Source organism: Pseudoclavibacter sp. RFBJ3 (genome assembly GCF_002931375.1).
Classification (GTDB): Bacteria; Actinomycetota; Actinomycetes; order Actinomycetales; family Microbacteriaceae; genus Pseudoclavibacter.
In genome coordinates, this window is sequence record NZ_PSXZ01000006.1 from 57,672 (window position 1) to 113,720 (window position 56,049).

At 68.0% G+C, this 56,049-nt stretch carries 55 protein-coding genes and 1 tRNA gene (2 of these 56 running past the window's edge); 34 read left to right on the top strand and 22 right to left on the bottom strand.

The annotated features are described in order from the left end of the window. Positions 1-1,462, bottom strand: the 5' portion of a protein-coding gene (gene tkt, locus C5E07_RS07795; RefSeq protein WP_104299030.1) for a transketolase. It extends 629 nt beyond the left edge of the window; only the first 1,462 of its 2,091 coding nucleotides appear in the window; it begins with the start codon at positions 1,460-1,462; its stop codon lies off the left edge, out of view. 243 nt (positions 1,463-1,705) lie between these two features. Between tkt and C5E07_RS07800 the strand changes: the two genes are divergently transcribed. Next, entirely contained in the window at positions 1,706-2,608 is a 903-nt protein-coding gene (locus C5E07_RS07800; protein ID WP_236558549.1) for a heme o synthase, read from the top strand. A 592-nt stretch (positions 2,609-3,200) separates the two neighbouring features. On the opposite strand, the gene C5E07_RS07805 is transcribed toward C5E07_RS07800, so the two are convergent. Further along, positions 3,201-4,166 (bottom strand): heme A synthase, encoded by a 966-nt coding sequence (locus C5E07_RS07805; protein ID WP_104241209.1) that lies wholly within the window; start codon positions 4,164-4,166, stop codon positions 3,201-3,203. Between the two features lie 262 nt (positions 4,167-4,428). Between C5E07_RS07805 and sufB the strand changes: the two genes are divergently transcribed. From sufB to C5E07_RS07835, 6 genes are all read left to right on the top strand, one after another. After that, entirely contained in the window at positions 4,429-5,847 is a 1,419-nt protein-coding gene (gene sufB / locus C5E07_RS07810) for a Fe-S cluster assembly protein SufB (RefSeq protein ID WP_104242038.1), read from the top strand. Beyond that, entirely contained in the window at positions 5,848-7,053 is a 1,206-nt protein-coding gene (gene sufD, locus C5E07_RS07815) for a Fe-S cluster assembly protein SufD (protein ID WP_104299031.1), read from the top strand. After that, positions 7,050-7,382: a non-heme iron oxygenase ferredoxin subunit gene (locus tag C5E07_RS07820; protein ID WP_104299032.1), complete on the top strand. Its 333-nt coding sequence runs from the start codon at positions 7,050-7,052 to the stop codon at positions 7,380-7,382. Before sufD ends, C5E07_RS07820 begins: the two co-directional genes overlap by 4 nt. Before the next feature lie 3 nt (positions 7,383-7,385). Then, the gene (sufC, locus tag C5E07_RS07825; protein ID WP_068481926.1) at positions 7,386-8,150 is read left to right on the top strand and encodes a Fe-S cluster assembly ATPase SufC; all 765 of its coding nucleotides are present in this window, start codon (positions 7,386-7,388) and stop codon (positions 8,148-8,150) included. Positions 8,151-8,159: 9 nt separating this feature from the next. Further along, on the top strand, positions 8,160-8,492 hold the full coding sequence (locus tag C5E07_RS07830) for a metal-sulfur cluster assembly factor (protein ID WP_104241206.1): 333 nt from the start codon (positions 8,160-8,162) through the stop codon (positions 8,490-8,492). Between the two features lie 180 nt (positions 8,493-8,672). Further along, the gene (locus tag C5E07_RS07835) at positions 8,673-10,271 is read left to right on the top strand and encodes an ABC-F family ATP-binding cassette domain-containing protein (RefSeq protein WP_104241205.1); all 1,599 of its coding nucleotides are present in this window, start codon (positions 8,673-8,675) and stop codon (positions 10,269-10,271) included. Between the two features lie 96 nt (positions 10,272-10,367). On the opposite strand, the gene C5E07_RS07840 is transcribed toward C5E07_RS07835, so the two are convergent. From C5E07_RS07840 to C5E07_RS07850, 3 genes are read right to left on the bottom strand one after another with little or no spacing between them, the layout of a single operon-like run. Beyond that, a complete protein-coding gene (locus C5E07_RS07840; protein WP_104299033.1) occupies positions 10,368-11,222 on the bottom strand; it encodes an SURF1 family protein in 855 nt (284 codons plus the stop codon). Then, on the bottom strand, positions 11,219-11,500 hold the full coding sequence (locus tag C5E07_RS07845; protein ID WP_258063119.1) for an acetone carboxylase: 282 nt from the start codon (positions 11,498-11,500) through the stop codon (positions 11,219-11,221). Before C5E07_RS07845 ends, C5E07_RS07840 begins: the two co-directional genes overlap by 4 nt. Beyond that, positions 11,493-11,768, bottom strand: a complete 276-nt coding sequence (locus C5E07_RS07850; protein WP_146080201.1) for a DUF3099 domain-containing protein — start codon at positions 11,766-11,768, stop codon at positions 11,493-11,495. The genes C5E07_RS07845 and C5E07_RS07850 overlap by 8 nt, the downstream gene beginning before the upstream one ends. 80 nt (positions 11,769-11,848) lie before the next feature. Here C5E07_RS07850 and C5E07_RS07855 point away from each other — a divergent pair, with 80 nt between their 5' ends. After that, positions 11,849-12,559 (top strand): beta-ketoacyl-ACP reductase, encoded by a 711-nt coding sequence (locus tag C5E07_RS07855; RefSeq protein WP_104299034.1) that lies wholly within the window; start codon positions 11,849-11,851, stop codon positions 12,557-12,559. 119 nt (positions 12,560-12,678) lie between these two features. On the opposite strand, the gene serB is transcribed toward C5E07_RS07855, so the two are convergent. Beyond that, positions 12,679-13,338, bottom strand: a complete 660-nt coding sequence (serB, locus tag C5E07_RS07860) for a phosphoserine phosphatase SerB (protein WP_104241201.1) — start codon at positions 13,336-13,338, stop codon at positions 12,679-12,681. Further along, a complete protein-coding gene (locus C5E07_RS07865) occupies positions 13,335-14,576 on the bottom strand; it encodes a glucose-1-phosphate adenylyltransferase (RefSeq protein WP_104241200.1) in 1,242 nt (413 codons plus the stop codon). Before C5E07_RS07865 ends, serB begins: the two co-directional genes overlap by 4 nt. A gap of 47 nt (positions 14,577-14,623) precedes the next feature. Between C5E07_RS07865 and glgA the strand changes: the two genes are divergently transcribed. The 3 genes from glgA (at position 14,624) to C5E07_RS07880 (ending at position 16,993) form a co-directional block, all read left to right on the top strand. Continuing rightward, the gene (glgA, locus tag C5E07_RS07870) at positions 14,624-15,808 is read left to right on the top strand and encodes a glycogen synthase (protein WP_104299179.1); all 1,185 of its coding nucleotides are present in this window, start codon (positions 14,624-14,626) and stop codon (positions 15,806-15,808) included. Positions 15,809-15,858: 50 nt separating this feature from the next. Continuing rightward, positions 15,859-16,644, top strand: coding sequence for an ABC transporter ATP-binding protein (locus C5E07_RS07875; RefSeq protein ID WP_104299035.1), 786 nt, complete (start codon positions 15,859-15,861; stop codon positions 16,642-16,644). Positions 16,645-16,732: 88 nt separating this feature from the next. Next, the gene (locus C5E07_RS07880; RefSeq protein WP_068481959.1) at positions 16,733-16,993 is read left to right on the top strand and encodes a type B 50S ribosomal protein L31; all 261 of its coding nucleotides are present in this window, start codon (positions 16,733-16,735) and stop codon (positions 16,991-16,993) included. Between the two features lie 83 nt (positions 16,994-17,076). On the opposite strand, the gene C5E07_RS07885 is transcribed toward C5E07_RS07880, so the two are convergent. Then, positions 17,077-17,772, bottom strand: coding sequence for an exonuclease domain-containing protein (locus tag C5E07_RS07885; RefSeq protein ID WP_104299036.1), 696 nt, complete (start codon positions 17,770-17,772; stop codon positions 17,077-17,079). Positions 17,773-17,877: 105 nt separating this feature from the next. Here C5E07_RS07885 and C5E07_RS07890 point away from each other — a divergent pair, with 105 nt between their 5' ends. Continuing rightward, positions 17,878-18,789, top strand: coding sequence for an alpha/beta fold hydrolase (locus C5E07_RS07890; protein ID WP_104299037.1), 912 nt, complete (start codon positions 17,878-17,880; stop codon positions 18,787-18,789). Then, complete coding sequence (locus C5E07_RS07895; RefSeq protein ID WP_104299038.1) at positions 18,786-19,865, top strand: glycosyltransferase family 1 protein; 1,080 nt, start codon at positions 18,786-18,788, stop codon at positions 19,863-19,865. Before C5E07_RS07890 ends, C5E07_RS07895 begins: the two co-directional genes overlap by 4 nt. Before the next feature lie 34 nt (positions 19,866-19,899). Here C5E07_RS07895 and C5E07_RS07900 read toward each other — a convergent pair whose 3' ends face one another. Continuing rightward, a complete protein-coding gene (locus C5E07_RS07900; RefSeq protein ID WP_258063807.1) occupies positions 19,900-20,775 on the bottom strand; it encodes a Sir2 family NAD-dependent protein deacetylase in 876 nt (291 codons plus the stop codon). Between C5E07_RS07900 and C5E07_RS07905 the strand changes: the two genes are divergently transcribed. Beyond that, positions 20,774-21,613 (top strand): RNA methyltransferase, encoded by an 840-nt coding sequence (locus C5E07_RS07905; protein ID WP_104241194.1) that lies wholly within the window; start codon positions 20,774-20,776, stop codon positions 21,611-21,613. The two genes, C5E07_RS07900 and C5E07_RS07905, sit on opposite strands and share 2 nt — an antisense overlap. A 12-nt stretch (positions 21,614-21,625) precedes the next feature. On the opposite strand, the gene C5E07_RS07910 is transcribed toward C5E07_RS07905, so the two are convergent. Continuing rightward, positions 21,626-22,435, bottom strand: a complete 810-nt coding sequence (locus tag C5E07_RS07910) for an SGNH/GDSL hydrolase family protein (RefSeq protein WP_104241193.1) — start codon at positions 22,433-22,435, stop codon at positions 21,626-21,628. 97 nt (positions 22,436-22,532) lie between these two features. Here C5E07_RS07910 and C5E07_RS07915 point away from each other — a divergent pair, with 97 nt between their 5' ends. Together C5E07_RS07915 and C5E07_RS07920 are read left to right on the top strand one after the other, a co-directional pair. After that, positions 22,533-23,711: an acyl-CoA dehydrogenase family protein gene (locus C5E07_RS07915; RefSeq protein ID WP_104299181.1), complete on the top strand. Its 1,179-nt coding sequence runs from the start codon at positions 22,533-22,535 to the stop codon at positions 23,709-23,711. A 35-nt stretch (positions 23,712-23,746) separates the two neighbouring features. Then, positions 23,747-25,576, top strand: coding sequence for a DEAD/DEAH box helicase (locus C5E07_RS07920; RefSeq protein ID WP_104241192.1), 1,830 nt, complete (start codon positions 23,747-23,749; stop codon positions 25,574-25,576). Between the two features lie 34 nt (positions 25,577-25,610). Here C5E07_RS07920 and C5E07_RS07925 read toward each other — a convergent pair whose 3' ends face one another. From C5E07_RS07925 to C5E07_RS07935, 3 genes are all read right to left on the bottom strand, one after another. Then, positions 25,611-26,312 (bottom strand): DedA family protein, encoded by a 702-nt coding sequence (locus C5E07_RS07925; protein WP_104241191.1) that lies wholly within the window; start codon positions 26,310-26,312, stop codon positions 25,611-25,613. Positions 26,313-26,419: 107 nt separating this feature from the next. Continuing rightward, positions 26,420-26,968, bottom strand: coding sequence for a flavin reductase family protein (locus C5E07_RS07930; RefSeq protein WP_181057878.1), 549 nt, complete (start codon positions 26,966-26,968; stop codon positions 26,420-26,422). A 213-nt stretch (positions 26,969-27,181) separates the two neighbouring features. After that, a tRNA-Leu gene (locus tag C5E07_RS07935) sits at positions 27,182-27,267 on the bottom strand. Between the two features lie 131 nt (positions 27,268-27,398). Here C5E07_RS07935 and C5E07_RS07940 point away from each other — a divergent pair. From C5E07_RS07940 to mshC, 3 genes are all read left to right on the top strand, one after another. Beyond that, positions 27,399-28,709, top strand: coding sequence for a M20/M25/M40 family metallo-hydrolase (locus tag C5E07_RS07940; RefSeq protein WP_104299040.1), 1,311 nt, complete (start codon positions 27,399-27,401; stop codon positions 28,707-28,709). Between the two features lie 164 nt (positions 28,710-28,873). Then, positions 28,874-29,716, top strand: a complete 843-nt coding sequence (locus C5E07_RS07945) for an undecaprenyl-diphosphate phosphatase (protein WP_104299041.1) — start codon at positions 28,874-28,876, stop codon at positions 29,714-29,716. Between the two features lie 64 nt (positions 29,717-29,780). Further along, a complete protein-coding gene (gene mshC, locus C5E07_RS07950; RefSeq protein ID WP_104299042.1) occupies positions 29,781-31,097 on the top strand; it encodes a cysteine--1-D-myo-inosityl 2-amino-2-deoxy-alpha-D-glucopyranoside ligase in 1,317 nt (438 codons plus the stop codon). Positions 31,098-31,137: 40 nt separating this feature from the next. On the opposite strand, the gene C5E07_RS07955 is transcribed toward mshC, so the two are convergent. Next, the gene (locus tag C5E07_RS07955) at positions 31,138-32,235 is read right to left on the bottom strand and encodes a proteasome assembly chaperone family protein (protein WP_258063808.1); all 1,098 of its coding nucleotides are present in this window, start codon (positions 32,233-32,235) and stop codon (positions 31,138-31,140) included. Between the two features lie 87 nt (positions 32,236-32,322). On the opposite strand from C5E07_RS07955, the gene C5E07_RS07960 reads away from it, so the two are divergent. The 11 genes from C5E07_RS07960 (at position 32,323) to lnt (ending at position 43,707) form a co-directional block, all read left to right on the top strand. Continuing rightward, the gene (locus tag C5E07_RS07960) at positions 32,323-33,069 is read left to right on the top strand and encodes an HAD family phosphatase (RefSeq protein ID WP_146080543.1); all 747 of its coding nucleotides are present in this window, start codon (positions 32,323-32,325) and stop codon (positions 33,067-33,069) included. Further along, a complete protein-coding gene (locus tag C5E07_RS07965) occupies positions 33,066-34,121 on the top strand; it encodes a tRNA (adenine-N1)-methyltransferase (protein WP_104241184.1) in 1,056 nt (351 codons plus the stop codon). Before C5E07_RS07960 ends, C5E07_RS07965 begins: the two co-directional genes overlap by 4 nt. Then, entirely contained in the window at positions 34,118-35,113 is a 996-nt protein-coding gene (locus C5E07_RS07970) for a hypothetical protein (protein WP_146080544.1), read from the top strand. The genes C5E07_RS07965 and C5E07_RS07970 overlap by 4 nt, the downstream gene beginning before the upstream one ends. A 50-nt stretch (positions 35,114-35,163) precedes the next feature. Next, the gene (locus C5E07_RS07975; protein WP_104299045.1) at positions 35,164-36,081 is read left to right on the top strand and encodes an FKBP-type peptidyl-prolyl cis-trans isomerase; all 918 of its coding nucleotides are present in this window, start codon (positions 35,164-35,166) and stop codon (positions 36,079-36,081) included. A 9-nt stretch (positions 36,082-36,090) separates the two neighbouring features. Further along, a complete protein-coding gene (locus C5E07_RS07980; RefSeq protein ID WP_104241181.1) occupies positions 36,091-37,116 on the top strand; it encodes a YafY family protein in 1,026 nt (341 codons plus the stop codon). Further along, the gene (locus tag C5E07_RS07985) at positions 37,113-38,084 is read left to right on the top strand and encodes a YafY family protein (protein ID WP_104299046.1); all 972 of its coding nucleotides are present in this window, start codon (positions 37,113-37,115) and stop codon (positions 38,082-38,084) included. The genes C5E07_RS07980 and C5E07_RS07985 overlap by 4 nt, the downstream gene beginning before the upstream one ends. Positions 38,085-38,190: 106 nt before the next feature. Continuing rightward, positions 38,191-38,508, top strand: a complete 318-nt coding sequence (locus C5E07_RS07990) for a hypothetical protein (RefSeq protein ID WP_146080545.1) — start codon at positions 38,191-38,193, stop codon at positions 38,506-38,508. 4 nt (positions 38,509-38,512) lie between these two features. Continuing rightward, positions 38,513-38,848, top strand: coding sequence for a Sec-independent protein translocase subunit TatA (tatA, locus tag C5E07_RS07995; RefSeq protein ID WP_104299047.1), 336 nt, complete (start codon positions 38,513-38,515; stop codon positions 38,846-38,848). Between the two features lies 1 nt (position 38,849). Next, positions 38,850-39,719 carry a twin-arginine translocase subunit TatC gene (tatC, locus tag C5E07_RS08000; protein ID WP_308471359.1) on the top strand — a complete coding sequence of 290 codons (870 nt, stop codon included), beginning with the start codon at positions 38,850-38,852 and terminating at the stop codon, positions 39,717-39,719. Further along, a complete protein-coding gene (locus tag C5E07_RS08005) occupies positions 39,716-42,166 on the top strand; it encodes an RNA helicase (protein ID WP_104241177.1) in 2,451 nt (816 codons plus the stop codon). The genes tatC and C5E07_RS08005 overlap by 4 nt, the downstream gene beginning before the upstream one ends. Beyond that, positions 42,163-43,707, top strand: coding sequence for an apolipoprotein N-acyltransferase (lnt, locus tag C5E07_RS08010; RefSeq protein ID WP_104299048.1), 1,545 nt, complete (start codon positions 42,163-42,165; stop codon positions 43,705-43,707). The genes C5E07_RS08005 and lnt overlap by 4 nt, the downstream gene beginning before the upstream one ends. 124 nt (positions 43,708-43,831) lie before the next feature. Here lnt and C5E07_RS08015 read toward each other — a convergent pair whose 3' ends face one another. Together C5E07_RS08015 and C5E07_RS08020 are read right to left on the bottom strand one after the other, a co-directional pair. Continuing rightward, positions 43,832-44,200, bottom strand: coding sequence for an RNA polymerase-binding protein RbpA (locus C5E07_RS08015; RefSeq protein WP_068479689.1), 369 nt, complete (start codon positions 44,198-44,200; stop codon positions 43,832-43,834). A 99-nt stretch (positions 44,201-44,299) separates the two neighbouring features. Then, positions 44,300-45,070 carry a glycerophosphodiester phosphodiesterase family protein gene (locus C5E07_RS08020; protein WP_181057880.1) on the bottom strand — a complete coding sequence of 257 codons (771 nt, stop codon included), beginning with the start codon at positions 45,068-45,070 and terminating at the stop codon, positions 44,300-44,302. A 52-nt stretch (positions 45,071-45,122) separates the two neighbouring features. On the opposite strand from C5E07_RS08020, the gene C5E07_RS08025 reads away from it, so the two are divergent. Next, positions 45,123-45,902: an SDR family oxidoreductase gene (locus C5E07_RS08025; RefSeq protein ID WP_258063809.1), complete on the top strand. Its 780-nt coding sequence runs from the start codon at positions 45,123-45,125 to the stop codon at positions 45,900-45,902. 113 nt (positions 45,903-46,015) lie between these two features. Here C5E07_RS08025 and C5E07_RS08030 read toward each other — a convergent pair whose 3' ends face one another. Then, positions 46,016-46,480, bottom strand: a complete 465-nt coding sequence (locus C5E07_RS08030) for an SRPBCC domain-containing protein (protein WP_181057882.1) — start codon at positions 46,478-46,480, stop codon at positions 46,016-46,018. 20 nt (positions 46,481-46,500) lie between these two features. Next, positions 46,501-46,680 carry a hypothetical protein gene (locus C5E07_RS19455; RefSeq protein WP_160071711.1) on the bottom strand — a complete coding sequence of 60 codons (180 nt, stop codon included), beginning with the start codon at positions 46,678-46,680 and terminating at the stop codon, positions 46,501-46,503. Positions 46,681-46,915: 235 nt separating this feature from the next. Here C5E07_RS19455 and C5E07_RS08035 point away from each other — a divergent pair, with 235 nt between their 5' ends. Both C5E07_RS08035 and C5E07_RS08040 read left to right on the top strand, forming a co-directional pair. Then, entirely contained in the window at positions 46,916-48,022 is a 1,107-nt protein-coding gene (locus C5E07_RS08035; protein WP_104299050.1) for an LLM class flavin-dependent oxidoreductase, read from the top strand. A gap of 129 nt (positions 48,023-48,151) precedes the next feature. Beyond that, a complete protein-coding gene (locus C5E07_RS08040; protein WP_104299051.1) occupies positions 48,152-50,167 on the top strand; it encodes an AarF/ABC1/UbiB kinase family protein in 2,016 nt (671 codons plus the stop codon). Here the strand turns inward: C5E07_RS08040 and C5E07_RS08045 are convergent. Beyond that, positions 50,149-51,606, bottom strand: coding sequence for an amino acid permease (locus C5E07_RS08045; protein WP_258063116.1), 1,458 nt, complete (start codon positions 51,604-51,606; stop codon positions 50,149-50,151). The two genes, C5E07_RS08040 and C5E07_RS08045, sit on opposite strands and share 19 nt — an antisense overlap. A gap of 87 nt (positions 51,607-51,693) precedes the next feature. On the opposite strand from C5E07_RS08045, the gene C5E07_RS08050 reads away from it, so the two are divergent. Further along, entirely contained in the window at positions 51,694-53,637 is a 1,944-nt protein-coding gene (locus C5E07_RS08050) for a potassium transporter Kup (RefSeq protein ID WP_104241172.1), read from the top strand. Here the strand turns inward: C5E07_RS08050 and C5E07_RS08055 are convergent. The 3 genes from C5E07_RS08055 to C5E07_RS08065 all read right to left on the bottom strand — a co-directional run. After that, entirely contained in the window at positions 53,634-54,125 is a 492-nt protein-coding gene (locus tag C5E07_RS08055; protein WP_104299052.1) for a hypothetical protein, read from the bottom strand. The two genes, C5E07_RS08050 and C5E07_RS08055, sit on opposite strands and share 4 nt — an antisense overlap. Positions 54,126-54,216: 91 nt before the next feature. Next, positions 54,217-55,692, bottom strand: coding sequence for a flotillin family protein (locus C5E07_RS08060; protein WP_104241170.1), 1,476 nt, complete (start codon positions 55,690-55,692; stop codon positions 54,217-54,219). A 95-nt stretch (positions 55,693-55,787) separates the two neighbouring features. Then, on the bottom strand, positions 55,788-56,049 hold the 3' portion of the coding sequence (locus C5E07_RS08065; RefSeq protein ID WP_104299053.1) for an NfeD family protein. The gene runs 206 nt beyond the window's last position; the window shows 262 of its 468 coding nt (coding positions 207-468); its start codon lies beyond the right edge, outside the window; it ends in the stop codon at positions 55,788-55,790.

The following is a 56,049-nucleotide window of genomic DNA, read 5'->3' on the forward strand; positions in this document are numbered from 1 at the left end:
GGGCGATCGAGTCGTGCGTCCAGACGAAGATCGACGGGATGTTCATGAGCGCGGCGAGACGCACCGAGGGGCGCATGTAGTCGCTGAACATGAGGAAGGTGCCGCCGAAGGCGCGCGTCTTGCCGTGCAGGGTGATCCCGTTGAGGATCGCGCCCATGGCGTGCTCGCGGATGCCGAAGTGCAGCACGCGGCCGTACGGGTTGCCCGTCCAGCTGGACGTCGAGAACTTCTCGGGGATGAACGACGCGGCCTTGCTGATGGTCGTGTTGTTCGAGCCGGCGAGGTCGGCAGAGCCACCCCACAGCTCCGGCAGGTGTGCCGCAAGCGCGTTGATCGCCTCACCGGAGGCCTTGCGGGTCGAGACCTTGGCGACGCCCGCGAAGTCGGGGAGCGCATCCGCGATGCCCTCTGGCAGCTCATCGGCCTCGAGGCGCTCGAGGAGCTGCGCGCGCTCCGGGTTGGCGCTCTTCCAAGCGTCGAAGCTCTGCTGCCACTCCGCGCGAACGGGCGCGACGCGGTCGGCGAGACCGCGGGTGTAGGCCAGCACGTCGTCGGCGACCTCGAAGCTCTGCTTCGGGTCGAACCCGACGAGGCTCTTGACGGCCTCGAGCTCGGTCTCCCCGAGCGCGGAGCCGTGGATGCCGCCCGTGTTCTGCTTGGTCGGGCTCGGCCAGCCGATGATGGTCCGGAGCACGATGATCGAGGGGCGGCCCGTCTCGGCCTGCGCCGCGAGCGTCGCGTCGTGGAGAGCCGCGAGGTCCTCGTGGTACTGCTCTCCAGCGGTCCAGTCGACCGTCTGCACGTGCCAGCCGTAGGCCTCGTAGCGCTTCGCGACGTCCTCGGTGAAGGCGATGTCGGTGTCGTCCTCGATGGAGATCTGGTTCGCATCGTAGAACACGATGAGGTTGCCGAGCTCCTGGTGTCCGGCAAGCGAGGATGCCTCGCTCGTGACACCTTCCTGGAGGTCGCCGTCGCTCGCGATGACGTAGACGCGGTGATCGAACGGGCTCTCCCCGACCGCGGTCTCTGGGTCGAACAGGCCGCGCTCGAAGCGCTGCGCGTAGGCGAACCCGACGGCGGACGCGAGTCCCTGGCCGAGCGGGCCGGTCGTCATCTCGACGTGGTCGGTGTGCCCGAACTCGGGGTGCCCAGGCGTCTTCGAGCCGAACTGGCGAAGCTGCTTGAGGTCATCGAGCTCGAGGCCGAAGCCGCCCAGGTACAGCTGGCAGTACTGCGTCAGCGAGGAATGCCCTGCGGACAGGATGAAGCGGTCTCGACCGATCCAGTGCGGGTCCTTCGGATCGACCCGCATCACGTGCTGGTAGAGCAGCGTCGCGAGGGGAGCAAGGCTCATCGCCGTGCCGGGGTGTCCACCCTTCGCCTTCTCAACTGCGTCTGCCGCCAAGATCCTTGCTGTGTCGACTGCACGTCGATCGAGCTCGGACCACTCAAAATTCGTCACACTGCGTCCCGTCGTCGTTGGGAAAGGGCCGCCTCACAGCTTATCGCCACGACGGGTCCGCGCGGGGGGAACGTCGTTCAGTTCCCGGTCATGTTTCTCCGTGCGACGAGCCTCACAGCGCTTTCAGCCGGGTGTGAGGCTGGCCGCACCCAGGAAACGGGACGGCTTCTGGGCAAGAGCAGATAGAATTGCCAGCAGATTTCGAGCGAAGAGGAATTGGTGGCTTTGTCTGTCGATGAACTAGTGGCCGTGGCACCCCCGGAGCGGAAGCCTTTCGGGCGCAAGGTACGGGCCTACGTGGCGCTGACGAAACCTCGAATCATCGAGCTGCTCCTCATCACGACGGTCCCGACGATGTTCCTCGCCCACGGTGGCGTCCCGAACCTGTGGCTCGTCCTCGGCGTGGTCCTCGGCGGAGCGATGTCCGCGGGCAGCGCGAGCGCCTTCAACTGCTACATCGACCGCGATATCGACCGCCTGATGAAGCGCACCGCCAAGCGTCCGCTCGTCACGGGCGAGCTCTCAGACCGAGAGGCTCTCGTCTTCTCGTTCGCCCTCGGCATCCTGTCGATCGTCGTGCTCTGGCTCGTCGCGAACCCGCTGACGGCAGCGCTCTCGCTCGGCGCGATCCTGCTCTACGTCGTCTTCTACACGATCGTGCTCAAGCGCCGCACGGAGCAGAACATCATCTGGGGTGGCGTGGCTGGCTGCATGCCCGTCCTCATCGGCTGGGCCGGCGTCACCAACTCGCTCAGCTGGGCGCCGTTCGTGCTCTTCGCGATCATCTTCCTGTGGACTCCAGCCCACTACTGGCCACTCTCGGTGAAGTACCGAGACGACTACGCCAAGGCGAGCGTGCCGATGCTGTCCGTCACGGAGGGCGAGCTCTCGGTCTCGCTGCAGACCGTCCTCTACGCGTGGGCGACGGTCATCTGCTCGCTCCTGCTCGTGCCGGTCGCGGGGATGGGCTGGCTCTACACCTCGGTCGCGCTGCTGTCGGGCGGCTGGTTCCTCTACGAGGCTCACGTGCTCTACTACCGCACGATCACCGGCAAGGGCGGCAAGCCCATGAAGGTCTTCCACCTCTCGATCACGTACCTGACGCTCGTCTTCGTCGCGGTCGGCATCGACCCGCTGATCTCCTAGATCACGGTTGGCCGCGAGGTCAACACCCAGCCCGAGGTCAACACTCAGATCGCTCGCGACCGCGTGCGATCGCGCAGGAAGCGACCACGGCGAGCAGGCCGGGTTCTCGCGGTGGTCGCAACACCGTGGTGCATCAGATCGATTCCAGCAGGCGCCCGGCTTGGAGTCTCCCCACCGCCGGTGGGAACTGGTCGCCCTCGCTCCTCGTCCAACGAGCCTCGCCCTCGCCCCACCCCTCTCGGAACACCCACGCCTCCCCGCCCTACCGCCCTTCATCCACTCGCCCAAAGCGGAGTTGTGGTCGTGAAGACTCGCTCCCAGCAACCACAACTCAGCTCTCGACCGACTGCTGGGGCGCGGGCCCGGGCGCGGGCGCGGGCGCGAGGTGCGGGCCCGGGCGCAAGGTTGTGGCCAGGTGTTGTTGCCACTTGCCCCGACCGCGTTTCGCCACAACTCTGCGCGCACTCGCCGGGTTTGGAGGCGCGCCCGCGAGGTGCACGGCACGGCGCGGCGGGCAGCTTGCGGGCGGCAGGGACATGCAGCGGCCCCGGCGAGCAGTGCTCGCCGGGGCCGCTGCATCAGCCGATCCCGATCAGACGCGCGCTGGACGTCCTTCGCGACGGATCGTGGCGACGGCGGTCGTGGCGACGGCGATGGTCGTGACCGAGAGCACCATATGGACGATGACGAGCGTGATGGGAAGTCCGGTGCGCGCCTGCCAGATGCCGACGGCCGCTTGCGCGACGATGAGGCACAGCAGGCCGATCGAGACTCGCCGCGTCGCCGCGAAGCCCCGAACCGAGGCGACCACGACGAAGATGAGCGAGCAGGCGAGCAGGATGTAGGCCGGCCAGGAGTGCACGTGCTGCATGATGACCGGATCGAGGCCGTTCCGCGAGGCGGCCGAGTCTCCGGCGTGGGGCCCAGAGCCAGTCGTGAGTGCGCCGACGAAGACCGTCACCCACACCCAAACGTTGACGACGACGCTGATCGTGAGCACGAGGCCGGCCCGGCTGACATCGAGCCGGGTCCCCACCTCGGGGACGGGCTCGCCGCTTCGCACGCGGAACAGCAGCACCGCTGCGATGGCGCAGATGAGGCCGGAGATGAGGAAGTGGAGGCCGACGATGTCGGGGTTGAGCCCCGTGAGCACCGTGATGCCGCCCACGATCGCCTGCAGGATGATGAGGAGACCGATCGAGAACGCGGGGACGGCGAGGCGCATGCCGCGGGGGCGCACGCGCAGCACGGCGAGGAACAGCAGCAGGGCGATGATGCAGAGGATGCCCGTCAGCAGGCGGTTGCCGAACTCGATGACGCCGTGGATGCCCATCTCGGGCGTGTTGATGAGCGACCCCTCCGTGCAGTACGGCCAGGTCGGGCAGCCGAGGCCGGAGCCGGTGAGTCGCACGAGTCCGCCCGTGCCGACGATGGCGATGTTCGCGACCAGGCTCGCCCACGCCAGGAAGCGCGTGTACCGGGTGATGCTGGTCGGCAGCAATCGCGCGCGGAGGTCATCCGCTCGTGAGGGACGGACGGGAGCGACTTGCGCGGTCACGAGTTCCTTTCAGACGCCTGGCATGTCTGGCGTAGGATAGAAGTTGTTGTCTTCGCTCGGGACGTGCGCCCGAATCGCGGCGCAGGGAACAATGGAGGCCCCTCGCGGGTTCCATTCTACGAGAGGTAGACGCACGCCGTCTGCCCGAGCGACCGCGGGCCCACCGGCCGAAGACCCCACACGCGAGACGATCGACGGCGACAGGCCCCAGAAGCAGCCGCGTGTGGAGAACGACTTCAGAGATGAGAGAGACGAGGCAGACATGTCAGATGTCCTGATCGATCGCCCAGAACTCGAGGGCCTCGGCCGCTATGAGTTCGGCTGGTCCGACTCCGATGTTGCGGGATCGTCCGCGAAGCGAGGCATCAGCGATGCCGTCGTCGCCGACATCTCGCAGCTGAAAGACGAACCCGAGTGGATGCTGAAGACGCGTCTCAAGGGCTACAAGATGTTCGAGCGCAAGCCGATGCCGAACTGGGGAGCTGACCTCTCCGGCATCGACTTCGACAACATCAAGTACTTCGTGCGCTCGACGGAGAAGCAGGCGCAGACCTGGGAAGACCTCCCGGACGACATCAAGAACACGTACGAGAAGCTCGGCATCCCCGACGCAGAGCGCCAGCGCCTCGTCGCGGGCGTCGCCGCGCAGTATGAGTCCGAGGTCGTGTACCACCAGATCAACGAGGAGCTCGAGAAGCAGGGTGTCATCTTCATGGACACCGACACGGCGCTTCGCGAGCACCCGGAGTTCTTCGAGGAGTACTTCGGCACCGTCATCCCCTCTGGCGACAACAAGTTCGCCGCGCTCAACACCGCCGTGTGGTCGGGTGGCTCCTTCGTGTACGTCCCCAAGGGCGTCCACGTCGAGATCCCGCTGCAGGCCTACTTCCGCATCAACACGGAGAACATGGGCCAGTTCGAGCGGACGCTCATCATCGCCGACGAGGGCAGCTACGTGCACTACATCGAGGGCTGCACGGCTCCCATCTACAAGTCCGACTCGCTGCACTCCGCGGTCGTCGAGATCATCGTCAAGAAGAACGCGCGAGTTCGCTACACGACCATCCAGAACTGGTCGAACAACGTCTACAACCTCGTCACGAAGCGCGCGATCGCCGAAGAGGGCGCCACCATGGAGTGGGTCGACGGCAACATCGGGTCCAAGGTCACGATGAAGTACCCGTCGATCTACCTCGTCGGAGAGCACGCCAAGGGCGAGACCATGTCCGTCGCGTTCGCAGGTCCCGGCCAGCACCAGGATGCCGGCGCGAAGATGATCCACATGGCGCCGTACACGCAGTCGTCGATCACGTCGAAGTCCATCGCGAGGGGCGGCGGTCGAGCCGGTTACCGCGGCGAAGTGCGCATCGACGCGAAGGCGCACCATTCCTCGAACAGCGTCGTCTGCGACGCGCTGCTCGTCGACACGCAGTCGCGCTCCGACACGTACCCCGCGATCGACATCCGCGTCGACGACGTGCAGCTCGGACATGAGGCCACGGTCACGAAGGTGTCCGAGGAGCAGCTGTTCTACCTCATGAGCCGCGGGCTCCCCGAGACCGAGGCGATGGCCATGATCGTGCGCGGCTTCATCGAGCCCATCGCGCGCGAGCTGCCGATGGAGTACGCGCTGGAACTCAACAAGCTCATCGAGATGAGCATGGAAGGATCGGTCGGCTAGATGACGACGCAGGTGACGAGCGAGCAGGTCAACCCGCTCGGTCTCAACAAGCACAGCCACGGGCCTGGGTCCGAGGTGCCGGTGCAGACGAGGTCGGAGCGGTTCACCTCCTTCGACTTCGCCGACTTCGCGCCGCTGAGCGGTCGCGAGATCGAGTGGAAGTACACCCCCGTCGCGAAGCTCGATGGTCTCATCAGCGGCGAGCTCACGGGCTCCCGTCCCGAGCTCGAGTTCTCGGAGACCGAGGGTGTCGCAGTCAGCTGGATCCCTCGCTCGGATGCGCGGATCGGATCCGCGGGCAAGCCAGAGGACCGCGCCTCGGCGAACGCCTGGTCGAACTTCGAGGAGGCGCTGCTCGTCGAGGTCTCCGGTGAAGACGACAAGCAGTTCGTTCTGGACCGCAAGGGCTTCGGCAGTGCTGCTACCGCCGCCCACGTCGTGGTCGACATCAAGCCGCACGCCAGGGGCCTCATCATCCTGCGCCACACCGGCGCGGCGACGGTCGCGGAGAACGTGGAGATCCTCGTCGGCGACGGGGCGAACGTCACGGTCGTCTCCATGCAGGAGTGGGAGGACTCGGCGCAGCACCTCTCGTCGCACTTCCTGTCTGTCGGGCGCGACGCCTTCATCAAGCACATCGTGGTCTCGCTCGGCGGCGGCATCGTCCGCCTCAACCCGACGCTGCAGCTCAACGCGCAGGGCGCTGACGGCGAACTGTACGGCCTCTACTACTCGGACGCGGGCCAGCATCTCGAGCACCAGGTGTTCGTCGACCACAACGCGCCGCACACGCGCAGCCGCGTCAACTACAAGGGCGCACTGCAGGGCGAAGGCGCGCGTGCCGTGTGGATCGGCGACGTCCTCATCCGCCGGAACGCACCGGGCACCGACTCCTACGAGCAGAACCGCAACCTCGTCCTCTCCGAGGGCACACGCGCCGACTCGGTCCCGAACCTCGAGATCGAGACAGGCGACATCGAGGGCGCCGGCCACGCTTCGGCTACCGGACGCTTCGACGACGAGCAGCTCTTCTACCTGATGAGCCGAGGCGTCTCCGAAGCCATGAGCCGCCGCCTCGTGGTCCACGGCTTCCTCAACGAGATCGTCCAGCAGATCGGCAACGAGGAGATCGCCACCCACCTGCGGGATGCGCTCGAACGCGAGCTCAACGAGGGCGCAAGCCCCCTGCTCGTCGCCGAGCGATGACCTCGGTGCGTCTCTGCGCGGCAGATGACGTGAAGGTCGAGTCGCCGCAGCGCTTCGAGATCGAGGGCCAGGCCATCTGCCTGGTCCGAGACTCGGCCGGTGAGCTCTTCGCTCTCGGCGACCGGTGCTCGCACGGAGACATCTCGCTCGCCGAGGGCTTCGTGGAGGACGACTCGATCGAGTGCTGGGCGCACGGCTCCCAGTTCTCGCTCAAGACCGGCTGGCCACGCACCCTCCCCGCCTACGAACCAGTGCCCGTGTACCGCATCCAGGTGCAAGCGGGCGACATCTACATCGACCCCACTCCAATCTTCGAGGAGAAGAGCTAGCACATGTCCACGCTGCAGATATCCGACCTCCACGTCACGGTCGAGACCGACCAGGGCACCAAGGAAATCCTCCGCGGTGTCGACCTGACGATCAACAAGGGCGAGATCCACGCCATCATGGGGCCGAACGGCTCTGGCAAGTCGACCCTCGCCTACACGATCGCGGGCCACCCCAAGTACGAGGTGACCAGTGGCTCGATCACGCTCGACGGCGAGGACGTCCTCGAGATGTCCGTCGACGAGCGTGCCAAGGCTGGCCTCTTCCTCGCGATGCAGTACCCGGTGGAGATCCCCGGCGTGACGGTCGCGAACTTCCTGCGTACCGCCAAGACCGCGGTCGCCGGCGAGGCTCCGCCCCTGCGCCCGTGGCTCAAGGAGGTCAAGGCCTCCATGGCGGCGCTCCGCATGGACCCCGTGTTCTCCGAGCGCAACGTCAACGAGGGCTTCTCCGGTGGAGAGAAGAAGCGCAACGAGATCCTCCAGCTCGAGCTCCTCAAGCCCAAGTTCGCCGTGCTCGACGAGACCGACTCTGGCCTCGACGTGGACGCGCTCCGCATCGTGTCGGAGGGTGTCAACCGCGTCAAGGAGAACACCGGCCTCGGTGTGCTGCTCATCACGCACTACACGCGCATCCTGCGCTACATCAAGCCTGACTTCGTGCACGTCTTCGTCGCGGGCAAGGTCGCAGACCAGGGTGGACCCGAGCTCGCCGATCGCCTGGAGAACGAGGGTTACGACCGCTACCTCGCCCAGCAGGTCGAGGCGTAGGATCTCGCCATGGCACTGACGACACTCGAAGCGACACGCTACGACGAGATCGAGGAAGCGCTCAAGGAGGTCGTTGACCCGGAGCTCGGCGTCAACATCGTCGACCTCGGGCTCATCTACGACCTCAACTGGGACGACGACTCCGACGCGCTCGTGATCTCGATGACGCTCACCTCGGCGGGCTGCCCGCTGACCGACGTCATCGAGTCCGAGACCGCCGAGGCACTCGAGGGTGCTGTCGAGCGCTTCGTCATCAACTGGGTCTGGATGCCGCCGTGGGGTCCTGAGAAGATCACGGACGACGGCCGCGACATGATGCGCGCGCTCGGGTTCAACATCTGAGCTCGGTCCCGCAGTGAAGAGCCCCGCCCCGGCGGGGCTCTTTCGCGCCTCGTCTAGACTGGGCAGGTTGTCGGCTATGGGGCCAGGCTCGGTTCATGCCGCGACCTGGCCCCGCACCGTTTCCCGACAGACCACACGACTTACCCCGAACGCCCGCACTTCACCGAATGGAATCACTTCTTGCTCGCCGTACATGACCTCGAAATCACCATGGGTGCCCGCACCCTCATGTCGGGAGTCGACTTTCGTGTTGCCGCTGGCGACAAGATCGGCCTCGTCGGCCGCAACGGCGCGGGCAAGACGACGCTGACGAAGATCCTTGCCGGCGACACGCTCCCGACGGCCGGTCGGATCGAGCGTCGCGGCGAGATCGGCTACCTGCCGCAGGACCCGCGGAGCGGCGACCCCACGCAGACTGCCCGCACCCGCATCCTGGACGCCCGCGGGCTCGGCGAGCTGCGTCTCGGCATCGACGAGGCGACCATGGCGATGGCCGAGGGCACCCCTGCTGAGCAGGAGTCCGCGATGAAGAAGTACTCGCGCCTCGATGACCGCTTCCTGGCGCTCGGCGGCTATGCCGCAGAAGCCGAGGCGGCGGCCATCGCCAGCAACCTCAAGCTGCCTGACCGGATCCTCGACCAGGAGCTGCAGACGCTCTCCGGAGGACAGCGCCGACGCATCGAGCTCGCCCGCATCCTCTTCTCGGGTGCCGAGACCATGCTGCTCGACGAGCCCACGAACCACCTCGACATCGACTCCGTCATCTGGCTGCGCGAGTTCCTCAAGGGGTACGCGGGCGGACTCATCGTCATCTCCCACGACGTGGAGCTCGTGGGGGACACCGTCAACCGGGTCTTCTACCTCGACGCGAACCGCCAGGTCATCGACGTCTACAATATGGGCTGGAAGCACTACCTCCGCCAGCGCGAGGCAGACCAGGAGCGCCGCAAGAAGGAGCGCGCGAACATCGAGAAGAAGGCCTCCGTCCTGCAGCAGCAGGCGGCGAAGTTCGGCGCCAAGGCGACGAAGGCCACAGCGGCGCATCAGATGGCCAGGCGCGCCGAGAAGATGCTCTCGGGTCTCGAGGAGGTCCGAGTCGCGGATCGCGTCGCGAAGCTGCGCTTCCCGACGCCCGCGGCGTGCGGAAAGACGCCGCTCCGCGCATCCAACCTCTCGAAGTCGTACGGCTCGCTCGAGATCTTCACCGCCGTCGACCTGGCTATCGACCGCGGGTCCCGTGTTGTCATCCTCGGCCTCAACGGTGCAGGCAAGACGACGCTGCTGCGGATGCTCGCCGGCGTCGACGAGCCCGACACCGGCGCGCTCGAGCCCGGGCACGGCCTCAAGATCGGCTACTACGCGCAGGAGCACGAGACCCTCGACGTCGCGCGCAGCGTGCTGCAGAACATGGTGAGCGTGTCCAGCCATCTCACCGAGACCGAGGCACGCAAGGTGCTCGGCTCGTTCCTGTTCTCGGGTGACGACGTGCACAAGCCAGCCGGTGTGCTCTCCGGCGGCGAGAAGACCCGCCTCGCGCTGGCGATGCTGGTCGTGTCGAGCGCCAACGTGCTGCTGCTCGACGAGCCCACGAACAACCTCGACCCGCTCAGCCGCGAGCAGATCCTCGACGCGCTCGCACACTACGAAGGCTCTGTCGTGCTGGTCAGTCACGACGAGGGGGCCGTCGAGGCGCTCAACCCCGAGCGCGTGCTCATCATGCCGGACGGCGTGGAGGACCACTGGACGCCCGATTACTTCGACCTCATCACGATGAACTAGGCAGGGCGTCCCAGCAGCAGGGTCGCTCGCTGCAAGGAAGAGCGCATGCTCCCAGCCGGGGGCATGCGCTCTTCGTGTTTGCGGGTGCTTCGGCGATCAGCCGCCGGCGCGATCGAGGATCTCGTCCTCGATCTCGGCGTCGGTCTTGCGGCGTCGTCCAGCGCGCTCTCGCTCGCGCGAGATGGCCTCGCGCACCTTCGGGTCGTCCGGGTTGCGGTCGCGGTACTCGGCCCGCAGGCCGAAGATGAGGCCGAGGAGCGCGATGATGGCGAAGATGATCCACTGGAACGCGTACGAGAGGTGGTTGCCCTCGCTCAGCGCGGGCTTCGTCGTGAGCGCGCCCGTCTCAGCGTTGGGCCGCTCCGCCGAGAGGAGTCCGTACGCACCCGTGTAGACGCGGTCGGTGCCGAGCTCGTCGGCGAACTGCGGCAGGTGGATGGTTGCGATCTGTCCCGCGGGCGCCGTTCGTCCGGGGATCTCGGGTTCGCCGGGCTTGAGGCGAGCGACGATCGTCGCCTCGCCTTCGGGGGCAGCCGGGATGTGGTCGGGGGAGTCCTGCGCGTCACCCGTCGGAATCCAGCCGCGGTTGACGATGAACACCCGCCCGTCGTCGGTCTCGAATGGCGTGAGGATCTCGAATCCCGGCAACCCGTTGTGGGGCCGCGACCTGGCGAGCAGCTGCTCGTCGGTGAGGTACCGCCCCTGCAGGAGCACGGGAGTCCACTCCTGGTCGATCGAGAAGTCGTCGAGCGCCGGGAGCTCGCTCTCGAGGGGAACCGGCTCCCGGTCGAAGTTGCCGGTGATCCGCGCGTTCTCAGAGACCCGCTCGTCGCGCCGCTCGAACTGCCAGTGGCTCAGGAAGCCGCACGCGATCGCGAAGACGATCAGCAGGCCGAGGTAGCCGAGCCAGCGCTTCGAGAAGGCGAAGCGCCAGCGACGCTCGCCGCTCACGCGCGCCCGTCCACATCGTCGTCGAGCTGCCCGGCCGAGATGGCCGTGGCCGTCACCGGGAAGTCACGCTGGCGGAGGAAGTCTGCGAGGTAGCCGGCGTGCTCGTCGCAGGCGAGCCAGATCTTGCGACGCGCCTCGTCGTGGATGCGCGGATTCCGCCACACGATCCGGATCGTCGCGTCGGAGCTGCACCCGGCCCGCGAGCATCGTGGCTCGGCTTCCGCGGCATCGAGCCCGCCGTTCTGGAGCGCGCCGAGCAGGTCGAATCCCTCACGCATCCGGCTTGCCTCGTCGCTGCAGGAAGCTCGGCCGTTCCACCTTCCGCGTGCGCCGCTGCGTGGCAGCGTTCGCGATGACGACAGCGAAGTAGGGGAGGAAGATCGCTCCGGCCGCGAAGACGAACATCCACGGTCCGCGCACCCAGATGAGCGCGACGAAGCAGGCCACCCTGATGAGCATCATGATGGTGTACTTCCTCATGCGGGCAGCGCGCTCGTCGTACTCGCTGTCCCCCATGGAGGTGACGTTCGTGGTGTGTGATCGCACGGTGGCAGGTGCTCCTCTCGGCGATCTGCTCAGCTTACTCCTCGCCCCTAGACTGGAGCGAACCGTCTCAAGGGAGCAGCATGACCCAAAGAACCGTCCTCGTCACGGGAGGAAACCGCGGCATCGGCTACGCCATCGCCGCACACTTCGTCAGCCTGGGCCACCGCGTCGCGGTGACCTCGCGCTCGGGGGAGGGCGGCCCTGAGGGCGCTCTCACCGTTCGGGCGGACGTCACCGACGCTGCGAGCGTCGACGCGGCCTTCACAGCCGTGGAGGAGCAGCTCGGGGCCGTCGAGGTGCTCATCGCGAACGCCGGCATCACGAAGGACAACCTCCTGCTCCGCATGTCGGAGGACGACTTCCAGCAGGTCATCGACACGAACCTGACCGGCGTCTTCCGCGTCCTCAAGCGCTCCTCGAAGGGGATGCTCAAGGCTCGCTTCGGCCGGGTCGTCTTCATCTCGAGCGTCGTCGGGCTCTTCGGCTCGCCCGGCCAGATCAACTACTCGTCCGCGAAGGCCGGCCTCATCGGCATGGCCCGCTCCCTCACCCGCGAGCTCGGCTCGCGGGGCATCACCGCGAACGTCATCGCCCCGGGATTCATCGAGACCGAGATGACGGCGGTGCTTCCCGAGGAGACCAAGAAGGAATACCTGTCTCAGATCCCGGCGGCCCGCTACGGAAGCGTCGACGAGATCGCCAAGACCGCCGCCTGGCTCGCCAGCGATGACGCCGGGTACATCTCAGGCGCCGTCATCCCGGTCGATGGCGGCCTCGGCATGGGGCACTAGCGGCACGCCGTCGGCCCGACGCACAGAGATCAACGAGCAGAGCGGGCCGAGCGGATATGCATCCGCTCGGCCCGCTCTGCTCGTGAGTCTCTGCACTCGGTAGTCGCCCTGTTCGGTCGTCAGCCCTCGAGGCCAAGGGCTGCGAGCACCTGCCGCATGTCGCGATCGGGGAGGCTGACGTGCGCCTGTTCCCGGACAACCGGCTTCGCGTCGAACGCGATCGAGAGACCAGCAGCCGACATCATGCCGAGATCGTTGGCGCCGTCGCCGATCGCGACCGTGCGGGACGGGTCAATGCCGAGCTCGTGAGCCCACTCGAGCAGCGTCTCGCGCTTCGCCTCGCTCCCGATGATGGGCCCGGACACCTTGCCCGTGAGCTTGCCGTCGACGACCTCGAAGCGGTTCGCGCGCCAGCGGTCGAGGCCGAGCCGCTCTGCGAGCTCGTCGAGGATCTCGTGGAAGCCTCCCGACACGGCCGCGATGGAACCGCCGGCCGCGTGCACGCCGTCGATGAGCTCTGGGACGCCGTTCGTGACGACGACCCGATCCACCACCGACGCGACATCCGTCGAGGAGACACCCTCGAGGAGCGCAACGCGGTGGCGCAGGCTCTCCTCGAAGTTCAGCTCGCCCGCCATGGCTCGCCCGGTGACCTCGGCAACCTCATCGGTCACCCCGGCGTAGTCGGCGATCAGCTCGATGACCTCGTCTTCGATGAGGGTCGAGTCGACGTCGAGGACGACCAGGAAGGGTGACCGGGGGGACGTGCCCGAGGTCACGGCTCGACGATCCCGAACTTCTCCACGACCGTGAGGCCAGAGTCGGTGACCGTGAAGCCGCGTCGGAGGTCGTGCTCACGGTCGACGCCGACTGAGGCGCCTTCCTTGACGATGACGTTCTTGTCCAGGATCGCGCGACGCACGACAGCACCAGCCTGCACGTTGACTCGGTCGAAGAGGATGGAGTCGACGACTGCGGCTCCGGACTCGACGTTGTCCCACGGACCGAGCACGCTCCGCTCGATGTGCGCACCGGAGATCACCGAGCCGAGCGAGATGATCGAGTCGATCATCGTGCCCGTGGACCCACGGCTGTCCCGCACGAACTTGGCCGGGGGAGAGTTCAGCTGCTGCGCGAAGATCGGCCACTTCTCGTTGTAGAGGTTGAAGATCGGCAGCGTGGAGATGAGGTCCATATGAGCGTCGTAGAACGAGTCGATCGTTCCCACGTCGCGCCAGTAGTCGCGATCGCGTTCCGTCGACCCTGGGACGATGTTGTCCTTGAGGTCGTAGACCCCGCAGTCGCCCTGATCGACGAAGCTCGGGATGATGTCTCCACCCATGTCGTGCTTGGAGTCCTCGAGCGTCGAGTCGCGGATGACGGCTTCGACCAGCTTGTCGGCCGTGAAGACGTAGTTTCCCATCGAGGCGAGGATCTCGCCCGGGCTGTCCGGCAGCCCCTGAGCGTCTTCCGGCTTCTCGAGGAACTCGCGGATGAGCGTTCGGTCGTCCGGGTCGACGTCGATCACGCCGAACTGGTCCGAGAGCGAGATCGGCTGGCGGATCGCGGCGACCGTCGCGCTGCGCCCGGAGGCGATGTGCGCCTCGATCATCTGGGAGAAGTCCATGCGGTAGACGTGGTCCGCGCCGACGACGACCACGATGTCCGGGGACTCGTCGTTGATGAGGTTCAGGCTCTGCCGGATGGCATCTGCCGAGCCGGAGAACCACCGCTTGCCGAGTCGCTGCTGCGCTGGCACGGAGGCGACGTAGGAGTTGAGCATCGCGGGGAGACGCCACGTGTGCGACACGTGACGGTCGAGAGAGTGGGACTTGTACTGCGTCAGGACGACGATCTTGTGGAGCCCGGAATTCACCAGGTTCGAAAGCGCGAAGTCGATGAGTCGATACTGGCCTGCGAAGGGCACAGCGGGCTTTGCCCGGTCTGCGGTGAGCGGCATGAGCCGCTTCCCCTCACCACCAGCGAGAACGATGCCGAACACCTTTGCCTGTGACATGACTCGAGCTTAGGGGTTCCCAGCCCCGCTGTACTACCGTGGAGCCCGTGAGAGTTGATCTGGTAACACGCGAGTATCCACCGGCCGTCTACGGCGGGGCCGGAGTCCACGTCACCGAGCTCGTCAAGGCGATGAGACGCGACATCGACGTCAACGTCCGCTGCTTCGGAGAGGCGCGCGACGAGCAGCAGACCTACGCGTACAACACGCCCCCTGCCCTCCGATCCGCGAACCCGGCTCTCGGCTTCCTCGGCACCGACCTCGAGATCGCGAACGACATCGCGGGTGCCGACCTCGTGCACTCGCACACCTGGTACGCGAACGCCGCGGGCCACGTCGCGAAGCTGCTGCACGGCATCCCGCACGTCATCACGGCGCACAGCCTCGAGCCGCTCCGCCCCTGGAAGGCAGAGCAGCTCGGAGGCGGCTACCGCCTCTCCAGCTGGATCGAGCAGGTCTCCTACGAGCACGCCGACCGCATCATCGCCGTGAGCCACGGGATGCGCGCCGACATCCTCCGCGCCTACCCGAACCTCGACCCGGAGAAGGTCGAGGTCGTCTACAACGGCATCGACCTCGAGACCTGGCAGCGCGTCGAGGACCCTGAGGCCGCACGTGCCCTCGGCATCGACCCCGACCGCCCCGCTGTCGTCTTCGTCGGCCGCATCACTCGGCAGAAGGGTCTCCCGTACTTCCTGCGCGCCGTGCGCGAGCTGCCACCTGAGGTGCAGGTCATCCTGTGCGCCGGCGCCCCGGACACCCCCGAGATCGAGGCAGAGGTCGCAGGTCTCGTCGAGCAGCTGCAGACCGAGCGCGATGGCGTCCTCTGGCTCGCGCGCCACCTCAGCAAGCGCGAGATCATGACCGCGCTCTCGGCATCGACGGTCTTCGCCTGCCCCTCGATCTACGAGCCGCTCGGCATCGTGAACCTCGAGGCCATGGCCTGCGGCACAGCCGTGGTCGGCACGGCGACCGGCGGCATCCCCGAGGTCGTCGACGACGGGGTGACCGGACGCCTCGTGCCGATCGAGCAGGCAACGGACGGCACGGGAACCCCGCTCGACCCAGACAAGTTCGTCGCCGACCTCGCACGAGTGCTCACCGAGGTCGTCAGCGACCCCGAGACGGCCGCTCGCTACGGCAGGGCGGGGCGCGAGCGCGCCGAGCGCGAGTTCACCTGGCGCCGCATCAGCGACGAGACGATCTCCATCTACGAGCAGCTCGTTGGCTGACGCGGTGCGCCGCCCAAGCCAGCGCACGAGCCGCGTCTAGGCTGGGGCATATGGCAACGGTTCTCGAATTCAACGACGCTACGGTCGTTCGCAACGGTCGTCCGATCCTCGACCATGTCACCTGGTCCGTCGACGAGACGCAGCGCTGGGCGGTGCTCGGCCCGAACGGCGCCGGGAAATCGACGCTGCTCTCGCTCGCCTCGGCGACGCAGCACCCCACGTCAGGAGAGGTCGACGTGCTCGGGGAGCGCCTCGGCCGGACCAACGTCTTCGACCTTCGTCCTCGCATCGGCGTCGCGTCGAGCGCGATGGCGAGGCGCATCCCCGAAGACGAGCGAGTCATCGACGTCGCACTGACCGCCTCCTACGCGGTCACGGGCCGATGGAACGAGGCCTACGAGGAGATCGACGAGCGCCGGGCGCAGCGTGTCCTCGAGGAATGGAACCTCGGCGAGTTCGCTGAGCGCGACTTCGGCACGCTCAGCGACGGCGAGCAGAAGCGAACGCTCATCGCACGGGCGATCATGACCGACCCCGAGCTGCTCCTCCTGGACGAGCCCAGCGCGTCCCTCGATCTCGGAGCTCGCGAGAACCTCCTCGCTGCGCTCTCCAGCTTCGCGCAGAGCGAGTTCGCGCCCGCGATCGTCATGGTCACGCACCACGTCGAGGAGATCCCAGTGGGGATCACCCACGTGCTCCTGCTCCGCGAAGGCAAGGTCGTCGCGGCTGGCCCGATCTCCGAGGTGCTCACGAGCTCGAACCTCGAGACGACCTTCGGGCTTCCCCTCCACGTCACCAACGCCCAGGGCCGGTACACCGCCCGCGCGTCGAACTGACACCCACGGGCTCCTATCTGCTAAAGTTGTCCTTTGGCTCAGGACCCGTGGTCCGATTCTGCTCACCAAACTCGTTGAAGGAACCCTTATGAAGGCTGACGTCCACCCCACCTACAACACGGTGGTGTTCAACGACCTCGCATCGGGGGAGAAGTTCCTCACCCGTTCCACGGTCTCGAGCGCCAAGACGATCGAATGGGAAGACGGCAACACGTACCCAGTCATCGACGTCGAGATCTCCAGCGCCTCGCACCCGTTCTACACGGGCAAGCAGCGCATCATGGACTCCGCAGGTCGTGTTGAGAAGTTCAAGAACCGCTACGCCAAGTTCGGCGGCGGCAGCAAGTAGTTTATTGCTCCACGAAAGGGCGGCACCGTTTCGGTGCCGCCCTTTCGCGCGTTGCTGGCTGCCTCACCGAGGCCCGTCGCCGGTCAGGGAGCGCTGCGCACCGGCCAAGCGCCGTCGGCGGTGAAGTCCGGGTCTCGATTGGCGCGCATGTACGCCTCGAAGTCCCTGGCCTGGTCTGCCGCCCACGTGACCTGCTTCGTGTGCAGCTCCTGGAGCGGCAGCCCGAGATCCGCGGGATACTTGGCCGCCAGCGCGAGCGCAAGCTGGCCCGCGGCGACGGCGTCGTCGCCCGCGGAGTGCGCGTCGATCAGTTCCACGCCATAGAAGAGGGCGGTGTCGGTGAGCGTGCGCTTGCCCTTGCGGTACTTGTCGAGCGCCCGGTCGATGACCAGAGGGTCGACGACCTGCTCGGCGAAGACGACCTGCTCCAGGCCGTGACGCGCGCACTCCCGAGCGAACAGGGTGAGGTCGTACGGCGCGTTGTAGATGACCAGCGGAACCCGGTGCCGGGCGATCCAGTCGAGCGCGGCCCGAAGCTCCCCGACGACCTCGCCTGCCGGCCGCCCCTCGGACTGGGCGATCTCCGTGGTGATGCCGTGCACGGCCGCCGCGCGCTCGGGGATGGGGATGCCCGGGTCCGCCAGCCAATCCGTGCCGCGCTCGATCGTGCCCTCGCCGTCGATGAGCCCGACGAACGCCGTCACGATCCGGTCGTTCTCGACATCGATGCCGGTCGTCTCGAGATCGAACACCGCGATCCGCTTCGTCCATTCGGTCATTGCTTCCCCATCCCGCCTCGGCGTCCTCTTGCAGGCACCTCCAACGCGCGTCGCACGGGAGCGCCTGAGCACGGCTTCCCGCCCTGCTCGGTACACTCTTGCACGATGCCTTCCTCCGCTCTTGCAGCCACTCCCGAGTCCCCGTCGCTCGCCCGCACAGCGCGTGTCCTGGGCTCCGAATGCGCCTGGTGGGAGATCGGCCCATCGGCCGGCGACGCCCGCGCGACGGTTGTGCTGGTCCACGGCTTCCGCGGCACCCACCACGGACTCCTCCCCGTCGTGGAACGGCTCCCTGACGTTCGCTTCCTCGCACCCGACCTGCCGGGTTTCGGGGAGTCGCAGCCACTCGCAAGCGGACACACGCTCGACGACTACTCGGCCTGGCTCGAGGCGTTCCTCCATGAGGTCGACCCGAACGGGACCGCCATCGTCCTCGGCCACTCGTTCGGCTCGCTCGTGATCGCCCGGCGCCCCGTCGCGATCGGCGATCGGCGCCTCGTGCTCGTCAACCCCATCGCCGCGCCCGCCCTGGAAGGCCAGCAGGCGATCCTCACGAAGCTCGCGATCTTCTACTACTGGCTCGGCTCGAAGCTGCCAGAGTCGGCGGGCAGGGTGCTGCTCTCGCATCCGCTCATCACACGCGTCATGAGCGAGGTCATGGCCAAGACCACCTCGAAGCCGCTCCGAGCATGGATCCACGCCGAGCATGAACGGCACTTCTCGGACTTCTCCGACCGCGACACGCTCCTCGCCGCGTTCCGTGCATCCGTCTCCGACTCGGTGCTCGCCCATGCACACGAACTGCCAGCGTCCACCGCGCTCATCGCTGGCGCGCTCGACGACATCGCGCCGCTCGAAGCGCAGCTCGAACTCGCGAGGCTCGCAGAGCTGCCGCTGCACGTGATCGCCGGCACGGGTCACCTCGTGCACTACGAGACGCCGATCGCAGCCGCCCGTCTGCTCTCCGAGTTCATCGACGAGAACTCCACACCCGACGACTCGGAGCACAGCCGGTGAAACTGCTCTTCGACTGCAGGTACGTTCGGATCGACCGGCACGACGGCATCTCCAGGTACTCGGCTGAGCTCGTGCGTGCGCTCTCCGAACTGCACCCGGTCACCATGCTCATCTCCGACGAACGACAGCTGCCCATGCTGCCGGACCTTCCGCACGCGCTCATCAGCGCGCCGACGTCGCCAGCGGAGCCGTTCGTCGCTCGCCAGATCAACGCGCTGCGCCCCGACGTGGTCGTGAGCCCCATGCAGACGATGGGCTCGCTCGGGCGGCACTACGGGCTCATCCTCACGATCCACGACCTCATCTACTACGAGCACCCGAAGCCGCCGCAGTTCCTCCCCTGGTACGTGCGCGCGCTGTGGCGGGTCTACCACCTGTCCTTCTGGCCTCAGCGGCTCCTCCTCGCGGGGGCGGACCAGGTCGCGGTGGTCTCGGCGACGACCCGCGGGCTGCTCGAGTCCAAGAAGCTCACCCGCCGCCCCATCCCGCTAGTGCCCAACGCGCCAGATCCGGCGTTCGCCGCGCCGGCGAGGACCGAGCCGCCGAGCGAGCCCAATCTCGTCTACATGGGCTCCTTCATGCCGTACAAGAACGTCGAGACGCTGGCGCGCGCCATGCGCGACCTGCCTGGCTGGCGACTCCACCTCTGCTCGAAGGCGGACGCACGCACCCTGGCGGCGCTCGAGGATCTCGCCTCCACGGGTTCGATCGTCGCCCACCAGGGCGTGAGCGACGACGCGTACCGTGCGCTGCTCGCCAACGCCACCGCCCTCGTGACCGCGTCGAAGAGCGAGGGCTTCGGGCTGCCGCTCGTGGAAGCCATGTCCGCAGGCACACCCGTTCTCGTGAGCGACACCCCGATCTTCCGCGAGGTCGGGGGAGCTGCAGCCGGGTACTTCCCGGCCGATGACGCGGCGCTGCTCGCGACGAAGGCGAGGCAGCTCGACGGCAGCGCGCAGGCGTGGGCTTCCGCCTCAGCTGCTGGCGTGGCCAGGGCCGCCGAGTACGCGTGGGAGCGATCCGCCGCCGCGCTGCTCAGCGCCTGCCAAGAGGTGGCAGAGCAGCGACAGCGCTGACGGTTCCCGGCCGGCCTCGGGGTTCTGGGTCGGCCTAGGAATCCGACGTGAGCCGGGCCGCGAGGTCGGCGAGCGACTCGGAGGTGCCTCCGTCGACGTAGACGAAGGCCAGGTGCTCGATCGCGGCCCCGCCGCGGTTGAACAGCACGACCGGCTTGCCAGCTGCCACGGCGCGATGCACGAGCCTGCGTCCCGTGTTGACGACCAGGGACGTACCGGCGACCAGGAGCGCGTCGGACTCGTCGACGAGGTTGCGGGCACGCTCGGCGACCTCGGGACGAACGACGTCACCGAACATCACGACGTCCGGTTGCAGGATGCCCCCGCAGACCGGGCAGCTCGGGAGCTCCTCGATCTCCGCGCCGCTCGCCTCGGCGTCACCGTCTGGGCGGCTGCTCGCGTCGGCCGCCAGCTCGGCGATGCCGGGGGAGGACTCGATGATGTCGGCGAGCAGCGAGGCCCGTGAGACCTCGTGCCCGCACTGCGTGCAGCTCGCGGTGCGCATGCTGCCGTGGAGCTCGACGACGTTGCGGCTGCCTGCGCGGAGGTGGAGGCCATCCACGTTCTGCGTGGCGACCCCCGTCACGGCGCCGTGTCGCTCGAGCTCGGCGAGTGCCAGGTGGCCCGCGTTGGGCTCCGCTCCGGAGAACCGTGCCGCACCGAGCGCGGCGCCGGCCCAGTAGCGCCTGCGCGTCGCCTCGTCGGACATGAACTGCTGGATCGTCATGGGCGAGATCCTCGGCGCCTTGCCGTCCCCGCGGTAGTCGGGGATGCCCGAGTCCGTCGAGAGCCCGGCTCCGGTGAGCACCGCGAACGCCCGATCCGCCAGCACATCCGCGGCACGTGCAAGACCCTCAGCTCGCGACCGCTCCGCCATGGCACCGCCCGCTTCTGACAGGATTGCCTCCATGCGCCTGACCCCTCTCCAATCGACCGATTGGCCACGTGCGGCCCCATCCGTCCGTTCACTCGAACAGTCTGGACTCGACGACTATTCCCGCCTGACCGACGTGGCCCTCCGCCGTCGCCTCGAGCCGGAAGGTGGCCTCTACCTCGCCGAGTCGCCGAAGGTCATCGAGCGGGCGCTGCGAGCCGGCCACACGCCCCGTTCCCTCCTCCTCATGGAGCAGTGGCTCCCAACCGTCGAGCCACTGCTCGAGGCGTTCCCCGACGTGCCCGTGTACGTCGGTTCCAGCGAGCAGCTCGAGCAGCTGACCGGCTTCCGCATGCACCGGGGAGCCCTGGCCTCGATGCACAGGCCCCCGCTGCTCGACCCCGCAGACCTGCTCGCGACGGCGAAGACCGTCGTGGTGCTCGAGGATCTCGTGGATCACACGAACGTCGGCGCGGTGTTCCGGGCCGCTGCCGGTCTCGGGGCCGACGCGGTGCTCGTCACCCAGGAATGCGCCGATCCCCTCTACCGGCGCAGTGTGCGCGTCAGCATGGGCACCGTCTTCCAGGTGCCGTGGACCCGGCTGCCGGTGTGGCGGGAGGCAGCCACGCTGTTCGCCGACGCCGGCTTCGACGTCGCAGCGCTCGCCCTGGACGACGACGCCGTCTCGCTCCGGGACTACGCCGCGGACCGTCCTGAGCGCGTCGCGATCCTGCTCGGCACGGAGGGGGACGGCCTGAGTCGCGGCGCCCTCAGCGCTGCGACGACGACCGTCACGATTCCGATGCTCCACGGCGTCGACTCGCTCAACGTCGCTGCGGCGAGTGCCGTCGCGCTCTACGCGCTCACCGGGTAGGGCTCTGCGCGCTCACCCGAGAGGGGAGTCGATGTCGGTGCCGAAGGAGAAGGGCTCGGCGAACGGACGCTTCGCGATCACGTTGTCGCCCGATGACTCGTTCCTGAGGCGTCGCAGCACCCACGGAACGAGGTGCTGCCTAGCCCACACCATGTCCTGGGCGCGGGCCTCGCGCCACCGCGAGGGACGGGCCGGTGCAGGCTGCATCGCCACGAGCTCGTTCTCGACGTTCAACGCGGCGAGCACCATGCGAGCTACCTCGTGGTGCCCGTAGGCGTTGAGGTGCAGGCGGTCGCTGACCCACATGCTGGGGCGCTGGATGGAGCGAAGCGCCCACTGGTCGGCGACGATGCAATCGTGGTACTCGGCGATCCCGCGGATGTGCTCGTTGTAGATGGCGATCTTGCCGCGCATCGATGAGAATACCGGCGCGAACTTCGTGTCGACCCCGGTGAACACCACGACGGTGGCGCCGCTGGCACGCAGCGAGCCGACGAGTCGCGAGAACCGCGCGGCGATCGCGTCCGGGTCCGCGCCCGGACGGATGATGTCGTTGCCACCAGCGGAGACCGTCACAAGGTCGGGCTTCAGCTCGAGCGCCGGCCCGAGCTGCTCCTCCGCGATCTGATCCAGCAGTCGGCCGCGGATGGCCAGGTTCGCGTAGGCGAAGTCGGAGCGGTGTGCGGCGAGTTCCTCTGCCACACGATCGGCCCAGCCGCGGAGACCGCCTGGAGCGGTCGGCTCCGGGTCGCCGACGCCCTCGGTGAAGGAATCGCCGATCGCCACGTAGCGGCTCCACGGTATGAGTTCGGGTTCTGACATCTCGCCGTTTCTCTCCTCGATCGGAACTGAAGACTAGACCGTCACAGACGCTGACGTGGTCATCGAGGTCGAAGCCGTGACGAGTACCGTGGTGGACATGCCAGCTTCAGACCCGAGATCCATTTTGGCCGATGACCTGCTCGAGGTGCTCAATCAGCGCGCGAGCCGCCACGACGCGGAGAACTCCTTCCCCGCGGACGACCTCGAGGCGCTCCGCGAGATCGGCTACCTGCGGCTGCTGGTTCCTCGCGACTTCGGTGGCACGGGGGCATCCCTCGAGCAGGCCGTGCGATGCCAGGCACGTCTCGCGGCCGCGGCTCCGGCGACGGCCCTCGCCGTGAACATGCACCACGTGGTCGCCGGCATCGCCCGCGCGACGCACGAGGCGGGCGAAGGGGCCCTCGACTGGATGCTGCGCGAGATCGTCGCGGGGGAGACCTACGCGCTCGCCATCTCCGAGATCGGCAACGACGCCGTCCTCTACGACTCGAATGTCCGGGCCGAGCCGGAGGCCGACGGGGGCTACCGGCTGCACGGCATGAAGATCTTCACCTCGCTCTCTCCCGTCTGGACGAGCCTCGTGACCTTCGGCCGCGACGACACCGGAGCGCAGCCGGCTCTCGTCCACGGGGTGCTGCGACGCGGCGACGACGGCGTGCGCATCCACGATGACTGGGACACGCTCGGCATGCGGGCGACGCAGAGCTGCTCCACCTCCCTGGACGGTGCCCGTATCCCCGCCGAGCGCGTCATCGCTCGGCTCCCGGTCGGACCGAGCAGCGAACCGCACATCTTCGCCGTTCACTCGAACTTCCTCCTCCTCGTCGCCTCGTGCTACGTCGGGATCGGCGACCGCGCGCTCGAGCTGGCGATCGAGGCCGCCGAGCACCGGACGAGCTCGACGCAGGGCGGGATCCGTCTCGCCGACGACGTGCAGGTTCGAGAGGAAATCGCCAGGATGAGCATTCGACAGCTCGCAGCGCGTACCCTCGTTGAGTCCATCGCTCGCGATGTCGACGAGGGGGCGCCTCACGGCGACGCCTGGTTCGCGCGCCTGACGATGGCGAAGTACGAGGCGGTGGCCGCCGCGGCGACCACGACGCAGGACGCGCTCGGGATTGTCGGCGGCAGCGGCTACCGTTCCGGACATGAGCTCGCGCGACTGCTGCGCGACGTGCTCGCAGGCGGTTTGCACCCGTCGAACGAGCGAGCCGTGCGCCGGCTGCACGCCAGCCACCGACTCGGACCAATCCAAGACCCACCCGCACGGCGCTGACCGGGCGACTGCCCTGAGAGGAACTCGACGCAGCCATGACCGAACGCGAAGCCGTCCAGGAAGCTCATCCCTCCAGCCACGACGGCTCACGCTACGGTCACCAGGTCGGCACCTTCGCTGCCGAGCACCTCTCCCCGTCGTTCCCGCAGCGAGCGCCGTGGGGCACCGCCGGGAGGCTGCGTGCCTGGCAGGCTGAGGCGCTCGACGTCTACTTCGAGTCCGAGCCTCGAGACTTCCTCGCCTCTGCGACGCCGGGCGCTGGCAAGACGACCTTCGCCCTGCGACTCGCCACCGAGCTCCTCCAGCGCCGCTCCGTCGATCGCATCACGATCGTCGCGCCGACCGACCACCTCAAGACGCAGTGGGCGGAGGCTGCCGCTCGAGTCGGCCTCCGCATCGACCCGCGCTACGGCAACAACCAGGGCATCCACTCCCGTCAGTTCCACGGCGTGGCCGTGACCTACGCGCAGGTCGCGATGAAGCCGAGCGTGCACAGCCACCTGACGGCCTCCGGACGCACGCTCGTCATCCTCGACGAGGTGCACCATGGCGGAGACGCGCTGAGCTGGGGAGACGCGATCCGCGAGGCCTTCGGACACGCCGACCGCCGACTCTCGCTCACGGGAACCCCCTTCCGCTCCGACTCCGCGCCGATCCCGTTCGTCACCTACGCCCCGAATGAGGACGGCATCCGCACCTCCCTCACCGACTACTCCTACGGGTACGGCCGTGCGCTCGAGGACGGCGTCGTGCGCCCAGTGCTCTTCATGTCCTACGCCGGCAACGTGCGGTGGCGCGACACGCAGGGGGAGGAGATGTCAGCGGGCCTCGCGGAGGACAACACGAAGGACATCGTCTCCCAGGCGTGGCGCACCGCCCTCGACCACGAAGGGCAGTGGATCCCCCAGGTCCTGCAGGCGGCCGACCAGCGCCTCAGCGAGGTCCGCCAGGAAGTCCCGGATGCCGGCGGCCTCGTCATCGCCACCGACCACGCGGCGGCAAAGGGCTACGCGGCGATCCTGAAGACCATCACGGGAACCAAGCCCGCGCTCATCCTCTCCGACGACAAGGGCGCGTCCGACCGCATCACCGAGTTCTCCGCGAGCGACGAGCGGTGGATGGTCGCCGTGCGCATGGTGTCGGAGGGCGTCGACGTGCCTCGGCTCGCCGTGGGCGTCTACGCAACCAACGCGTCGACGCCGATGTTCTTCGCGCAGGCCATCGGCCGCTTCGTGCGCGCCCGCAAGAAGGGCGAGACCGCGACGGTCTTCGTGCCGAGCGTGCCGCAGCTCACGAAGCTCGCGCACGCGCTGGAGATGGAGCGCAACCACGCGCTCGATCGGCTCGCCGACGCCGACGACTCCCGCGCTCCAGAGGAAGACATGATGGCCGCCGCCGAGCGGCCGGACAAGACCTCGGACGAGCTCGGGAAGTTCACGTTCGAGGCGATCTCGAGCGAGGCGCTGTTCGACAAGGTCCTCTACGACGGCGGCGATTTCGGTTACGCGGCCGAAGTCGGCAGCGAGGAGGAGCTGGAGTTCCTCGGGCTGCCTGGGATCCTCGACGCCGACCAGGTGCGGTCGGTGCTGTCCCAGCGGCAGGCGAAGCAGGGGCGCATCCAGGAGTCGCGCGTGAAGGCAGGCCCACCGGCTCCCGCGCCGCCCCAGGCGCTCCACCGAACCCTGAAGGAGCAGCGAACGCTGCTCAACAGCCTCGTCTCGGTCTACGCGAAACAGTCGGGGGAGCCCCACGGCATCGTGCACGCGGAGCTGCGACGCAGCTGCGGGGGGCCAGCGGTGGGACAGGCGACCGTGTCGCAGATCCAGGCGCGTATCGACGTGCTCCGGCGGCGCATGCGCTCGTGAGCCGTCAGCGGTCAGCCGACCTGAGCGCGCGCCTTCAGGCCGAGTGGCCGCCGCGGTGCACCCGCCCGCGGATCTTCACGACCAGGAACCAGATGATCGCGCCTCCCACGAGGGCGTACACGAGGTACTTGAGCGCGTCTGCGTAGATGAGGATCTGCTCCCAGGAGTCGCCGAGCAGGTAGCCGGCCATCACGAACACGGTGTTCCAGATCGCGGAGCCGGCGAGCGTCAGCAGGCCGAACTGGAGTGCGGGCATCCGCTCGATGCCGGCCGGTATCGAGATCAGACTCCGGAAGATCGGCAGGAACCGGCCGAAGAAGACGGCCTTCTTGCCGTGCTTCTTGAACCAGTTGGTCGTCTTGACGACGTCGGCCGCGTCGACGAGCGGGATCTTCCGAGCGAGCCACACCATGCGGTTGTGTCCGAGCCAGCGACCGAGCCAGTACAGGGCATAGGCACCGACCACCGAGCCGATCGTGGTCCAGATGATCGCCTCGAGCACGGAGAACTTGCCCTGGTGCGCTGCCAAGCCTGCCAGCGGCAGGATGATCTCGGACGGGATAGGCGGGAAGAGGTTCTCCAGCGCGACGGCGATGCCGGCGCCGGGAGCTCCGATGGTTCCCATGATCTCGATCGCCCAATCGGAGATGACCCCGAAGATGCCGCCGGTCGCCTCATCGACGGCGCTCCCCCCTGAGCTTGCGGCGTAGAGGAGTGTCGTGGCGAGGCCGGGCATGGTTCGAGGAGGTCCTTCTCGGTCTGGGGGCGTGGAGGCAGTTCATGCGCCAATCGCTCGTCACAGTGCTGCGCCCCCAAACTACCCGACCGCCCCACGAGTCCCTCTCAGCTGTGCGGGGCGCCGAGCTTTCGCCACACGCGGTTGCGGTAGACGACCCCGTCGTCCTCCAGCGGGGCGCCAGCACTCCCGTCCCTGGCCTCGACGATGTCCAGGACGACGAGAACCGCGCCGTCCACGTCGAGCGTGCTGCGGACGCTGCCACGCGCCCAGCGCGTGACGGCCCTGTAGTGCGGTTCTCCGCTCGGCAGATAGCCCCAGCTGTCTCGGTCTGCGAAGCGGTCGATACCGCTCGTGGCGGCCACCTGGGCCACCGCGAGCGACGCCTCGTCGATGAAGTGCACGAGCACGCTGGACGATCCCAGGATTCCGGGTGTCGCCGACGAGGCCTTCGACAGCGAGAAGGCGACAAGCGCGGGGGAGGCGTTGACCGACGTGAGCGACGTGATCGTCATCGCGACCGGACCGGCTTCGCTCTCGGCCGTGAGCACCGCGACACCCGAGGGGTGCTGGCGGAACAGCGAGCGGAAGCTCTCGGAGAGCTCGGTCTGATCGATCTGCGTGTGGTTCACGAGCGACGTGGTTTCAGCGGGCACTGGTGCACTCCTGGGATGACGGTGGATGGGCCTCACCGAGCGTCACTCGCAGAGCGTGTCCTGGCAAGCCAACGTTGCCGAGTGTTTCCCTCCGCGCCGTCTCACTACGCAGTGCGTCAGGAAGCGCAGCGCAGATGACCTGAGGGAGGCAACAGGAAGCTGCGGCAGGGAACACGAAAGGCCCGGGAGAAAACTCCCGGGCCTTTCAACCTGTGCGCGAGGGGGGACTTGAACCCCCACGCCCTAATACGGGCACTAGCACCTCAAGCTAGCGCGTCTGCCATTTCCGCCACCCGCGCAGGTTGTGCTGTTGAGCACGAGGAGAAACATTACCAGGATTCCGGCGAAACGCTAATCGAGGCCGAAAAGCGTGCATCCCGGGCGCGTCGCAGGGACTATCTGGGGGACTCCGCGGCGGTAGCGTTGGGGCATGGCTGACTCCCTCGAACTCGATCCGACCGTCACGACGACCCAGGACCTCATCCGCCTCGACACCACGAACTACGGCGAAGGCCGCTCCAAGGGCGAGACCGAGGCTGCGCAGTACCTGGAGGCGCGGCTCCAGGCTCTCGGTCTGGACGTCACGACGATCGAGGCGGCCCCAGGACGCCCGAGCATCTTCACGCGCATCCCGGGGCGCAACCCGGAGAAGCCGGCGCTCGTCGTGCACGGCCACACCGATGTCGTCCCGGCGGAAGCTGGCAACTGGAACGTCGACCCGTTCGCCGGCGTCATCAAGGACGGCCTCCTGTGGGGGCGCGGTGCCGTCGACATGAAGAACATGGACGCCATGATCCTGACCGCCGTCGAGGAGATCCTCGGCGCGGGCGAGCTGCCGGAGCGCGAGCTGATCCTCGCGTTCTTCGCCGACGAGGAGAACGGCGGCCAGTTCGGATCCGAGCCCATCGCCCGCGACCATCCGGAGCTCTTCGCTGGCGCGACGCAGGCGATCTCCGAGGTCGGCGGCTACTCGATCACGGTCGGCGGCAAGCGCGCCTACCTGCTGCAGACGGGGGAGAAGGCGCTCCTGTGGCTGCGGCTCCACGCCAAGGGGAGGGCGGCTCACGGCTCACGGGTCATCCCTGCTGAGGAGAACGCCGTGACGCGCCTGGCCCAGGCCATCGCCAAGCTCGGCTCCCACGAGTGGCCCGTGCTCCTCAACGACACGACCTCCTCGATGATCACGGAGCTCGCTCGCCTCCTCGAGGTCGACCCGCAGGAGACCACGCCGGGTGCCATCGTCCTCGCGACCGGCAGCGCGTCCGGGTTCCTCACGGCCAGCCTCCGCTCGACGACGAACCCAACGATGCTGAACGCCGGCTACAAGCACAACGTCATCCCCGAATCGGCGAGCGTCGCCATCGACGCGCGGCCGTTCCCTGGAGCCGAGGACGAGCTCCTCGCGGAGATCCAGGCCATCGTCGGCGACGACATCGAGATCGAGACCGTGTTCCGAGGCATCGGCACGCAGGCTCCCGTCTCGGGCCCGATCGTCGACGCGGCGACGGCGGCCCTGCAGCGGCACGACCCCGAAGCCGTCGTCGTGCCGTACTTCCTCTCCGGCGGAACGGACAACAAGGCGCTCGCGACGCTCGGCATCGAGGGCTACGGCTTCGCCCCGCTCCGCCTCCCCGAGGGCATCGACTTCCCCGCGATGTTCCACGGCGTCGACGAGCGCGTGCCGCTCGAGTCGCTGGTCTTCGGACGCAAGGTGCTCGGGGACTTCCTGCGCAGCTACTGAGCGCTCGGTGGGCGTGCTCGATCCGGGCACGCCCGCTCTCCGCATCCATTCGGCTCCGGGGTGCCATCCGCGCCTGACTGCCGGATTCGTGTTAGCGTGCGCCGGGCCCGACGTGACCTCGACCGCGGCCGCAGCAGGAAATCTCTCTCGAAAAGGCAGTGGCAATGAACTGGTTTGACGCCGTCATCCTCGGACTCGTGCAGGCGCTCACTGAGTTCCTCCCGATCTCCTCGAGCGCGCACATCCGCATCGTCGGCGAATGGATCGGCGTGCAGGACCCTGGGGCGACGTTCACCGCCATCATCCAGCTGGGCACCGAGGCCGCCGTCCTGGTCTACTTCTGGGGCGACATCAAGCGCATCATCTCGCGCTGGTTCGGCTCGCTTCGCGGCAGCGTTCCGCGGAGCGACCCAGATGCGCGCATGGGCTGGCTCATCATCTTCGGCTCGATCCCGATCGTCGTCCTCGGCTTCCTGCTGCAGAGCCTGATCCGGGACCAGTTCAGGTCGCTCTGGATCGTGGCGTTCACGCTCATCATCTTCGGCGTCATCCTCGGCCTCGCCGACATCTTCGGGAAGCGCGCGAAGGCGCTGCAGGACCTCAACACGAGGGACGGCATCGTCTACGGGTTCGCTCAGGCGCTCGCCCTCATCCCCGGCGTCTCCCGCTCTGGCGGCACGATCACGGCCGGACGCATCATGGGCTACGACCGCCCGTCGGCCGCCCGCTACAGCTTCCTCCTGGCCGTGCCAGCCGTCTTCGGCTCCGGCTTCTACGAGCTCGTCTCCGCGTTCGGGGAGACGGAGGGCGCGCAGGCGCCCGTCGTCGGAACGATCATCGCGACGATCATCTCGTTCGTGGTCGGCCTCGTGGTCATCAAGTACCTCATGGCGTACCTCACCAAGGGCAGCTTCCTGCCCTTCGTGGTGTACCGCATCGCGCTCGGGACGCTCATCATCATCCTGCTGTCGTTCGGGCTCATGGACCCGACGAGCGGTGCCGCCTGACGCTGACACGCGGTGGGGAGTCCCACTCGACGGTGAAGGCTGGGGCGCGACATAGGATGTCCCGGTGCGAACCGTTCCCTCGTGGCCCATCCCTGCAGTCCCCTCGGTAGCCGGCAACGGCGGTGGTCCGATCAGGGTCTTCGACTCGGCGAGCGGACGTGTGCAGGACACCGTCACCCCCGATGGGATCGCGACCCTCTATGTCTGCGGGATCACCCCATACGACGCGACGCACCTCGGCCACGCGGCCACGTATCTCGCGTTCGACACCCTCGGACGCGCCTGGCGCGATGCGGGTCTCGAGGTCAGGTACGCGCAGAACATCACGGACGTCGACGACCCGCTCCTCGAGCGCGCCGCCAAGACGGGGCGCGACTGGCAGGAGATCGCGACCTCGCAGACCGACCTCTTCCGCTCGGACATGGCCGCGCTTCGTGTGCTGCCGCCCGACGCGTACGTGCGGGTGCAGGACAGCATCGCCGAGACGGGCGAGGCCATCGCGAAGCTCATCGACGCGGGACTCGCCTACCGGGTTGCCGTCGCGAGCGACGCGGCTCCCGCTGCCGTCACCGAGCTCGGCGACGTGTACTACGACGTCGCGGCCGCCGAGACCGCCAGCAGCTGGACGATGGGCGACGTCTCCGGGTACACCCCAGCCGAGATGGAAGCCGCCTTCCTCGAGTTCGGGGGAGACCCGGACCGTGAAGGCAAGCACGGCCCCTTCGATCCGCTGCTCTGGCGCAGCGCGCGCGACGGCGAGCCCGCCTTCGAGAGCGCCGTGGGACTCGGTCGTCCCGGTTGGCACATCGAGTGCTCCGTCATCGCGACGCGCACGCTCGGGGCCCCGATCTCGGTGCAGGGCGGCGGCCGCGACCTTCGCTTCCCCCACCACGAGCTCTCGGCCGCGCACGCCATCTCGCTGACCTCGGCTGACTCGAACGGCTCGGCCGACGACTTCGCCCGCGCGTACGCGCATGCTGGCCTCATCGCCTACGACGGAACCAAGATGTCGAAGTCCCTCGGCAACCTCGTGCTCGTCTCGAGGCTCACCGCCGATGGGGTCGATCCCATGGCGATCAGGCTCGCGATGCTCTCCCACCACTACCGGAGCGACTGGGAGTGGACCGACGCGGAACTCGAGCGCTCGAGCGAGCGCCTGTCTGCCTGGCGTGAGCGAGCACGGCGATCGATCGCCGGAGGAATCCCGTCCGAGCAGAGCAGCTTCGTCACGCGGATGCGGGCGGCGATCGCCGAGGATCTGAACACCCCAGCGGTCGTCGAGATCGTCGACGAGTGGGTGCAGGCGCCTCCGGCCGCCGGAGACGGCGACGTCGTCAGGCTCGTCGACGCCCTCCTGGGTGTGCGCCTCACCAGCGAGTAGCTCCGAGCGGGTCCCGGCCCGGGACCAGCTCCTGGCTGGGTCAGTCCTCGGAGTCCTCGGGTGCCTCGGTCTCCTCCGCGGCAGGAGACTCCGACTCGGCGGCGTCCGCATCCTGATCGTCACCCTCGGGCGCCACTCGGCGATCGCCTCCCATGGGCCGCTGCGCGGTCCCGGAGAGATCCGTCGGGAACGCTCCTGGCCCCGGCTGCGGCTTCTTCCCGGCCGCCTGCTCGAGGAAGCGCTCGAACTCCTGCGCGATCGCCTCACCGGACGCCTCAGGTGCCTCGACCATGTCGCGCGTGCGCTCGAGGTAGCCGACGTACTGCGCGATCTCCTCATCCTGCGCAGTCGCCTCCGTCACCTCCGCCTCCCATTCCGCGGACTCGGTGACGAGTTCGCCGTGGGGAATCGAGACATCGACGATCTCGGTGAGACGGTCGACGAGGGCGAGCGTGGCCTTCGGCGAGGGCGAGTGGTGCGCGTAGTGGGGAACGGAAGCCCAGAGCGAGAGCACCAGCATGCCACGCGAACGCGCTTCCTCGCCGATCGCCGACAGCACTCCCGTCGGACCCTCGTACTCGCTGCGGTCGATGTCGAGCTCCTCGCGGACCGCCGCGTCGTCGCTCGACATGAAGATCGTGATGGGTCTGGTGTGCGGCACGTCAGCGAGGAGCGCCCCGACGAGCACGATGCGCGTGATGCCCTCCCGCTCGCACAGGTCGACGACGTGCTTCGTGAAGCTCCGCCACCGCAGCGTCGGCTCGGGCCCGATGAGCACGAAGACGTTCTCACCGTTGTCGGAGCTCACCGAGAGCCCCGCATCTGCTGCGAGCTCGGTGGTCTCGGCCGGGGCCTCACTCGCCGAGGCCTCACGCAGCGGGATGCCGCTGAAGGCGACGCTCGGCCATTGGATCTTCCGGATCCCCTCCACACCAGCCTTCATGACCGGGCGGTGGATCGAGTAGTCGAAGAAGGACTCGTCGTCGATGTCCTCGATGAGGCGGTCCGCGCCGATAGCCTCCTGCAGCGAGCGGACGGCGCTCGATGCCGCATCGCCCGCGTCGTTCCAGCCGAGCAGGGCGACCACCAGCAGTCTGCCTCGCGCAAATGGTGTGGTGGCCTCGCTGTGATCCGTCACCGTGCTCCTCGCCATGGATGGACTGTCGTCCAAGGATACGCGGCGGGGCGTCGGCAGCCGCCCTGCCGCCCCGTAGACTGTCGCCCCGTGGCTCCTTCGAAACTTCCCGCCGCCGTCCTGTGGGACATGGACGGCACCATCGTCGACACCGAGCAGTACTGGCAGACCGCTCAGCTGAACCTCCTCAGCGACCACGGCCTGCCCCCGCTCACCGAAGAGCAGGAGCTGGGGATGGTCGGCTCGAGCATGGCCGACGCGTCCGAGTTCTTCGCTCGCCTCGGCGTCAGGCTCGAGCCGCAGGAGATCGTGGACCACATGAACTCGACGGTCATGGCGAGCATCCTCAGGGAGCTCGACTGGCGGCCCGGCGCTCTGGAGCTGCTGACGGACCTGCACGCTGCAGGCATCCCGAACGCGCTCGTGACGAACTCGACGCGCATCCTCGCCGACGCAGTCGTCTCGACGCTCGACGCCCCGCTGTTCACGATCGTGATCGCAGGCGACGAGGTCGACAACGGCAAGCCGCACCCCGAACCGTATCTCCGCGCGGCAGAGCAGCTGGGCGTCGCCCCGGAGAGCTGCATCGCGGTCGAGGACTCACGCCGCGGCCTCGAGGCCGCTCGGGCCGCCGGATGCGCGACGATCGGCATCCCGCACGGCCAGACGCTCGAGGCGCACCACGCGCATCTCGTGACGCACACACTCGAGGGCATCACCCTCGATGAGCTCGGCGAACTCGTCGAGCGCGTGGCAAGCGCAACGGCGACGGCGACGGGACAGGACGCACAGACGGCACACGACGCCGCCAACCGAGAAAGCGAAGCACAGCTATGACCCAGACCGACATCGGCGGACCCTTCCGCGCTGGAGACCGCGTGCAGCTGACCGGCCCGAAGGGGCGCGTCAGCACCCTCTACCTGGAGCCGGGCAAGCGCTACTTCATGCACAAGGGCATGATCGACCACGACACGATCATCGGCGTCGACGAGGGCTCGGTCATCGCCGCGACCGACGGCGGCCAGTACCTCGCGCTGCGTCCGCTGCTCGAGGACATCGTCATGTCCATGCCGCGCGGTGCCGCCATCATCTACCCGAAGGATGCCGCGGCGATCCTCGCGAAGGCCGATATCCGCCCTGGTGCACGCGTCATCGAAGCCGGCGTCGGCTCAGGCGCGCTCTCGCTGTGGATCCTGCGCATGCTCGGGGGGACGGGCTCGCTCACGTCCTTCGAACGCCGGGAGGAGTTCGCCCAGGTCGCGGAGGGCAACGTCATCAGCGTCATGGGCGAGAAGCCAGACAACTGGAACCTCGTGCTCGGCGACCTCGCCGAAGCACTGCCCGAGCAGCACGCCGACGGGACCGCCGACCGGGCCGTGCTCGACATGCTCGCCCCCTGGGAGTGCCTCGAGGTCGTCGCGGACGCCCTCAAGCCCGGCGGAGTGCTCCTCTGCTACGTGGCCACGGTCACCCAGCTGTCGCGCGTCGCCGAGGCCATCCGCGCGACCGGCCTCTTCACCGATCCGAACGCCGACGAGACGATGGTCCGCGGGTGGCACGTCGAGGGCCTCGCTGTGCGTCCCGACCACCGCATGATCGGCCACACCGGCTTCCTGCTCACGGCCCGCCGACTCGCGGACGGCGCCGTCCTGCCGAACCTCAAGCGCCGAGCCTCGAAATCTGACTTCAGCGACGAGGACGTGGAGATCTGGACGCCGGGATCGCTGGGCGACCGACAGGTGAGCGACAAGGTGCTCCGCAAGCGCGCCAGACTCGCGCAGCGCGGCGCCGCCATCACCTCAGGACAGGGCAGCGAGCCGGAGCCCTCCGAAACGCAGCAGGACGACACCGACGCGCAGAGCACCGGACCAGAGGGAGAGAGCGAATGAATCGCACAGGAATCCGACTCGTGGGGGCCGCGATGACCGCGTCCGCCGTCGCGATCGCCCTCACGGGCTGCGTCACCTGGCCGGAGAGCGAGCTCGACGTCGCGGCGTGCGAGCTGCCCGGCGTCGAGGGCACCGCTTCGACGAGCATCACTGCCGACGGCGCGTTCGGCGAACTCAGCGGCGCGACCCTGCCGCATCCCCTCTCGGTGACTGCTCTCGAGACCACGCGTGACGGCGTCGGAACCGGCGACCCGGTCACGCCGTCCGGAGTCGTGCGCGCGAACTTCGAGCTGCTCGACGGCGCCGGCGGCGAGGTCCTCGTGCCCTACAGCCCGACGGTCGCGGATGAGTCCGGTGCCTCCGCGCCGACGAGCGTGGCGACGATCGCGAACACCTTCCCCGGACTCGCGGAGGCCATCGAGTGCTCGCAGACCGGCGAGCGCGTCGTCGCCGTCATGCCCGCGAGCGTCCTGTTCGGCGAGGCGGCGGCATCGACGGGGGTCGACCCGGCCATGACGATCGTCGCCATCGCCGATGTGCTCGACGTGTACCCATCGAGTGCCGGTGGGCGCATCGCCGCCCCCGAAGACGGCATCCCGGCCGTCGTCACGGCACCGAACGGCACCCCTGGTGTCACCATGCCAGCCCAGGACCCGCCCGCAGCCCCGAAGCGACACGTGCGCATCGACGGCTACGGTGCCCCGGTCGCCGAAGGCCAGGCCGTGACGATGCAGCTCTCTGCCTTCGACTGGACGACCGGTGAGCAGGTCGCATCCACGTGGACCCCCGGCAACAACGTGCTCCAGCTCACCATGGCACCCACCGACGGCCTCTTCGGGCTGAGCCAGGAGATCGTGGGCACCCCCGTGGGCTCGCAGCTCGTCGTCGTGCTTCCCCCCGAGCGTCTCGCGTCCCAGCCAGGGCCGTTGAACGCCACGGCCACGCAGGGACGCACGCTGGTCTTCGTGATCGACATCCTGGCCGCCGAGTAGCGACCAGGCTGACTTCCCACCTCCCTCTCGATTCCACGCAAGGCGGATCAATGCAACGACGTCTCCCCGCGATCGCCGCGGCCCTCCTCCTCTCGCTCGGCCTGGCCTCGTGCGCCGGCAGCTCGACCCCCGCAGCGAGCGGAGACGCGCTCAGCGGCGTCGAGGTCAGCGGCGAGTACGGCGCAGCACCGACCGTCGAGATCGGCGATGTCGCAGGTCTCGGCGAGGAGATGGAGCGACGCGTCGAGATCGAGGGTGACGGCGGGGAGATCACCCTCGATTCCACGGTCGCCGCGAACCTGACGGTGTACGACGCTGGCACGAAGGCCGAGGAGAGCCCGTACGCACCGCTCGGGCAGGTCCTCGACCTCGACGCCGAGGGCATCCCGGGCTACCTCACGGGGCTCTTCGACGGCGTGACCTCCGGTTCGCGCGTCGTCGCCCTCATCCCCGCGGCCCTGCTCCTGGAGGGAACCGCCAACGCGGGAGCAACGGACACGCCTCCCGCGCTCGTCGTCGCCGACGTGATCGAGGTGCCGGAGACGCGGGCAACCGGAGCCGAGCAGGCGTCCACGCAGTCGCTCGTCACGGTCACGGATGCGACCGAGGGCGCCCCGCAGGTCACGATCGTCGAAGGTGTGACTGCGCCGGACGAGCTGGTCCTCGAGACACGCAAGCTCGGCACCGGCCCAGTCGTGGCAGAGGGCAGCTCCGTCGTCGTCCAGTACACCGGCGTCCTCTTCGCGACGGGGGAGACGTTCGACAGCTCCTGGGACCGCGGCACCCCCGCCCAGTTCTCCACCACCGGCGTCGTCGACGGCTTCGCGCAGGCTCTGGTCGGACAGACGGTGGGCTCGCAGGTCATCGCCGTCATCCCGCCAGCCCTCGGCTATGGCGACCAGGCGAGCGAGGCGATTCCCGCTGGCTCAACGCTGGTCTTCGTCGTCGACATCCTCGGCACGATCTAACATCGAGGCGTGGCAAGCGAGCGAACACCCCGAGCCAAGGCGCCCTCCGCTGCGGAGCGCCAGTTCTCGCTGGTCCTCGCGCTCCTGACGACCGAGCGAGGACTCACGAAGAGCGACATCTTCGAGACCGTCCACGGGTACTCGGGCGACAGCGGCGGGAGTGCGGCTACCGCGCGCGAGAAGCGATTCGAGCGCGACAAGACCGAGCTGAGAGACCTCGGTGTTCCCGTCGAGGTCATCGACGACCCGTCGGCGCCCGGCAACAACCAGCTCGCTCGCTACCGGGTGCCTCGAGGCGGGTTCTCCATGCCAGCAGGACTGGTATTCGATGCCGAGGAGACGGCCCTGCTCGCACTGGCCGCCCAGGTCTGGCGCGAGGGCTCCGTCTCGCAGGAGTCACGGCGCGGCCTCATGAAGCTGAAGGCGCTGGGGGAGAGCACCAGCGAGGATCTCGTCGGCGTCGCACCGCGTCTCCGGGCGCGTGACGCGGCCTTCGAGCCCCTCTCGACAGCCATCGAGGAGGGTCGACTCGTCTCGTTCTCGTACGCGAAGCCCGGCGAGGAAGCTGCGCGGGTTCGCCGGGTCGAACCGCTTGCTCTGGTGTTCGCCGACGCGAACTGGCTGCTCGTCTCCTACGATCTCGACCGAGCCAGCGAGCGCATGTTCCTCCTGGCACGCATCGTCTCGACGCCGAGGCCGCTCGGCGCCGTCGACACGACGCGCTACCCGGGGGTGACCCCAGAGCAGCACGCAGCACGAGCGCTCGACACGCTGGCGGAACTCGCACGCAGGCAGCGCGCGAGACTCGAGGTCCGTGAGGGCTCGGACGCCGAGGTCAGGCTCCGCTCCGTCGCGTCCACAGCTGACACCCCCTGGCGTGAGATCGAGCTCGGCTACACCGACGTGGACCTCCTCGCGAATCGCCTCGCGTCCTTCGGCTCGGAGGTCCGTGTGCTCGAGCCGGAACAGCTCGCCAGGCTCGTCGAGGCGCGCCTGACCGAGGTCGTCTCCGACCACAGCGAGGTCGCCCCGTGAGCCCCTTCGTCTCCGCCGACCGTCTCGCGCTCCTCGTGTCGCTCGTGCCGTACCTGCGCCAACAGGAAGCAGCGGTGCCCGTCGAGACCGCAGCGAGCCACTTCGGCGTGAGCGCGACGCAGGTCCGGGATGCGGTCCGACTCATCGCCGTGTCCGGCACTCCCGGCGATGCGGGGGTCTACAGCCACCTCGACCTCTTCGACATCAACTGGGATGCCTTCGAAGCGCAGGACCTCATCGAGGTGACCCACTTCGTCGCCCTGGAGGAAGCACCGCGCATGTCGAATCGAGAAGCGGCAGCCGTGATCGCCGGCCTCGGGTTCCTGCGCAGCCTCCCTCGGCTCGTCGATGAGAACCGCATCGACGATCTCCTCCGGAAGCTCGGCGCGAGCGGCGCGGCGCCCCACTTCGCCTTCGGCTCGATAGCGGAGGCTCCGGCCGCCCGCGACGCGGTCTCAGCCGCTCTCGCCACGAGGCGGCGCCTGCGCTTCCGCTACCGGCGCGAAGACGGCGACGAGAGCGTGCGCCACGTGGATCCCTTCACGCTCGAGACCCTGGGCGGGGACCTGTTCCTGCGCGGATGGTGCCTGGAGCGCGACGCCGAGCGCGTGTTCCGGCTCGACCGGATGCGCGAGGCGGTGGTCACGGATGTTTCTGCCGAGTCTCATCCTGCGGCCGCGACAGCCCGCCCGATCTTCACGCCGAGCGAGGAACACGTCCTGGTGACGATCGAGGCTGGGGCCGCCGTCCTGCCGCTCCTGCGCGATTACCTACCGCCGGGGCAGCCCGCGCCGGCTGTCGACGACCGTGGACGCGCCACCGTGCAGGTCCGGATGGCCTCGATGCGGCATCTTTCCCGTCTTGTCGCCGGGAATGCGGGGGAGATGCGCGTCCTGGCGCCCGCGTCCGCGCGTGCCGCCGTCGCCGATTGGGCCGCCACCGCGCTCCGCGAGCACCACGAGCGCTGAAGCTCGACGGCGAGCCAACGGCGGGTGACTGGCGATTCAGCTCAGACCAGGTATCGTTGGAGTCACTATGCCGTGGTGGAGTTGGGTTCTCATCTGGGTGGGCCTCGTGCTCATCCTGCTTGGCGTGCTCGGTGCACTGGGCTACTGGCTCTTCAAGAAGGTCGTCCTGCTGCAGGGCGAGCTGGCGGGCCTCGAGGTTCTCCTCGAGGCGTTCGAGAAGCGTGCGCAAACGCTCGTCTCGTTCACGCCTCCACGGAGCAATGCGATCGTTCGCGGTCTCCGCGAGGTCCAAGTCGAGCGAGGTGCGCTGAAAGAAGCGCTCGACGAAACCAAAGAGCAGCGTCACGAGCAGCGCCTGGAGCGTGGCCGTGAGCTGACGACCGCAGACCCGTTTCAATATGAACACCTTGTGAAAGGCAACTGACACCATGCCGAATCTGACTGGCCCACACCTCATCATCATCCTGGTGATCGTCCTGTTGCTCTTCGGCGCCCCGAAGCTCCCGGGCCTCGCGAAGAGCATCGGACAGTCGATGCGCATCTTCCGCGGCGAGGTCAAGAACATGAAGAAGGACGACGAGGTCGACGCCACGCCGTCCACGGACGTGTACTCGCAACCTGCCGCCGCTGCGCCGCAAGCACCCGCAGCCCCGCAGGCACCCGTCACGCCTCCCGTCCAGAACTCCGCTCCGGCAGCGCCGGCTCCTGAGGCCCCCGCGGCCCCGAGCTCCGATGCCAGGGGCACCGCTGGTCCTTCCAACTGACGTGACCCTCCAGCCAAGCGAGGGGCCGTCTCCGGCAGGAGTGCCGAAGACGACGCCGAAGAGAGCGAAGAAGGACCGCAAGCGCGATCCTGACGGGCGCATGCGCCTCGCCGAGCACCTCATCGAGTTCCGCAACCGGCTCATCATCTCCGCGATCGGCATCGTGCTCGGCATGGTGGGTGGATTCCTGCTGACGGACTGGGTCTTCAACCTGATGTCCGCGCCGATCCACGACATCGCCGTGTCCCAGGGTCGAACGGCGGACCTGAACTTCCAGAGCATCACGGGCGCCTTCGACCTACGGCTGCAGATCTCCCTCGCTCTCGGCGTGATCCTGTCCTCACCTGTCTGGCTCTACCAGATCTGGATGTTCGTCGTCCCCGGGCTCAAGAAGAACGAGCGCTGGTACGCCATCGGCTTCGTCGGGACGGCGATCCCGCTGTTCCTCGCGGGCGTCTGGGTCGCGTGGCTGCTGATGCCCCGCATCGTCGAGGTCATGGTGAGCTTCGCGCCCTCGGACAGCTCGAGCCTCATCAACGCGGGCGACTACTACAAGCTCATCATGACGCTCTGCATCGCGGTGGGCATCGCCTTCGTACTCCCGGTCATCCTCGTCATGCTGAACTTCGCGGGCGTCATCACGGGTTCCGCGATTCTCAAGGGATGGCGAACGGCCGTGCTGCTCGTTGCGCTCTTCGCGGCGATGGCGACGCCATCGGCTGACGTCCTCTCCATGTTCTTCCTGATGGCCCCGATGCTCGGTCTGTACTTCCTCGCTGTCGGCATCGCCATGATCAACGACCGACGGCGCGCGAAGAAGCACAAGAAGTTCGAGGCCGAGCTGGCGGCAGCCGAAGCGTCGGCTGCATGACCCCGAGCCCGTCCGAGCGCTTCGCGGCCAGCAGGTCCCGCGCTCAGCTGCAGCAGTTCGAACTGTTCCGTCGCGAACTCAGCTTCGACCTCGACGAGTTCCAGATCGCGTCGTGCGCGAGCGTCGAGGCCGGCAAGAGCGTGCTCGTCGCGGCGCCGACGGGCGCTGGCAAGACCGTCGTCGCCGAGTTCGGCGTCTTCCTGGCCATGCGCCAGCCGAATGCCAAGATCTTCTACACGGCGCCGATCAAGGCGCTGAGCAACCAGAAGTTCAGCGAGTTCGTGCGCCGCTACGGCGAGAGCGAAGTCGGCCTCCTCACGGGAGACGTCAACATCAACCCGCGCGCGCGGATCGTCGTCATGACCACCGAAGTGCTGCGGAACATGCTCTATGCGGGCAGCGATCTGCTCGACGACCTCGCGTACGTCATCATGGACGAGGTCCACTACCTCGCAGACCGGTTCAGGGGCGCCGTCTGGGAAGAGGTGATCATCCACCTCCCCAGCGAGGTGCGACTCATCTCGCTGTCGGCGACGGTCTCGAACGCCGAGGAGTTCGGCGACTGGCTGCAGACCGTACGCGGCGACACCGACGTCATCGTCTCCGAGGAGCGCCCAACGCCGCTGTTCCAGCACGTGCTCGTCGGCCAGCGCCTCTACGACCTCTTCGAGACCCGTGACGGAGACATCGCCGACCGCGTGAATCCCGACCTCGTCCGGGCCACGCAGGGTGGCGGCGGGCGGCGCGAAGACGGCCGCGACCGCGACCGCGTCGGGCGCAGGGGCCGGGGGAGCAGCTGGAAGGAGCAGCGATTCCAGACGGCCCGGGCCGACCGAGCTGGCCTGACGCGCATGCTCGACGATGCCGACATGCTGCCCGCCATCAACTTCATCTTCAGCCGCAAGGGCTGCGACCAGGCCGTCTCCCAGGTGCTTCGCGCCGGCGTCTCGCTCACGACTCGCGAGGAACGCGACGAGATCCGCTGGATCGTCGAGGACCGCTGCCGCAACCTCCTCGATCAGGATCTCGCGGTCCTCGGCTACTACGAGTGGACGGAAGGCCTCGAGCGCGGCATCGCAGCCCACCATGCGGGGCTGCTGCCCGCGTTCAAGGAAGTCGTCGAGGAGCTCTTCCAGCGCAAGCTCGTGAAGCTCGTCTTCGCGACCGAGACGCTGGCGCTCGGCATCAACATGCCGGCTCGCACCGTCGTGCTGGAGAAGCTGGAGAAGTTCAACGGCGAATCGCGAGTGCCCATCACCCCAGGCGAGTACACGCAGCTGACCGGTCGAGCGGGCCGTCGTGGCATCGACGTCGAGGGCCACGCCGTCGTGCAATGGGTCGGCGGGATGCATCCCCAGGCGATCGCCTCGCTCGCCTCGCGTCGCTCCTATCCGATGAACTCGAGCTTCAAACCGACCTTCAACATGGCGGTCAACCTCATCGACCGGTTCGGCCGCGCGCGCACGCGCTCCGTGCTCGAGTCGTCGTTCGCGCAGTTCCAGGCGGACAGAGCGGTCGTCGACCTCGCGAAGCGAGTGCGTCAGCAGGAGGAGGCCCTCGCGGGCTACGAGGAGGGCATGAACTGCCACCTCGGCGACTTCTTCGAGTACTCGCGCATCCGTCGCGAGCTCAACGATCTCGAGCGCAAGCGCATCCCCCACGACGAGGCGCACCAGCACGCCGCGCGCGAGCGCAGGCAGGCGAAGCTGACTCAGCTCCAGACCGCCCTCAAGCGTCACCCGTGCCATGTCTGCCCCGACCGGGAGCAGCACGCTCGCTGGGGTGAGCGCTACTGGAAGCTGAAGCACGACAACGACAAGCTGACCCGGCAGATCGAGTCGAGGACCGGGGCCGTCGCCCAGGTCTTCGACCGGATCACCGAGCTCCTGCTCGATCTCGGCTACCTCGCCCCCGCAGACAGCGGTGACAAGGACCTGGCCGTGACCGACCACGGGCGCACGCTCGCGCGCATCTACGGCGAGCGTGACCTGCTCATCGCCGAGTGCCTGCGCAGACAGGTGTGGAACGAGCTGAACCCGCAGCAGCTCGCCGCCATGGCTGCCGTCCTCGTGTACGAGCCGCGCCGCGAAGAGGAGACCCTCGAGGAGTACCAGCTGCCTCGCGGGGCCTTCCGCGGTGCCATGCAGACCACCGAGAAGCACTGGCAGTCGCTCGACGAGCTGGCCGAGAAGTACCGTGTACCGCGCTCGTCACGCCTGGCGACGAACCTCGCCCCCGCCATCTTCCACTGGGCGCACGGCGCGGAGCTCGAGCGTGTCCTCGAGGAGTCGAACCTCGCCGCCGGCGACTTCGTGCGCTGGTGCAAGCAGGTGCTCGACGTGCTCGACCAGATCGAGAAGGTCGCAGAGGGCAAGTTCGCGACGACCGCGCGGCAGGCATCCAGCAGCGTGCGTCGGGGCATCGTGGCGTATTCGGGGGTGGGGTGAGGTCCTTCTGGCTCTCCCTGCTCGCTGCCGTTGCCGGCGGCCTGCTGCTGAGGGCCGCCTTCCCAGGACCCGCGCTGTGGCCGCTCGCCTTCGTCGGCATCGGGCTGGTGCTCTGCTCCCTCATGCACCGTTCCGCCGGAGGGGCGTTCCTCGTGGGCCTCGCCTCCGGACTCGCCTACTACTTCCCGCTCATCGCCTGGGCCTCGCTGTTCCTCGGCCCCGTACCGTGGAGTGCGCTGAGCGTCCTCTCGTCACTGTTCTGGGCCGGGGGAGCGGTGCTCATCGCGCTCGCCTACCGTCGCCTCACGGCGCGCTGGGAGAGCGGCGCGAGACGCGTGATCTTCGTCGCGGCGGCGATCGCGGGACTGTGGACGCTGCGCGAAGCGATCTACTCGGCGTGGCCGTACGGCGGCTTCGCCTGGGGGAGAGTCGCGCAGTCGCAGTCAGCGAGTCCGTTCGCGGAGCTCGTGTCCTGGCTGGGACTCTCGGGCATGGGCTTCGTCATGGTCTTCCTCGTGGCGCTGACCCTCGAGCTGGGCCGCGCCCGAGTCAGACCCCAGACCTGGGTTACGGCGGCTGCGGCCGTGCTCGTGGTCGCGGTCGTTCCCATCTACCCGACGAACGAGATCGGTTCCGCCCGGATCGCCGCGGTCCAGGGCGACACCCCGGAGGCCGCCTACTTCGTCGACGGAGACCCAGGAGACGTCTTCCTCGGCCATGTCGACGCGACCCTCACCATCCCGGATGACGCCGACGTCGACGCCATCCTGTGGCCGGAGGGCTCGATCGATCTCGACCCGAAGACGTCGACCGGGGTGCGCCGCACGCTCGACCAGCTGAGCGAGCAGTACGGCGCCCCGATCGTGGCGAACGCCGTGACGGTCGAGGAGGGCGCGAGCGCCGACGACGACCGGTTCTTCAATTCGCAGTTCGTCTGGGACGCGGAGAGCGGCTGGGGCGATCAGTACGACAAGAAGCACCCGATTCCGTTCGGCGAGTACGTCCCGGATCGTGAGTTCTGGTACTCGCTTGCCCCTGACCTGATTGGCCTGATCGGGCGCGGCTACTCGCCGGGGGAGCGGGACAGCATCCTCGAGGTCGGCGACATCAGGGCTGGCACCTACATCTGCTACGACATCGTCGATGACGTGCTGATCCGCGACGCGGTCCTCGAGGGGGCCACCGTACTGTTCGCTCCGAGCAACAACGCCGACTTCGGGAAGACCGACGAGCCCGCCCAGCAGCTTGCGTTCGCACGGCTGCGCTCGATGGAGACGGGCCGCTCCATCGTGCAGGCGTCGACCGTCGGCCTGAGCGCCGTCTACTCTCCAGAGGGCAGAGTGCTCGCCGAGCTGCCCTGGTACGAGCCCGGTGTCATGATCGTGGATGTCCCGCTTGCCGACGGCCTCACCCCTGCGGTGCTCTTCGGGCGCGGCATCGAGGTCACGCTCGCTGCGCTCGGGCTGGGCCTGCTCATCGGCGCAGGAAGCTCCAAGACGCGGCGGATGAACACCGCGACCGTGCGCATCCCTCGACGCTAGCCGAGCCGGCCCAGTCCGAGACGGACCCGGCGGTGGCGCAGCGACCGGACACACGAAAGGGACGAAGCCAGAAGGCCTCGTCCCTTTCGACAGTCACGGTCGCTCGCTGAGCGACCAGCGGGGGTCAGACGTCTTTCGCGCCCTTGGTTCCGCGCCGTGAGCGCAGGAACGTGAGCCGCTCCTGGAGGACCTCTTCGAGCTCCTCCCGCGTACGACGCTCGAGCAGCATGTCCCAGTGAGTGCGCTGGTGCTTCTGCTCCGGCGCCTCGTAGGCGACCTGCTCGCCGCCCTCGTCGAGCAACCGACCCTCGTTGCCGCTCTTCGGCGATGCCCAGACCTCGGGCACCTCCGCTTCAGCGGCGAAGGTGACGGCGAAGCGCTCACCCAGGGTCGTCTCGTACGTTCGCACCTGGCGGTCGACAAGGACAACGCCCTCGTCACTCTGCAGGCTCTGTGCGCCGAGCCGCATTCCGCGCAGACTCCGATCAGCCATTGCTGACCTCCTCTCCTCGTCAGTGCGGTTCTACTTCTATCGTCCCAACGTCCCATTGTGCCGCGGTATTCCCGCGCGTTCGCCCTTTTCCTTCGAAACTCACACATTCCCGCGGCTTCGAACGACCTCGACGGCAAGATCCGCGCGGTCCGTCACGAGACCGTCGACGCCTCGCTCGAGGAGCTCCGCCATCTTCGACGGGTCGTTGATCGTCCAGACGTGCACTTCCGGCACGTGGCGGTGGAAGGCTCGCAGCCTCGTGGGGGAGAGCAGGTCGATCCGCGCGGCCCGCTCGGGAATCTGCACCGCTGAGACGCCCCGGAGCGCCCGATGCAGCATCCCACGCGACCGCAGCGACACGCCGACGAGCGCGGCCGCGATGGCGGAGCTCGCGGCCCCGCGGGCTGCCTCTGGAATGAGAGTCGCGGTCAGCTGCAGACGACGAGCTGAGAACGACGTGACGAGCACTCGTCGCTGCGCGTTCGTCCGTCGAACGGCGGCAGCGACGGCGTCGACGGCATCCGCTGATTTGACGTCGATGTTGAATCGAGCCTGCGGGAAGGCGTCGAGTGCCTCGTCGAGGGGGAGCAGCAGCGCCCCAGGAGTGCGCCCGGCCGACGTCAGCCGCGTCAGCTCGGCGATGGGGGAGCCGGCGAGGCTCCGATCGCTCCCGTCGAAGCCCTCGAGGGTCGCGTCGTGCCAGAGCACCGCGCGCCCGTCCCTGGATGCACGGGCATCCGTCTCGATGTGGGTGGCGCCGACGTCGAGGGCGGCGCGAAAGGCCTCGCTGGTGTTCTCCGTGGCCCGCAGCGCGAGCCCGCGGTGGGCGAGGACACGTGGGGGAGCGCCATCCAGGTACGGGTGCTGCATGCGTCCAACGGTAGTGCGCCCGGCTCTCGTCACGCCCAATAGAATCGAGCACATGGCTGAACAGATTCTCAACCCGCTGGCCGCCGGAGCACTCGAGGGCAAGCGTGCGCTTGTCACGGGTTCTTCCCGCGGCATCGGCGCGGACACCGTCAAGTTCCTCGCGCAGGCTGGCGCCAAGGTCGTCGTGAACTACCGCAACAAGGAAGCGCGGGCCGTCAAGCTCGTCGACGCGATCGCGGCCGACGGTGGTACCGCGATCGCCGTCGGTGCCGACCTCACCGACGCCGGGAGCCGCCAGGAGCTCTTCTCGACCATCGAGCGCGAGTATGGGGGCCTCGACGTGCTTGTCCTCAATGCCTCGGGCGGCATGGAGTCGGGCCTCGGAGAGGACTACGCGCTGAAGCTCAACCGCGACGCGCAGGTCGAGACGCTCACTGGCGCGCTCGAGCTCATGCGTGACGGGGGCCGTGTCGTCTTCGTGACGAGCCACCAGGCGCACTTCATCCGCACGACGCCCACGATGCCCGAGTACGAGGCAGTCGCCAGCTCGAAGCGGGCGGGGGAGGACGCGCTCCTCGAGCGAGTTCCGGAGCTCGCCGAGCGCGGCATCGAGTTCGTCGTCGTCTCCGGCGACATGATCGAGGGCACGATCACCGCGACGCTGCTCGACCGCCTCAACCCGGGCGCGATCGCCGCCCGTCGCGAAGAGGCCGGCAAGCTCTACAACGTGCAGGAGTTCGCGGCCGAGGTGACGAAGGCCGTCGTCGAGCCGGTTCCTGCCGACAACATCCGCCTCATCGGCGACACGTCGGGCTTCGCCGCCGAGGCCTAGACGCGGGGATTCTGCTGTCGCGAACGACGATGCCCGGACCAGCTGGTCCGGGCATCGTCGTTCTGACCAGCGTCGTCGTGAGCACCGCCGATGTTCGGCGATCAGCGGCGACGTCAGGCGTTCTTGAGCGAGTTCGTCGCGAGCTTCCGGCCGGGTCCATCCTCGAACAGCTCCTGGAGCTGGAGGAGGTGCTCACGCCAGCCATCGCGGTACTTGGCCACGTGGATCTCGGCGTAGTCACCGCGGGGGAACCCCTGCTCGAGGACTCGCACCTTGCTCTTCTTGTCGTTCTGCTGGACGACGACGAGCACAACATCGGTCTCGAACTCGCCGGATTTCGTCTTCCACGTGAAGTGGAGTTCCTCTGGCGCGTCGATCTTGGTAATGTTTCCCGTGGTGATACGGGGTTTCTTCTTGCCTGGCCGGAGCGATCGAGCCGTGATCTTCGCACCGCGCTTGATCTTGAACTCAGAATCGGCCCACCAGAGCTCGCGCAGGTCTTCATCGACCAGCGCCTGCCAGATGAGCTCAGCTGGAGCCTTGATCCGGACGCTGATGTCGATGCTGGGGGTGAACACCGCGCGGGAGGCTTCGGTCGCTACTTGCGGCTTTGTCCCACGAGCTGCCACGGAATGAAGAGCGCCAGCGAGTTCAGCAGGATGCCGGCGAGGAACACGAGAAGGCGAAGCGTGTCGCCGTCGACCTGGAACGCCAGGCCGTAGCACCAGAGTCCGGCGCCGAAGATGATGATGCAACCGATGGCAATCAGAACGCTCACGAGTGTCGGCTCCCAGGATCTCGATGTGGCTCAGGCCACGAAGTCTGCCACGGCGAAGTACTCACCGTGCACTCACAGCCTACTTGATCACCGAGGCAGAACCCGCGCAGTCCAGGCCGGGTTTCACGACATCCGATAATGCACATTATGACATTACGAGCAGACGCCGGGCTTCCGCTGGTGCCCTGCGCCCGCGAGACGAGGCCTTTCGCCGCCTTACCGGTCTTTACGCCGCGTGACCAAGGCGCCATTCGAGCTCCCCGGCCAGCGGGATGCTGAGGGCATCATGAGCGAGCCAGACACCCACCCCGTAGCCACCACCCGCAAGCGCCTCTCCTTCCTGGCCTTCGTCGAGCACACACGAGTGTCCTCGAACGCCTCGCTCGGACTCCAGGAGGGCCTCGAGCTCTTCGAGTACGCGGAAGACCTCGGCTACGACACCGGCTACGTGCGCCACCGTCACCTCGAGACGTACCTCTCCTCGCCGTTCACGTTCCTCGCGGCGGTCTCGCAGCGTGCGAAGCGCATCAGGATCGGAACGAGCGTCACTCCCCTGCGATTCGAGCAGCCCGTGAGGCTCGCCGAGGACGCGGCGACGCTCGACCTGCTCTCGGAGGGCCGGCTCGAGCTCGGGCTCAGTTCCGGGTACGCGGCCACGGAGTCGACGTTCTCGCAGGCATTCGGTGAGATCGAGGGCGATGACATCAGGGCGCTCGTCGACGCTCGACTCTCGAGCTTCCTCGCAGCGCTCGAGGGGCGCACGGTCGCGACGGCCGAGTCGGATCTCTCGTTTGCCAAGGCGGGTGCCGAGCTCACCGTGCAGCCGCACAGCCCGGGCCTGCGAGACCGCGTGGCCTACGGCGCCGGTGGCGGCACCAGCGCGCAGAAGGCCGGCGCCCGCGGCCTCCGGCTCCAGCTGTCGACGCTCAACACGGAAATCGGCGAGCTCGGCTTCGAGGACACCCAGGCCCAGTCGATTCGCACGTACCGCGACGAACACGCCAAGGTGCGCTCATCCCCCGCCTCCCCCTCCTTCGCATCCGTGAGTCGCGCCATCGTGCCCTTCGACTCGGCGACCGAACGTGCTGAGCTGGAGTGGCTGCTCGAGCGCGACGCCGAGCGCGCAGCGAGTGTCGGCGAGGGGCCGCTGCCCTTCCAATTCGGGCGGGTCGCGCACGGATCTGGCGAGCAGATCGCCGAGGCGCTCATCGACGATGCCGGCATCCACGCGGCCGACGAGCTGGTCATCGCACTCCCCTTCGACTACCCGGCCGAAACGCAGCGGCGCATCCTGCGTCAGTTCGCGGAGGACGCCGCGCCCCACCTCCCCTACCTGCGCTGACGGGAGTCCCTGCCTGGGCACTACGGCGTTGCGGCCGAGCGGCAGGAGAGGCTCGGTTCGGACCCGGGCGTGGCCCGGCGATCGGCCTTGCCGCTAGCCTGGGCGGGACCCCACACCACGAGGAGCGCCGTGTTCGCCAACGCCCTGCTGATCGCCGTCGCCATCCTCGCCGCCATCCTCGTTGGGCTCGTCGCCCGCCGGGTGCTCGGTGTGCCGATCGGCTACATCCGCTCGATCATCGTCGGCGCGCTCGTCGTGGTCGCCTCGATCCCGTTCGGCAACTGGATCATCCGCGAGACGGGCGTCGACCAGCTCGAAGACGGGGAGACCAACTTCACGGTCGTGGTCGTCGTCGTCCTCCTCGCCGTCTCGTGGATCTTCGCGCTTGGCGTGCTGATCCTCGTGGCCCTCGAGGCGACGATCCCGACGAGGGCCTTCCCCAACCCGATCGAGCTCGTGCGCTCCGCGATTCGCCGCCGGAGCCGCACGAGGCGATACCTGCAGATCCTCACGATCGCCTCGCGCGACGGCGCAGGGTGGCTCCTGCACGGGCGCCGGAGCCCCGCCAACGAGGGGCGTACGACCGCCCAGCAGCGAGCGGATGCGCTGGTCACGACGATCAACAACGCCGGCGTCACCTTCGTCAAGCTCGGCCAGGTGCTCTCGACGAGGCGAGACCTCGTGCCCGAGCCCTACCTGTCCGCCCTCGCACGGCTGCAGTCGAACGCCACGACCGTGCCATGGCCCGAGATCGAAGCGGTGCTCAAGAGCGAGCTCGGGGTGCCGCTGGACACCGTGTTCGGGGAGATCGACTCCACTCCCCTGGCCGCGGCCTCCGTCGCCCAGGTGCACCGCGCCCGGCTGGTCGACGGCACACCCGTGGTCGTCAAGGTCCAGCGACCTGACGCGCGGGCGCAGGTCGAGGCGGACGTCGACATCATCGGGCGCCTCGCGGACCGGGCGGAGACCCACACGGCACTCGGCAGGGAGATGCGCCTCTCCGCGATGGCCGCCGGCTTCACGACCACGCTCGCGGAGGAACTGGACTACCGGGTCGAGGCCCGCAACGTGCACATGATCGAGAGCACGATGCGCGACATCCACGCGGGGTCGCCGAGGCTCCAGAAGATCGCCATCCCGTCCGTCTACACCGCGGCGAGCACCCGCAGGGTGCTGACGATGGATGTCATGGACGGCAGCCCGCTGAGCTCGGCGGACGAGCGCCTCGGAGCGCTCGGCCCGGAAGCACGACACGACCTCGCGCAGACGCTCATGGAGACGGTGATCGAGCAGATCCTCGTCTACGGCGTGTTCCACGCGGATCTGCATCCTGGGAACGTGTTCATCCGGGACGACGGCTCGCTCGGCCTGATCGACTTCGGGGCGATCGGGATCGTCCAGCGAAGCCAGCGCGAACATCTTGCGGCGTTCCTCCTCTCCGCGGCGAGCGACGACGACGTCTCAGCGGCCGACGCCCTCCTGCTCATCGTGGACGCGCCGGAGGACCTCGACGTCGACGCGTTCCGTCACGACATCGGGATAGCGCTCACCTCGGTCCAGCATTGGCCGCGCGGAGAGGGGTCGATCTTCACGATGATGCTCGACGTCATCCGGAAGCACCACCTGGCGCTCCCCTCCACCCTGGCATCCGCGTTCCGCAGCTTCGCGACGCTCGAGGGCTGCCTTCGAGTGATCGAGCCCGACTTCGACTTCGTGCAGCGGGCGCTGCCGTTCGTGCCGGAGCTGCTGAAGCAGCTGCTCGCCCTCAAGCGGGTCATCGGCACCGCTCAGGCGAAGGCCGCGGTCGCTGCCGCGTACGCGGCGCGCATGCCGAACCGCATCGACACGATCGTCTCGAAGCTCGAGGACGGCGAGTTGAGCGTGCGAGTGAGCCCGTTCTCCGACCGCCAGGACCGCAGCTGGCTCGGCGGGCTGGTGAGCCGGGGAATCGACACCGCGGTCGCGCTGACTGCGGTGATCCTCGCGATCGTGCTCGTGGTCGCCGGAGGCGGCCCGACCCTGGCTCCTGGCCTGGAGCTCTTCAACCTCCTCGGCGCAGTGATCGGCCTCCTCGGGTTCTTCGGGATCCTCCGCTCCATGCTGAGGTCCATCGTCGGCGCGCGCGGTCAGGCCTTCTCCGACTGAGACGGTGAGCGCTCCTCCGCTCTGGCTCGCTCGACCCGCTTGCTGATCACGAACCGCCACATCAGCCCGAGGCCGAGGAACCAGAAGGGCAGGACGATGAGGCCCGCACGTGTGTCCTCCCCCAGGAACAGCGCGACCAGGATGAAGACGAAGAAGGCCAGCACGACCCACGGCATGAAGCGTCCACCCGGCATCTTGAACTTCGAGGCCTCATGGAGCTCGGGACGCTTCTTCCGGAACATGAGGTAGCTGACCAGGATGAACGTCCAGGTCGCGATGAAGTTCAGCGAGCTCACCGAGGTCACCACGGTGAACGCCGCCATGACGTTGTCGCCGAGAGCCAGCACCGGGAGGGCCGCGAACAGGAACGCCGTCGTGAAGAAGACGCCCTGCGTCGGCACGCCGCGTGCGTTCAGGAGCCCGAAGCGCCTCGTGGCCTGGCCGTCCTTCGCGAGGCCGTAGAGCATCCGCGTGGACGAGTAGAAGCCGGAGTTGGCGCTCGAGGCGGCAGACGTGAGCACCACCAGGTTCACGACGATCGCCGCGGCCGGGAAGCCGATGAGCTCGAACATGGAGGTGAAGGGACTCACCCCCGGCTCGATCAGGTTCCACGGAGTGACCGACATGATGATGACCAGGGCGCCGACGTAGAAGACGAGGATGCGAACGACCACCGAGTTGATGGCCTTCGGCAGGTTCTTCTCCGGGTCCTCAGCCTCGGCTGACGCCGTTCCGACGAGCTCGATGCCGACGAAGGCGAAGACCCCCATCTGGAACCCCAGGATGAAGCCGCTGATCCCGAACGGGAACATGCCGCCCTGATCCCAGAGGTGGGAGACGGACGCCGTCACGCCGTCCGCGCTCGTGAACCCGGTCACGAGCAGGACGATGCCGACGGCGATCAGGGCGAGGATCGCGACGACCTTGATGATCGCGAACCAGAACTCGGTCTCGCCGAACGCCTTCACGGGCTGCAGGTTGAGGAGGAGCAGGCCGATGGCCGTCGCGATCGCCGGCACCCAGGCGGGGATGCCGTCGTTGAAGAACGCCACGTACCCGGTGATCGCCACGATGTCCGCGATGACCGTGATGACCCACGCCAGCCAGTACGTCCAGGCGACCACGTACCCGGCCCAGGGCCCGATGAGGTCAGCCGCGACATCCCCGAAGGTCTTGTAGCCGAGGTTGGAGAGCAGCAGCTCCCCCAGCGCGCGCATCACGAAGAAGAGCGCGAACCCGACGATCGCGTACACGAAGATGATCGAGGGGCCCGCGAGACTGATCGTCGTCCCCGAGCCGAGGAAGAGCCCCGTTCCGATCGCCCCGCCGATGGCGAGCAGCTGCAGGTGGCGGGACTTGAGCCCACGCCGGAGGCCGCCGTCGCCCGTCTCATCGCCACGTGGATGCTGCGCTTCGGTCTGGATAGCCCTGCTGGTCACCGGAACCCCCTCGATACTGGTCGATGCCGAACCCACGAATTCTAGTGGTGGCTCAGGAAGCTCGACTCCCGGGTCTACATTGGTCGCATGCACGATCTGCGCACTGCGCGACCCGAGGCCGCCGCCGCCTCTCACCCCCGCACAAGCGGCACCCTCCTCGCCCGCTCGGCGGTCGGCGTCGCCGCCATCGGCATCGTCTTCGGCGACATCGGCACGAGCCCCCTGTACGCGCTGCGGGCGGTGTTCTCGGAGCACGACGGCGTCGTGCAGCCCAGCATCGCGCACGTGTACGGACTCATCTCGCTCATCATCTGGGCCGTGACGCTGCTCGTGACCGTCAAGTACGTGCTCTTCGTGCTCCGGGCCGATCACGAGGGCGAGGGCGGCATCCTCGCCCTCTCGACCCTGATCGGGCGCCGGCTCCGTGGGTCCAGGCGAGCCATGGCCGCGACGACCCTCGTCGGCATCATCGGCGCCGCCCTGTTCTTCGGGGACAGCGTCATCACCCCGGCCGTCTCCGTCCTCTCCGCAGTCGAAGGACTCGAGATCGCGCTTCCCGGCACCGAGGCGCTCGTCGTTCCCATCGCGCTCGTCGTGCTCGTCGGGCTCTTCGCGCTGCAGCGGTTCGGCACGGGCGGCATCGGTCGCCTCTTCGGGCCGATCATGCTGATCTGGTTCATCACCCTCGCGTGCCTCGGCATCCCCCACATCCTGGCGCATCCCGAGATCCTGGCGGCGTTCTCCCCGCACCACGCCATCGCCTTCATCATCGGCGAACCGCTCATCGCCGGCGTCGCCCTCGGCGCTGTCGTGCTGGCTGTCACCGGAGCGGAAGCGCTGTACGCGGACCTCGGCCACTTCGGCCGCTCCCCCATCTCGAAGGCCTGGCTCTTCGTCGTCTTCCCGGCCCTGACGATCTGCTATCTCGGGCAGGGCGCCCTCGTGATCGAGGATCCGTCTGCCATCGACAACCCGTTCTTCCGGATGGCGCCCACCTGGGCCGTGTTCCCGCTCATCGGCCTCGCGACGCTCGCGACGGTCATCGCGTCGCAGTCCGTCATCTCCGGCACCTTCTCGGTCGCGAGGCAGGCCATGCGGCTCGGCTTCCTCCCGAATCTCACGGTCAAGCACACGTCCCGAGCGTCCATCGGCCAGATCTACATCCCGGTCGTCTCACTGCTCCTGCTCGTGCTGATCATCGGCGTCGTCCTCGGGTTCCGGAACTCGGAGAACCTGGCGGCCGCCTACGGCCTGGCGGTCACCACGACGTTCCTGCTCACCTCCTCGCTGTTCATCGTGTACTTGCGCCTCGTGTGGGAGTGGCCCTGGTACCGAGTGCTCCTCGTGACGGTCCCCATCGTCGTCCTCGAGCTCGCCTTCTTCGTGTCGGGGCTCGTGAAGTTCTTCGCGGGCGGCTGGCTGCCGCTCGTCCTTGCCGGCGCCCTCATCCTGACCATGCTCACCTGGAAACGGGGTCGCGAGATCGTCACCGGACGACGGGAGCGCCTCGAGGGGACCCTGCAGGAGCTCATGCGCCGCCTGCTCCTGGACCAGCCAACCCGCGTGCCGGGATGGGCCGTCTATCCGCACGGCGGGGCACGCACGGCTCCCCTGGCGCTTCGGCTCAACACCCGCGTCAACCACGCCCTCCACGAGCACGTGCTGCTCGTGCGAGTCGCGACCGCCGACGTGCCCCACATCCCGGAGCGCCGGCGCTGCACCATCGACGACATCGGGCCGGCCCCGGAGGGCCTCGTGCACATCACGCTGACCTACGGGTTCCTCGACCGGCGCGATGTCCCCCTCTCCCTCCGCGACGCGCGGCTCGCCGGCACTGTGTCGCAGTTCGACAACGAGAGCGCGATCTTCTTCCTGTCGCGGATCGCCCTCAGGCCGGGGCACGCGAGCGGCATGGCCACGTGGCGCGCCAAGCTCTTCGTGCTCATGTCCCGCGGAGCCTCTTCCCCTGCAGCGCAGTTCGGGCTTCCCCCCGAGCAGACGGTCGAGATCTCCCCGCAGGTGCTGCTCTAGGAGCGGTCGGCCTCCGCCTTCGCGAAGCCGGTCAGGTATGCGGGCACCAGCACGGACGCCGTGAACAGGAGCGTGAGCACGAAGGTGCACGTCATGACCGTGAGCAGGTCGTAGGCGCCACCGGAGATCCAGAAGCTGCAGAACGTCGCACCGGCTGCGGCGAGGATCGAATGGCCGATCGCGAGCGGCAGCACCCTCCGGCGAGTGTACGAACGCAGCCCGGTCGACACTCCCCGCTCAGCGGCGAGCGCCGCGACCGCACCCAGGATGCACAGCAGGAGCATCGCCAGCCAGCCGAGGAGCAGCGGCAGGAAGCCGCGCTGATCGAGCTGCACGCGACCGACCTCGGTCAGCAGCGCATAGCCGAAGAACATGACGAGGCCAACAGCCCCGAGAGTCGGGACGAGTCGGCTGAGCACCTCGCGCTGGCTGGGCCGGAACGCGGCGAGGGAGATCGACGGGAAATCTTCGAGGGGGGCGGCGCTCACGCGGGTCAGTGTATCCGCCGCAGACGACGAGACGGGGCGGCCCGTCGGGGCCGCCCCGTCTCGGGAACGGTGCTGCGTGTCTCGCGGTCGATCAGACCCCGGGAGTCGTGTCGCTCGTCGCGCCGGTCGGGTTCATGCCGCCCTGCTTCGAGAACGAGCCGACCAGCTGCTGCAGGTCGATGCCCGTGAGGGTCTTGAGCACCTCGGTGCCCTCGCCAAGCACGGAGCCGACCGTCTTCGTGACGGCGCTGGCGCCGTCCGTCGAGATGACGGTGAGCTTCTCGATGTTGCTGATGGGGTCGGCCGCGGCGCGGACGATCTCCGGGAGGCGGGAGATGATCTCCTGCGCGATGGCAGCCTCGCCGTACTTCTGCAGCGCCTGCGCCTTGGCGTCGGTCGCTGCAGCCTCGGCGAGACCCTCAGCCTGGATCGCAGCGGCGCGAGCGTCACCCTCGGCGCGAATACCTGCTGCGAGCGCGATCTGGCGGTCACGGTCGGCTTCACCGGAGTACCGCACGGCAGCGGCGGCTGCCTCGGCGTCCTGGACGGCGGCGACCTTGTTGGCCTCTGCCGTGCGCGTGCGCTTGTAGACCTCGGCGTCGGTCGCCGCGTTCTCGGTGTCGCGGATGGCGTTGGCCTGCTGGACCTTCGCGTAGGCGTCGGCCTCGGCAGGCTTGCGGATCTCGATGTCGAGTCGCTCCTGGGTCACGAGGGCCTGTTCGATGAGCGCCTCGCGCTCCTGCTGGGCGACGAGCCGGTCCTGCTCGGCGCGAGCGAACTGACCGGCCGCTTCAGCCTCTGCGTTCGCTCGGTCGGTCTCGGCCTTGATCGATGCCTGGCGCAGTCGGAGTTCCTTCTCGCGTTCCGCGATACGCTCGGACGCCTCGATCTTGGCGAACTCGGAGACCCGAGCGGCCTCCGCCTCGCTGACCTCAGCGACCTGGCGCGCACGAGCGGACTCGGAACGCCCGAGGTTCTGCAGGTAGTCGCTGCCTGGGGTCGAGATGTCGGAGATGTTGAGGAGGTCGACCTGCAGGCCCTGCTCGATGAGGTCGGCCTTCGTCTCCGACACGACTCGGTCGGAGAGGCTCTTGCGGTCGGAGATGATCTGCTCGATCGTCATGTCTCCGACGATGGAGCGCAGCGAGCCCTCGAGCGACTCGCGGATGATGTCCGTGAGGGCCTCCTGCTGGTCGAGGAAGCGCTGGGCCGCGCGGCGAACGCCTTCCTCGGTGCCGGACACCTTGAAGTTGATGGAGGCCTTGATGGCGATCTTGATGCGGTTCTTGTCGACGCCCTCGACCTGGATGCCGATCTGACGCTGCTCGAGCGAGAGGGCGAAGCCCTGCTGGAGGATGGGCCACACGAAGGTGCGGCCGCCGATGACGACGCGCTGCCCCGTCATGTCGCTCTGCGCCTTCTGGCCGGCGCCGCGACCGACGATGATGAGCGCCTCGTTCGGCGGGACGCGCCGGATGCGCGACGCGATGAACACTCCGAGGGCGAGCAGCGCGATGATGATCGCGATGACGCCGATCACAGTGACGTTGGCAGTTATCAAGTCCATATGGTCGATTTCCTGTCGTGGAGGTCGTGGGTGGTCATGCTGTGGTCATGAGGCGCCCGACGGCGCAGGGAGTCGGCCAGCTGGGCGTCTCCCGATCAGATGGATTCGCGTTCGACTTTGACGCGCGAACCGAGGTGCTGCACGACGCGGATGCGCGCGCCCTGCTCGATCTCACCGTCGGCGAACGCGAGGCGCCGCTCGATCTCGTGGGACCCATCGAGCGCGACCTCTCCGCTTGAGATCGTGATCTTGGACATCGCCGTGCCGGTGTCTCCCGTGACGTCCCGGGGCACGCCGTCGCTGCTTCTCGACAGGTTGCGCACGAGCAGCGACGCGCCGATGTAGGCGATGAGGCCG

Excerpts from the sequence above, each read along its gene's own strand:
- sufB (WP_104242038.1), top strand. The coding sequence starts at position 4,429 with ATGTCAGATGTCCTGATCGATCGCCCAGAACTCGAGGGCCTCGGCCGC.
- sufD (WP_104299031.1), top strand. The coding sequence starts at position 5,848 with ATGACGACGCAGGTGACGAGCGAGCAGGTCAACCCGCTCGGTCTCAAC.
- C5E07_RS07820 (WP_104299032.1), top strand. The coding sequence starts at position 7,050 with ATGACCTCGGTGCGTCTCTGCGCGGCAGATGACGTGAAGGTCGAGTCG.
- sufC (WP_068481926.1), top strand. The coding sequence starts at position 7,386 with ATGTCCACGCTGCAGATATCCGACCTCCACGTCACGGTCGAGACCGAC.
- C5E07_RS07830 (WP_104241206.1), top strand. The coding sequence starts at position 8,160 with ATGGCACTGACGACACTCGAAGCGACACGCTACGACGAGATCGAGGAA.
- C5E07_RS07845 (WP_258063119.1), bottom strand. The coding sequence starts at position 11,500 with ATGCGTGAGGGATTCGACCTGCTCGGCGCGCTCCAGAACGGCGGGCTC.
- C5E07_RS07855 (WP_104299034.1), top strand. The coding sequence starts at position 11,849 with ATGACCCAAAGAACCGTCCTCGTCACGGGAGGAAACCGCGGCATCGGC.
- C5E07_RS07865 (WP_104241200.1), bottom strand. The coding sequence starts at position 14,576 with ATGTCACAGGCAAAGGTGTTCGGCATCGTTCTCGCTGGTGGTGAGGGG.
- C5E07_RS07875 (WP_104299035.1), top strand. The coding sequence starts at position 15,859 with ATGGCAACGGTTCTCGAATTCAACGACGCTACGGTCGTTCGCAACGGT.
- C5E07_RS07880 (WP_068481959.1), top strand. The coding sequence starts at position 16,733 with ATGAAGGCTGACGTCCACCCCACCTACAACACGGTGGTGTTCAACGAC.
- C5E07_RS07885 (WP_104299036.1), bottom strand. The coding sequence starts at position 17,772 with ATGACCGAATGGACGAAGCGGATCGCGGTGTTCGATCTCGAGACGACC.
- C5E07_RS07890 (WP_104299037.1), top strand. The coding sequence starts at position 17,878 with ATGCCTTCCTCCGCTCTTGCAGCCACTCCCGAGTCCCCGTCGCTCGCC.
- C5E07_RS07905 (WP_104241194.1), top strand. The coding sequence starts at position 20,774 with ATGCGCCTGACCCCTCTCCAATCGACCGATTGGCCACGTGCGGCCCCA.
- C5E07_RS07900 (WP_258063807.1), bottom strand. The coding sequence starts at position 20,775 with ATGGAGGCAATCCTGTCAGAAGCGGGCGGTGCCATGGCGGAGCGGTCG.
- C5E07_RS07910 (WP_104241193.1), bottom strand. The coding sequence starts at position 22,435 with ATGTCAGAACCCGAACTCATACCGTGGAGCCGCTACGTGGCGATCGGC.
- C5E07_RS07915 (WP_104299181.1), top strand. The coding sequence starts at position 22,533 with ATGCCAGCTTCAGACCCGAGATCCATTTTGGCCGATGACCTGCTCGAG.
- C5E07_RS07920 (WP_104241192.1), top strand. The coding sequence starts at position 23,747 with ATGACCGAACGCGAAGCCGTCCAGGAAGCTCATCCCTCCAGCCACGAC.
- C5E07_RS07925 (WP_104241191.1), bottom strand. The coding sequence starts at position 26,312 with ATGCCCGGCCTCGCCACGACACTCCTCTACGCCGCAAGCTCAGGGGGG.
- C5E07_RS07940 (WP_104299040.1), top strand. The coding sequence starts at position 27,399 with ATGGCTGACTCCCTCGAACTCGATCCGACCGTCACGACGACCCAGGAC.
- C5E07_RS07945 (WP_104299041.1), top strand. The coding sequence starts at position 28,874 with ATGAACTGGTTTGACGCCGTCATCCTCGGACTCGTGCAGGCGCTCACT.
- C5E07_RS07965 (WP_104241184.1), top strand. The coding sequence starts at position 33,066 with ATGACCCAGACCGACATCGGCGGACCCTTCCGCGCTGGAGACCGCGTG.
- C5E07_RS07970 (WP_146080544.1), top strand. The coding sequence starts at position 34,118 with ATGAATCGCACAGGAATCCGACTCGTGGGGGCCGCGATGACCGCGTCC.
- C5E07_RS07975 (WP_104299045.1), top strand. The coding sequence starts at position 35,164 with ATGCAACGACGTCTCCCCGCGATCGCCGCGGCCCTCCTCCTCTCGCTC.
- tatA (WP_104299047.1), top strand. The coding sequence starts at position 38,513 with ATGCCGAATCTGACTGGCCCACACCTCATCATCATCCTGGTGATCGTC.
- C5E07_RS08005 (WP_104241177.1), top strand. The coding sequence starts at position 39,716 with ATGACCCCGAGCCCGTCCGAGCGCTTCGCGGCCAGCAGGTCCCGCGCT.
- C5E07_RS08015 (WP_068479689.1), bottom strand. The coding sequence starts at position 44,200 with ATGGCTGATCGGAGTCTGCGCGGAATGCGGCTCGGCGCACAGAGCCTG.
- C5E07_RS08020 (WP_181057880.1), bottom strand. The coding sequence starts at position 45,070 with ATGCAGCACCCGTACCTGGATGGCGCTCCCCCACGTGTCCTCGCCCAC.
- C5E07_RS08025 (WP_258063809.1), top strand. The coding sequence starts at position 45,123 with ATGGCTGAACAGATTCTCAACCCGCTGGCCGCCGGAGCACTCGAGGGC.
- C5E07_RS08050 (WP_104241172.1), top strand. The coding sequence starts at position 51,694 with ATGCACGATCTGCGCACTGCGCGACCCGAGGCCGCCGCCGCCTCTCAC.
- C5E07_RS08060 (WP_104241170.1), bottom strand. The coding sequence starts at position 55,692 with ATGGACTTGATAACTGCCAACGTCACTGTGATCGGCGTCATCGCGATC.